Origin of the sequence: Sphingobacterium sp. CZ-UAM (assembly GCF_002000245.1) — a bacterium.
Taxonomy (GTDB): domain Bacteria; phylum Bacteroidota; class Bacteroidia; order Sphingobacteriales; family Sphingobacteriaceae; genus Sphingobacterium.
The window spans coordinates 1-57,671 of sequence record NZ_MTCM01000007.1; the positions used below are offsets into that span (position 1 = coordinate 1).

Genomic DNA, 57,671 nt, shown 5'->3' on the forward strand with positions numbered 1-57,671 from the left:
AAATGAAGTTTTTGATTCTAACTATTTACATAATCAGAATTCTTTTTTTATATCTCTGATCTTGGATCGAATTGAACTAATTCTTGAATTTGTTCATGACTTTCGTTTGTCTACTCGTCACGCTACATGATTGTGTTTTCTTAAAGAACTTTTTGCGCTTCAACTTCCGTATCCGCTTTATTCCGATGGACATTGCATCCCTCTTTATCTTTTTCTGTTTCCCTCCGTTTCCGTTGGGACTGCAAAGGTAGAAATCTTTTTTGAACTTCCAAAAAACTTTTGAAGTTTTTTTTTCTTTTTCTCTTTTCTGATTTCCGCGTTTAAAATAAGCTGAACGGGATTTTAAATCCTGCCAGGCTCTCTTAAACCTTTCTTTTTTCATGGCTGCCTGCTCTGGCGGCAACCGTCCCTCCCTTGCGGAGTGGTGCAAAGATAGGGAGTTTTTATAATCACTTCCAAGACTTTTGTTCTTATTTCTTTTGTTTTTCTGCTAACTGGCTGGAACGGTGGGGGATTGTTTTTCCCAGCAGGGGGTCTAGTGGGGCCCGGGAGGCTTCGGTGGGGGCCGACAGCGGCGAAGGGAGTACCGGTAAAGACAGGTGGTGGGTTAGTACCGGATCTGCGGCGGGATTGGAGACGGCGCTCCGGAGGAAAGGCTCCGGAAGCGGGGATGGTACCGGGAATACGGTACGGGCAGGGATACCAGGGACCGCAAAGGGGCTTTCGCCGGGTCCCCTAGCGCAATGGCGAACCGAAGGGCGGCTGGTCCGGCCTTTCTCCGTCCTGTCCGTACCTGCTTCGCCCTCCCTTCGGCTTCCGCCTATCGTTTACCTATCGTTTCCCTATCCATTCCCTATCATTTAGATAGGTGGACGATAGGGAAACGATAGAGAATGGATAGGGAATTTCCGAACAGGGGGCGAAGCGGGGGCGAACGAGACCCGGGCACTCTCCCTTCCGAGCTGCTTCCATGCATCAGTCGGGGCTGCTTCACACCTCAGTTAGGACAGCTTCGGGGTGAATCCGTGGTGCGTCCATACTGAGTCCGTGTTGAGTCCGTGTCTAGCATGCTAAAACAGCTGTAGCAGTACGGCTGCAGCATGCACACATCTGCACTCAGGCTGGTTTAAAGCCCGGTTCGGTCCCGGACAGTACCCGAATCACAGCCGAAAAATAATCCAAAATAGACCAAACACTCGGACTCACTGGCTGGAAATGCCGTTTTTGTAAAGTAAAAGCATTCAAAAACTTATGCAAATCTTAAATACTAAACTGGATAATATGATAATATATTGTTACAAGACAAACGTTTGATAAATATCAAAAAGAGCCGGATTATCTTTTTTTTTATGTAGATTTATCTTCTTTATAACAACTTCCAAAGTGATGAGCAGAACTACCCTGAAAGATATAGCCTTAGAACTCAATATTTCTGTTTCCACAGTTTCCAAAGCCTTATCAGACAGCTACGAAATCAGTGAAGCAACGAAAAAATTGGTTCAGGAGTACGCGAAAAAGCATAACTTCCATCCCAATAAATTGGCACGGAGTTTAAAGATCGGGAAATCAAATACCATTGGAGTCATTGTTTCCAATATCTCCAATACCTTCGTGTCACAAATTCTCGACGGAATTCAGATCGCTTCCCAGCAAACCATCTACGATGTTATCTTTATGCAAAGTAGAGAGGATGAACGTGTAGAAAAGAATTGTATAGATGTATTAAGAATGCGAGGAATAGATGGGCTAATGATTGCCCCCGTATCTTCCGGATCAAATATTGAGGAGCTTAAAGACCTCATAAAAGCTAAAATACCTGTTGTTATTTTTGACCGCATCAACCACAAATTGGATACATTCAAAGTTGGCGTCAATAATTTTCAAGGAGCATACAATGCAACCCAACACCTTATTCAACAGGGGAAGCAGAATATACTACATATCACAGGAAAAAACCTAGGTGTTGCTGAAGAACGTTTAAGTGGCTTTAAAGCAGCCCTCGCTGATGCAGGCATACCTTTTAATGAAAAGCATTATATTGAATGTAACTTTAACAGCACAGTTGACTTAGACAACAGCATCAAAGAAATTATCATCAAAGAATATATTGACAACAAAAACATTGATGCAGTTTTCGGCGCAACTGATGTCATCACAACAAGGACATTGGGCATATTGGCGGAACTTCAGATTAAAGTCCCGGCAGAGGTTGCCGTCATTGGATTTTCCAATACACAAATCGCAGCTTCATTAAACCCTGCACTGTCAACTGTCGTACAACCTGCAACTGAAATCGGCGAAATAGCAACAAAAAAGCTGATTGATACCATCCATCAGACAAGACCGATTCACGAATTTGAAACCATAGAACTACCAACGCAGCTTGTCGTAAGAAAATCTTCATTATAAGCCCCTCCCCTTTGGGGCGAGGGGAAAAAAAATACAGTCAGATAATATCGCTTGCGCTATTATCTCCTGACTGTATTTTTATATGATAATCTTATCACCGGCCAAAGTAACCACAGTGATTATTACCAAAGGTTACTCGCCAACAATTCCATATTCCAAACCTCGTAATTCAGCTAAACCTCTTAATCTGCCAATAGCAGAGTAACCGGGGTTTGTCACTTTGTTAAGATCATCCAGCATCTGATGTCCGTGATCAGGTCTGAAAGGGATAGCAATAGAGCGCAATTGGTTCTCTGCGACTAAAATTCGCATAATTTTATACATGTTCACATCGCCATCCAAATGGTCCGCCTCATAGAAACTACCTAAGACATCTTTCTTTACATTCCGCAAATGAACAAAGTTCACGCGGCCTTTAACTTGTTCCAATATCTCAGGCAAATCGTTCGTCTGACTAGCTCCTAAAGAGCCTGTGCAAAAACAAATACCATTGAATTGCTGAGGAACTTCATTCAATATATAGTTGAGATCTTCACCATTGCTCGCAATACGCGGCAATCCCAAAATCGGGTATGGTGGATCGTCCGGATGGATCGTCATCTTGATACCATTTGTCTCACATACCGCAGCAATTCCATTTAAAAAGTAGACTAGATTTTTACGTAAGCCCTCTCTTCCGATATGTTTATACGTATCAATACTGGCTTTTAAAGCATCTAGTTCCACATTTTTTTCTCCCGGAATTCCCATAAGGACAACATTTGCCAAACTATCTTTCTGTTGTTCGGAAATCTCAGCAAAACGTTCCGTTGCTCTTTTGACAATACTTTCTGAGTAGTCTTTTTCCGCAGATTCCCGTTTTAGAATGAAGATATCAAAAAGCGCCAGATCAATCCAGTCAAAATAGAGCGCCTTTGAGCCATCTGCCATCAATAGGTCTAGCTGCGTTCTAGTCCAATCAAGTACGGGCATAAAATTGTAACAGACTGTTTTAATACCGCATTCAGCAAGATTAGCGAGTGTCTGGTTATACTTAGCAATGTATTCATCAACCCGGGGTCCTTTGGTCTTAATTTCTTCATGAACCGTCACGCTCTCCACCACCGACCAAACCAGACCCGCATCTTCGATAATACGTTTTCGTTCCTGAATATCAGCGAGAGGCCACACCTCGCCATGAGGAATATGATGCAATGCTGTGACGATGCCTGTTGCCCCCGCCTGTTTAACATCCTGCAAGGATACTGGATCGTTGGGTCCATACCAACGCCATGTTTGTTCTAATTTATTCATCTCAAAGTTTCGTTATACACCACTCCATGCATTAAAACCACCGTCCACAAAGACCGTCTCACCAGTAACAAAGGCAGAGGCATCACTCAATAGATAGATTAAAGTTCCCTTCAGTTCCCGTGGATCCCCTAGTCGGTTATAAGGTGTTCCGCTCAGTATACGCTTGGTACGTTCGCTATAACTACCGTCAGGATTGATCAATAGATTTTTATTTTGCTTCGTCAGGAAGACACCCGGAGCAATAGCATTGACGCGAACCTGATCACCGTAACGTTGGGCAAGTTCGGTTGCCATCCATTTTGTATAACCATCAATACCGTGCTTGGCTACAGTATATCCTAATACGCGTGTAAAAGGCTGCCTTGCAGTCAAAGAAGAAATATTTACGATGACTCCTTTTCCGCTTTCCGCTATTACGCGGCCAATAATATGTGTTGGGATAATTGTACCATAGAGGTTTAACTCGATCGCTTTAATGGTATCCTGAATATTACTTGCAAATAGATCTTGGTCAGCACCTATGGTCGCGCCCGGAATATTTCCGCCCACAGCATTCACCAGACCATCTATTCGGCCCCACTTACCAAGGATTTCATCCTTTGCTCTGCTGACATCCTGTTCGTCCATGATATCTACTTCGACAAACATAGCCTCCCCGCCTAGGGATTCCACCTGCTGCACGCGTTCCGCTCCGATCTGCTCATTGCGTCCAAGGATAGCAACTTTTGCACTTGCTTCAGCTAGCGCTTCCACAAACGCTTCCCCCAGGATCCCTGTGCCACCTGTGATTACGACAACCTTATCTTTTAATGAAAATGGATTATTACTCATGTATTTCTATTTCAAATTGGTATTTATTCCCAATTTTATTGATAATAACCTTAATTACAAAAAAAAGTAATTGATTTAATTACGATAACGTTTTAGTTATTACAATTTATTTTTCAACTTCTTCCGTTGGATCATCATCAAACAGAATCCTTACTGAGGGAGTATAGGTATCATCATGCTGTCCTGACTTATTCGCCCAAAAGAAAGCGCATAAAAACACCAAAGCTAATAAGACACTACAACCGATTAGAATATACATGATTTCCATAACAACTATAGTTTATGACGTTTTGCATACCATCTTGTCATTAAGCTGGTAAATGAGATAATTGTAACTGTACTTATCGGCATCAGGATTGCGGCAAATAAAGGCGACATAATCCCCTGAATGGCAAAACTCAACCCGATTATATTATAGAGCAATGATATGCCAAAGCTCATATGGATTACCTTTACAGCATCTTTGCTGAAAGCAAAGAAATCCGATAATTTTGAAAATGATTCACCGTCTAAAATAGCATCACATCCAGGTGAAAAGTTATTGATATCATCACTGACAGCAATCCCCAGATCTGCTTTACGCAATGCTCCGGCGTCATTCAATCCGTCCCCGATCATACAGACATATTTACCCTCCTGCTGAAATTTCTGAATACGCCCCAATTTTTCCATTGGAGATTGGTTAAACATCAAGCATGCTTTCGAAGGAAAGATCAATTTTAATGCATCCAGGCGTCGGTCATTATCTCCGGATATCAGATGCAGGTCGTAGTTAGGTTTGAAATCTTCGATCAAAGCCGACAGTCCCGCTCTCCATGCCTGTTCCATCGTAAAATATCCTTTCAGCTCATCGTCGATACGTATGAATACGACAGACCCGTCAGTCTTGATATTTCCTATATTCAAAAAACTGGCGCTACCGACTTTGACGACCAGCCCTTCAATGACTGCTTCCATCCCTTTTCCCGGAAACTCTTTAAAATTTCGTACGGGGATATCTGAGCATACATCCAGCCATTTTACAATCTCTCGGCTCAAAGGATGACTAGAATTTCGACATACCGCATTGACCAGCTTTCTTTCATTTATGGTAAGTGTCCCCTCGAAATAAATGGAATTTGCTTTGGGCGAAGAAATAGTCCCTGTTTTGTCGAAAACGAGGGTATCTATTGTCGCCATCTGCTCGATTGCAGCAGTATTTTTCACATAGAATTTGTTTCGATCAAAAATACTTAATGCCGCAGAAAGGGTAAATGGAGAGCTCAACGCCAATGCGCAAGGACATGCGATAATCAGCACTGCCGTAAAAGCTCCCCAAGCCCTATTGGCACTTCCATCCACAACCCAATATAGGGCTGCTAAAAAAGCAATTGCCAATAAAACAACAGTAAAATATTTACTTATAAAGTTCACAAAAGTCTGAAAGTTCTTATCGTAATCTTTATAGTTTTCATTGTTCCATAATTTGGTCAGATAGGATTGTGATATTGGCTTTACCACCTCCAGTTCAATTGCCTCTCCTGTCTGACGGCCGCCAGCATAAATAATCTCGCCCAGGGTTTTACTGACCGGACTTGATTCGCCGGTCACAAAACTAAAGTCGATTGCCGCATCGCCTTTTAATAATATGGCGTCTGCCGGGATAATCTCATTGTTGCGCACAAGGATACGGTCTCCGATATGAATATCGGCCAGCTGCACAGGTTTGTCCCCCACTTCTGTAAGCACAGTAACAGCAACGGGGAAATAACTCCGATAATCCCGTTCGAAAGAAATATGGTAATAGGTCCGCTGCTGCACCCATTTTCCGATCAGGATAAAAAATACCAGACTACATAAAGTATCTGTAAAACCAGCGCCAGTCTGCGTTATTACTTCGAATGCCGAACGAAGAAATAGGACCAATATACCTAAGGCTAAAGGTACATCTAGGTTCAACCTTTTTTGTTTCAAACTGACGTAAGCAGACTTGAAGTAATCTGAAGCACAGTACAACAACACTGGAAGCCCGAAAGCTAAATTGATATAACCAAAAAAACTCGCATAGGCCTTTTCAAATGCACCCATCCCAAAGTAGTCCGGAAAACTAAATAACATCGAATTTCCGAAACAGAATCCTGCTACCGCAATCTTGGCAACCAAGGGGTTCAAGTTATTCTTATTCCCCTCCTTAACGACGTCCTGCAGTGTAATTTTGGGATCATAACCAATATTAACTAATAGATGCACCAAATCTTTGAGCGGAAGTAAAGTATGATTAAAAGTGATACTAGCCTGTTTTTTCATAAAGTCCACGCGGGACTGAAGCACGTTTGGGTTTAATTTATAGAGATTTTCCAACAGCCAAATACATGAGCTACAATGGATCGCAGGAATATAGAAAGTGATGACAGTCATCTTATCATCCTTAAAATCAACTAATTTTGCTGCAATCTGAGGTTCATCCAAATAAGAAAGATCCGCTTGCTTTTCTTTATTGGACTTTCCGGGATGCTGATTATAACGGTAGTATTGTTGCATTCCTCCATTCTGCAAAACCTGGTAAACCGTTTGGCATCCGAGGCAGCAAAAATCATGTTCATCGAGATGATAGCCCGTTACTTCGATTTTGTCTCCACAATGGAAACATTTCTCAATTTGTCGTACCTCTTCCTTTATTACCGCCATATTCCCAATTTAAATTGCTTCACTAAATAATTGTTTTTCTGTACGCAACTTGAGAAAACGTTGATCAAAAGCCATGCAGATATTTCGTAGAAAAGAGCGTCCAATAGCGGTACACCGAACCAGATCCCCCTCTATGCTGACCATGCCATCTTGGACCAAGGAAACCAGTTCTCCCTTAATTTCTTCATTTAGACACGCAGTTGGATCCAACCGCACTTCGCCTTTACACATCATATCCAGGATATAACGTCTTATGGCCAGATCTTCCGTATTGAGTATATGTCCTTTCACAACAGGCAATACTCCGGATGCGATCAGCTTATGATATTCTTCCACTGTTTTCACATTTTGTGCAAAACCGCCCCATGCATCGCTGATTGAAGATACGCCGATACCAATTAGCAGCGGAGTAAACCTGTCAGCATAGCCCATAAAATTTCGATGTAACCGTCGCTCCCGGAAAGCTAAATAAAGTTCATCTTCTTTTTTCGCAAAATGGTCCATCCCAATATCTGCATAACCTTGAGCCAGGATCAGCTTTTTCCCGAGATTATAAAGTGCTAGTTTGGCGGTACCTTTCGGCAGATCCGCCTCCGTATAATGCCGCTGTCCGGGTTTTAACCAAGGGACATGGGCATAGCTATAAAAAGATATCCGATCTGGCTTGAGCAGCATGGATTTTTCAATGGTATCTTGTACGGAGTCTTGGGTCTGCTTGGGCAATCCATAGATCAGATCGAAATTAATGGATTCAAAACCTATCTCTCGGGCATTCAGCATCACCGCTTCCACTTCTTCAAACGTCTGCTGTCTATTGATCATAAACTGCACCAAAGGATCAAAATCCTGTATCCCTAAGCTGAGACGACGAAATCCTAGATCGAAAAGAACCTGTAGGTGTTCGGTTGTGGTATTTGCAGGATGTGCCTCAAATGAAAAAGAATGATCTGCTGCCACATCGACATGCTCAAGAATCCCCTCTATCAATAATTTCAGGTTCTCGGGCTGAAAAAATGTCGGTGTACCACCGCCGAGGTGTATTTCAGCTACCGTGGGCCTTTCGCCTTTGAAAACAGCCCGATACATCCCCCACTCTTTCAGTAAAGCCTCGATATAGGGTCGTTCCACCTGATGATTTTTTGTGATCCGCGTATTACAGCCACAGTAGGTACAGAGACTTTCACAAAAAGGGAGGTGTATGTACAGGCTCAGCCCTTTATCTTTTGACTGAATAAAAGTATTGTACACCTGATCGACCCAAGCATCCGTGGAAAATGTTTTTTCGTCCCAAAATGGAACCGTTGGATAACTGGTGTAACGTGGTGCGGCAACATTATATTTTTGCACCAATTTCTCCATTGTGCTATCTTGTATACTCATTGAACATTATTTTTTGCACAGTCATTTAAACAACAGCATGCACTACCGACACATTTTCCCATACCCCAGAGATTGAGGTTTCGAACAGTCTGTTCTGCCAATCCTTTTGGGCTTTGATCCTCGAAAGGTGCATTTGCGATCTGAATGCTCAGATCTCCTGCCTTAACCAGATCGATATGGGATGTTTCTTTACTTCTTGTCATGATCTTATTGATCCCCAATTCCTTCAAATTAAGTAGCATTTTATCATCCAGAATATCTCCTCCGGAGATGACAACAGCATCCTTTCCGCGCGCATAATTTTGCGTTTCGGCATTTAATCCGTTTGAAATCAAAGTCAGATCATGCTGCTTGGCATTGGCCAATGCCCAAAACTCCTTTTCAAATGACCTCACATTATATACAACTACTTTCATTTTTGAATCCTACAATCAACCCTATATAGGTATAAGTTTATCCTAAAAACAAAAGTAAATCATAGCGTTGCCCAAAAACATGACACAAAACCATATTTGAAAATGATATCCATCACAATGATAAAAATGGGGCCTGCCCGATTACCCGGACAGGCCCCATTATGTATGAATACAAAGCATTACAAGCGTAAAGCCTAAAGACTATTCAGTTTATCCCCGTTACTGTTTCACATCTCGTAGATTTTTGATGGAGTTGATGTAAATCTTTCCCTTTTCCTTCGAGATCAGCTTTTCTTCTTTAAAGTCGGAAAGCATACGTGAAACCGTTTCATTTGCTGTCCCGGCTATGGAAGCAATTCCATCTCTGGTAATGTCGATTGAGCAGGTATTGACCTCATTGATATTAATTCCACTTTTTTCGGCGACACTGAGCAATGCATTGGCCACACGTTTGCGTACGGAATGGTACGCAAATCCCAACAATTGCTCTTCTTTTTCGCGGAGGTCCACAGAAAGCAATTTAATAAATTTACTCGCTATGGCAGGCTTTTTCCATAGGAGTTCCAAAAAGGCATCTTTAGGAACTAAAACGACTTCACTGGCTTCCACCGCTTCGGCATAATCTTCATAGTTTTCATTCAACAACACAGAAGCATAGCCAAAATAATTTCCTTCTATAAAAATCCCTGTTGATAATTCTCGTCCATCTTTATAGGATTTGTAACTGCGGATCTGTCCTGATTTGACATAATAGACATAAGTAGGTGAATCGTCCTTCTCAAAGATTGACTGTTTCTTTTTCACCGTTTTCACACGTGAATTAGCCAGCAATTCCTGTAATAATAAAACCTGCTCTTCTTCACTGAGGTTTAGCTCATGATCTTCGGTCGTATCAGCAGATAACTGCTCATGCTTTTTCAGGCGAACCTCAATCGCATTCATCAGTTCCACGTCATCAAAGGGTTTGGTCAGGTAATCATCGGCCCCCATCTCCATTGCTTTACGCATATCTGCACGTTCGGCTTTGGCGGTTAGAAAAATAAAAGGAATTTTTGAAGTGCTTTCTATTTTGCTCAGCATAAACAGTACTCCATAACCATCCAATTCAGGCATCATGATATCACATAAGATCAAATCAGGAATATGTCTGGTGGCCAAATCAACACCCATCCGCCCATTCTCCGCCACGATTACATCATACCGTCCGGTCAACTCCAAAATTTCTGTTGTCCCCTCTCTAATGTCAATATTATCTTCAATGATTAGAATTGTCTTTTTATTTTTCATTCCTAACATAATTATTCATTCCTGTTTATCTTCAATGGCTTCCCTAATGCCTTGCATTTATTTCATAAGTTCATTCGTAAAGATTTTCTCTACGGGCAAGCCGAAGCTTACACCTATTCAAAACTAACCTTGAATGATGTTCCTTTATGCACCTCAGATACAAACTCCATTTTTCCCTGCATAAGTTCAATATATCTTTTCACAATATTCAGCCCCAGTCCGGTACCTGGGATATTTCCGGTATTATGTGCTCTGAAAAAAGGCTCGAACAAATGCACCTGGTCCTCTTCAGGAATACCAATACCGTTATCCTTGACAGAAATTGAACAGCCATTCTCATCGATGCAGGTCGTAAATTCAATTAAAGTATCTTCCCCTGAATATTTTATGGCATTGGAAATCAAATTCACCAACGCATTTTTCAACAGATTCTGATCCAGAGAAAAATGTCCAATCTCACCTGTATGCTGATAGACAATATGCTGATTTTTCTTGCATATCAATTGCATTTCCTCCGTAATTTCCTCTGCCAGTTCAACCAGGTTGATATACTGTTTATTCATGACCACGATACCTGCTTCTAATTTTTCTAGCGAGAGAAAATCATTCAAAATACTGGTCAGGAGTTGTACAGCTCCCTTAATCTTATTGGTATGTTTAATGATGCTCGCTTTGTCATCGGGACGGTCCGCATATTTTTCAATCAACGAAGCCGACAGTTGAACAGAACTCAACGGAGTGCGGAACTCATGTGACGCCATGGAGACAAAACGGGATTTAAGCTGGTTAAGTTCAATCTCTTTCTCCAAAGATTTAGAAACTTCTGCCTTTGCTTTTTCCAGCTCCGAAACCATCGATATCAGATCACGTGTCCGCTCACTGACTTTATGTTCCAGTTCGGCAGCATGCTGTTTGAGCATATCTTCGGCAGCCTTTTCACGCGAAAGATCGTGGATAAAACCGGTAAAAATATTTTTGTCTTTCAGCCATACTTCACTGACCGCCAACCGAAACGGAAATGTTTTCCCGTTCTTCTTCAGTCCCATCACCTCCCGGCCGATCCCAATAATTTTCTTATGGCCAGTCGTTTGATAATTATGGATATAATTATCGTGATTACCCCGATCAGGTTCAGGCATTAACATCGAAACATTATGCCCGATAACTTCTTCAGCGTTATACCCGAACAATTCTAAGGCAGCAGGGTTAATGCTTTCCACATTTCCCCTGTTGTCAATGGTAATAATCCCATCAATTGCGTGGTCTATTATGGCTGCTAAAAGTCTTCCGCCTTCCATGATCATCGCTATTTCACCAATTTTTTGTATTTAATACGATGTGGAGTTACATCACCCAGGCGTTTTTTACGGTTCTCCTCATATTCCGTATAGTTGCCCTCAAAGAAATACACCTGTGAATCACCTTCAAAAGCTAGAATATGCGTACAGATACGGTCCAAAAACCATCTATCGTGAGAAATCACCACAGCGCAGCCCCCGAAATTCTCCAGACCTTCTTCGAGTGCACGTAAAGTATTTACGTCAATATCATTGGTCGGCTCATCGAGTAGCAGTACATTCGAGCCCTCTTTCAACGTGATTGCCAGATGGACGCGATTACGCTCTCCACCAGAAAGTACACCGACTTTCTTTTGCTGATCGGCTCCGTTAAAGTTGAATTTGGAGACATAAGCCCTGGAGTTTACGGAGCGATTGCCTAAGATCATATTATCATTACCACCGGTGATATTTTCCCAAACGGATTTTTCAGGATCAAGGTCATGATGCATCTGATCAACATAACCTAACTTGACGGTCTCCCCTACTTTAAACGAACCGGTATCCGGTGTTTCCTGTCCTGTGATCAGGCGGAATAAAGTCGTTTTACCAGCACCATTTGGCCCGATGATTCCCACAATACCCGCAGGTGGCAACATGAAACTTAAATTCTCAAATAAGATACGGTCACCATAAGCTTTGGAAATATTGGTAGCCTCAATCACTGAGTTACCAAGACGTGGTCCCGGCGGAATAAACAGTTCCAATTTTTCTTCCCGCTCTTTGGTTTCCTCAGAAGCTAATTTTTCATAGTTATGAAGACGGGCTTTGGATTTGGCATGACGGGCTTTGGGAGCCATACGCACCCATTCCAACTCGCGCTCCAATGTTTTTTGACGTTTGGTTTCTTGTTTCTCTTCCTGTGCCAAACGTTTTGCTTTTTGATCCAACCAGGAAGAATAATTCCCTTTCCAAGGAATACCCTCGCCACGATCCAGTTCTAAAATCCATCCAGCTACATTATCCAGGAAGTAACGGTCGTGGGTAACGGCGATAACAGTTCCTTTATATTGTTTCAGGTGTTGCTCCAACCAGTCGATAGACTCCGCGTCCAAGTGGTTGGTTGGCTCATCAAGCAATAATACATCTGGTTCCTGTAATAATAAGCGACATAATGCTACCCGTCGTCGCTCACCACCTGACAAATTGGCAATTTTGGCATCCGGTTCTGGACAGCGTAAAGCATCCATTGCTCTTTCCAGTTTGGAATCAATTTCCCAGGCATTTGTTGCATCAATTTTATCTTGTAGTTCGCCTTGTCTTGCCAACAATTTATCCATTTCATCCGGATTTTCGTAGACCTCAGGCAAGCCGAATTTCTCATTGATTTCCTCGTATTCTTTTAATATTGCTGTAATTTCAGCAACACCTTCCTGCACAACTTCAAGAACGGTCTTTTCGAGATCCAATTGGGGTTCCTGTGCCAAATATCCCACAGAATAACCCGGAGAAAATACAACTTCGCCCTGATAAGATTTGTCCAAACCCGCGATAATTTTCAATAATGAAGATTTTCCGGATCCGTTCAGACCGATTACTCCGATCTTGGCACCGTAGAAAAAAGATAAATAAATATTTTTTAGAACTTGTTTTTGAGGCGGATAGATTTTGTTAACTCCCGCCATCGAAAAAATAATCTTCTCGTCTGACATAAAATTTTAAAAAATTGGAAAACTCTTGTTATATTAACATACAAATGTAAACTTTTATACTGACATTTTGGACGTATAATGGTCATGGCTTAATTGTTGATGACATTATTTAAAATAATTTTAAGGTTTGAAATGTAGAATTTACTACATTTATATATCCTTAATATAAAACAGAAAGGTATTCAATGGAAGCAAAATTTTCACCGCGCGTAAAGGATGTCATATCGTACAGTAGAGAGGAAGCTTTGAGATTGCGTCACGATTATATAGGCACAGAGCATTTGTTGCTCGGCTTGATTCGTGAGGGCGATGGAATGGCGATCAAAATCCTTAAAAACATAGGCATTGACACAACTGCCCTACGTCAATCTGTGGAAGACGCAGTGAAGGGGGCATCTGTATCACGTGCACCTATTGGCAACATGCCATTAACTAAACAAGCTGAAAAAGTTCTGAAAATCACTTATTTGGAAGCTAAGATTTTCAAATCAGATATTATTGGGACCGAGCACCTATTATTGGCTATCTTACGGGATGAAGATAATATCGCTTCGCAGATTTTACAGCAATATAATGTGACCTATGACATCTTCAAATCTGAAGTTGAGCAAAATAGAACCACCATCAAGGATGAAGCTCCGGGCTCACCAACAGGTGATGATGATTTTGCCGAAGATGATCAATATATCCAACCTAAAAAAGTGTCGGATATCAAATCCAAAACGCCTGTATTGGACAACTTTGGCCGAGATCTAACCAAAGCTGCTGAGGAAGGTCGATTGGATCCTATTGTAGGTCGTGAGAAAGAAATCGAACGTGTATCACAGATTTTATCACGTCGTAAAAAGAATAACCCGTTATTGATCGGTGAGCCTGGAGTAGGTAAATCGGCTATAGCTGAGGGATTGGCCTTACGTATTGTGCAACGCAAGGTATCACGTGTCTTGTTCAACAAACGTGTGGTAACCTTGGATCTAGCGTCTTTGGTTGCGGGCACAAAATATCGTGGTCAGTTTGAGGAGCGCATGAAAGCAGTCATGAATGAACTGGAAAAATCACCGGATGTGATCTTGTTTATCGACGAAATCCATACCATTGTTGGTGCTGGTGGTGCTTCAGGTTCTTTGGATGCTTCCAATATGTTCAAACCAGCCTTGGCAAGAGGAGAAATACAATGCATCGGTGCAACGACACTGGACGAATATCGTCAATATATTGAGAAAGATGGCGCTTTAGACCGTCGTTTCCAACGTGTGACTATCGAACCGGCTACACATGATGAAACCGTAGAGATCTTGAATCGTATCAAGGAGAAATATGAGGATCACCACAATGTGACCTATACGCCAGAAGCGATCGAAGCCTGTGTATCATTGACAACACGTTATATCACGGATCGTTTCTTACCGGATAAAGCTATTGATGCATTGGACGAAGCGGGCTCACGTGTACACTTGAACAATATCCATGTTCCGCAATCCATTATTGACATCGAGAATAAAATCGAGGAAGTCAAATTGGAGAAAAATAAAGTTGTTCGTAGTCAAAAATACGAGGAGGCTGCAAAACTACGAGATACAGAGAAAAAGCTTATTGATGAGTTAGAGAAAGAGAAGATTGCATGGGAAGAAGAAACCAAATCTAAGCGATACACTGTTTCCGAAGAGAATGTAGCGGAAGTTGTGGCCATGATGACTGGTATCCCAGTGCAACGCGTCAGCCAATCCGATAGCCAAAAGCTGTTGAATATGGGTGAGTTGATGAAGGGACGGATCATCGGTCAGGACGATGCTGTTGGCAAACTGGTTAAAGCCATCCAACGGACACGTGCCGGATTGAAAGATCCTAAAAAACCCATCGGCTCCTTTATCTTCTTAGGGCCTACAGGTGTTGGTAAAACAGAATTGGCAAAAGAGTTAGCTCGATTTATGTTTGACACCGAAGACGCGTTGATCCAAATTGACATGAGTGAGTACATGGAGAAATTTGCTGTGTCACGTCTAGTTGGAGCGCCTCCGGGATATGTAGGTTATGAAGAAGGTGGACAATTGACTGAGAAAGTACGCCGGAAACCTTATGCGGTAGTACTTTTGGATGAGATTGAGAAGGCACATCCGGATGTATTCAACTTGTTACTACAAGTCTTAGATGAAGGTCAGTTGACCGATAGCCTAGGACGTAAGGTAGACTTCCGTAATACGATTGTCATCATGACTTCTAACATCGGAGCACGCCAGTTGAAAGAGTTTGGTCAGGGTGTAGGTTTCACCACAGCAGCAAAATCGCAGCAATCAGATGCCCATTCACGTGGAGTAATTGAAACTGCGTTAAAAAGAGCTTTTGCTCCTGAGTTTTTGAACCGTATTGACGATGTTATTGTTTTCAATTCGTTGACAAAAGAAAATATCTTCAAGATCATTGATATTGAATTGAAATCATTGTTCAAACGAATCGCAGATTTAGGTTATACAATTAACCTGACCGAAGAGGCAAAAGATTTCATTGCTGATAAAGGCTATGATAGTAATTTTGGTGCACGTCCATTAAAACGGGCAATTCAAAAATATTTGGAAGATCCAATTGCAGAAGAAATCCTCAAAGGCAATGTACAGACAGGTTCAGTTTTAACGGTGAGCATCAATCCGGAAACCAAAGATATTGAGGTTTCTAGCTCAGATCCGAAGTCTTCAAAAGATACAGCGGAGAAATAATCACCTGCTGTCGGAAAATAATTTCAAGAAAATGCACCATTATGGTGCATTTTTTGTTATAAAGAAGGTTGATGTTAAACTTTCGCAGAATTTTATCGTCCTATAATAAAAAATGTCACAAACAACACATACGATATGAAAAGACTTTTATTCGCAGCTTTACTTGGAACCGCAACTTTGGTTTCATTCTCTTCTTGTACAAAGGAGTATATTACACAAGAGGCTATTAATCCCGGCCAGTCGTTTATTTATACGGTTAAACCAAATGAATGGGGATCCGATGACAATAAAAGGATAATACATAAGGTAAATCTACCGGAACTTACCAAATATTATGTTGACCAAGGAAATGTTTCTGTTCACATGAGTTTAAACAAAGAAGCTTCGTACAAAATTTTACCGGCTTCCTTTGCGTTCAATGATGGCAGAGAAACTAATCCAGTTAGCTTCCATGTTGATTATAAAGTTGGAGAAGTCTCAATAATTGGTGAAGATCCAACGAATGATTTTACCGTTAATCCGCCAACTCAGGACATCATTGTAAAAATTATAATTTCGGAAACTGATTACGTAGAGTAAATAAAAAAGCCTCAGAAAATATATTCTGAGGCTTTATTTTTCTCGCTTCTTTTCCTAGTACGGACCTATCACATCCTACTACTCGCCCTTTAACAACAGCTCCGCATGCTCTACCGCAGCATCTGTCGGATTTGCTCCGCTCAGCATCTGTGCGATCTCTTTTACCCTACCTGCTTGGTCTAACCGAACAATATTTGATATGGTGCGATTAGCTTGGTCTTCTTTATATACCTTAAAGTGTGCAGCACCTTTTGAGGCTATCTGCGGTAAATGGGAAATAGCGATCACCTGCATATTTTCGGCAAGATTTTCCATGACTTCACCTACACGTAAAGCCACCTCACCCGAAATTCCGGTATCGATCTCATCAAAAACTATCGTCGGCAAAGCCGAAGTTTTAGCAACCAACGACTTTATCGCCAGCATCACACGGGACAGCTCGCCTCCGGAGGCTACCCGATGGATGGACTGCAAGTCCTGCCCTTTATTAGCTGAAAATAGAAACTGGATTGTGTCTATTCCAGATTCACGCATCTCACCATCTTTTAATGGCTCCAATACGATCTGAAGTACCGCATTTGGCATACCAACATTCGACAGTGTATTTTGCACATCTTTAGCAATCCTATCCAGCACTAATTTGCGGGCCTCCGAAAGTTCCTTCGCATTCCGCAGTGCAAGCGCTAACTTCGCTACAACCTCAGCTTCCAACCGTTCCAATTGTTCATCGGAAGAATTAATGGCCAATAGTTTTGCCTCCAGGTCATCTCTGAGTCGAATAAGCTCCTCAACAGAATCAACATGATGCTTTTTCTGTAGTGAATAAAGTAAGCTCAATCGTTCATTCACCTCCAATAAGGTTCCTTCATCCAATTGCGTATCTTCTTCGAGTGAGGCCAATTCTGCGGCAACATCTTTCAATTCAATCAATGTGCTTTTCAATCGCGCAGAAAGATCAGACGCTTCTGGTAGAAACGAAGAGATCCCTTCCACCTGTGTCATTGTATCTTTTAATTGGGTCAATATTGCGGTATCCTCGTTTTCCAACAAATGCGAGGCCGCATTTAGAGCCCGTTTGATATCCTCTGCATTTTCCAGCTGACGTTGCTGCTGCTCGAGTGCCGCCTGTTCTTCGGCAACCAGTTTTGCTCCATCCAGTTCATCAAACTGAAACTGAAAATAATCCAATTCCATTGCAGCCTTCTTTACCGCCTCTTTTAGTTCTTCTAGCTCCCGCTTAGCCTTTTTATAGGCCGTATAACTTTCCTTATAGCTTTGTTTCAATGCAAATGACCCCGCTACACTGTCAACAACCAAAAACTGAAACTCCTCCGTATTGACCTGCAAAGTCGCATGTTGTGAATGTACATCGATCAACTGTTCGCCCAATTGCTTTAATATCGCCAATGTAACCGGCGAATCATTGACAAAAGCACGGGATTTACCGTCTGGTGTTATTTCCCTTCGGATAATAGTATGATCCGCATAATCGAGGTCATTTTGCTCAAAGAAGCCATTTAATTGATAAGCACCAATGTTAAATTCCCCCTCAATCACACATTTTTTTGATGGGTCAAAAAAATGCTTTCCCTCTGCCCTGTTGCCCAAAATCAGGGAAAGTGCCCCCATGATAATGGATTTACCCGCTCCAGTCTCCCCAGTAATCATATTCAACCCTTTATCAAATTGGATTTCCAACACATTGATCAGGGCATAATTCTTAATATGTAAGGTATCTAGCATATTCTTGAAGGTCTATTTTACAGTTGAGAGGAAAAAACCGTTCCTCAATCGGATTGTGTCGTATTTTTTATAATCCTTTCTTTAGTAGGTAATTTACCTAAAACTCTACCGATTTCAATACATTTTGTTCCAAAAAATAATATCGGTTTTGAATATTATCTTTTTCAAGCTATTCAACAACGCTAAATACTAAAAATAATATCAAAATTCCAAATAAAAAACTAATTTTTGTAGCCAAAACATTCAAGCTTTTATAAATAGTTTATAGGGCTATCATTTGTAAGACTATTCAAATCCGTTCCTTTGATACGATCTATGAATATTCAGCCGGAGCAGATCAAGTTGTGGGCAGTATACAGACGAGCTGCATCTTTTGACAATACCATGTTTACAGGTGACAAAATAATGTCTTCGGGTTATGATGTGAGCATGAATAAATCACTATTTTTACAGCATGCAAGATTACAGTGCTACTCTCAAAAAATACATGCCTGAAGAAGCCGCTCCGATTATATCCAATTGGATAAATCATACCGCATGCTTATTTAAGATTTCCCGTTCCAGAAGCAGCAAACTGGGGGATTATCGTGCGCCATTTAGAGGCAGTCCGCACCGCATCTCGGTGAATCACGATCTGAATCCTTATTCTTTCTTGATCACGACTATACATGAATTTGCGCATCTCCAGACCTGGAACAAACATCAACACCGTGTCAAACCACATGGGACTGAATGGAAAAAACATTTTAAGGAGTTAATGGATCCTTTTTTAAAACTCAATATTTTCCCAAACGATATCAATAGCGCAATCCATAGTTACATGGAAAATCCAGCGGCATCGAGCTGTACGGATCTTCATTTGTTCCGTACATTGAAAGCCTATGACGAGACCAAAAGTAAGGCACTTACAGTAGAAGCATTGGAAGATGGACATTTTTTTAAATTAAAGAATGGGCGGTCATTTCAGCGGATTGAAAAAATAAGGAAACGCTATAAATGTATGGAGTTATCCAGCAAACGCATGTACTTATTCAATCCAATTGCAGAGGTATTTCCGCTAGAACAATGATTTTTAACAAATACATTCATTATATTTTTATCTTTGCTAACTTAGGAAACAATTAAAGAGAGCTTTTATGTTACACTTACACTCGACAATAGCAATTGTCTTATTGCTGGCCCTGGTGATATCTATTGTGATCACCTTAATGAACTATTTAGGCAACAAACCTTACAACCGTAAAATTGCCTTATTAGGTTTTATCGTATCGCATATCCAATTATTGGTAGGATTGATCTTATACTTTTATTTGAAGTATCCATCGATGATCTCTGGCGCCGTGATGAAAGATCCAACATTGCGTTTAAAAATCATTGAGCACCCGTTAACAATGATCATCGCTATTATATTGATTACCATCGGTTACTCAAAAGCTAAAAAGATGGAAAATTCAAGAAAAGCAAATCAAACTGTTGTGGTTTTCTATATCATCGGTTTGATTTTAATGCTTGCTCGTATTCCATGGGGCACTTGGTCATTATTCGCATAATCTAAACAGCATTTATAGCGAAAAGGCATCAATTTTTCAATTGATGCCTTTTTTAGTTTCTTTACTAGACAATGCTTTAATACCAATACGATCTCCTCGCCTTTTTCCTATATTCAGGCCTTTTTAGCAAAGCATTTCACTCTATAGAACATCTTACCCAACTGAATATACTTTGTACCTTGCAACTGCTTATTAAAACAAAACATCAGCGCATAAAAAAGCCCCAGTAAAAACTGAGGCTTTTAATATCTTAAATGACCCTAAATTAGTCACGGTTTTTTCCAAATCCCAAAATTCCGAAAACAGTTTTAAATGCGATAAGTGTACCTATGATCAATGAGATATTTGCTATCGCGGAGAACAAGAATGTTTGTTGTCCCATTGCAGTACATACATCCGGTACAAAACGGATAAATGTGCCGATTAAACCTAAAGCGATAGCTACTACCAATGTTTTGTAGTAATGAGTTTGATTCGCATTATTATCAGTTGTCTTTGGAGCTCTTGGTTGTACAGTTTCTGCCATTTCTATTTCGATTTTATTCGATACAAATGTACAAAATATTCTATGTTTGAAAAATAAAATTGAAAAAACCAATAATGATTGAAATTCCACAGGTAAAAGACTGCTGCTCTTCGTTTTTTTGATGATACTTGTACAGGCTTTCTATAGTTAAATGCCCTCATTATAAACTTGGTCACTATCATTAACTATACTGCTAATAATGGCTTAAAATTTATTTGAAAGTAGTATACTCCTGTCTACTATTCCTTTCAGCAATAACAGGTACTTATAATGTATGTTTTTCGATGGACATTGAATAAACTCAATTTATCTATTCTACGCTGTCCTTACTCACAAAACTATCCAATTCTTTGTTCAGCTCATCCAACAGCTGTTGCTCCGTAGGTAGATAAAGCTCGTACTGACTGGCAACAATCTGTTTTTGTCCCTCGGGGAGGGTAAATTTTACTACCGCATCATTTTTATTCGCACAGAGCAAGATGCCAATCGTGGGATGCTCATGCGGGAGCTTTTCAATACGATCGTAGTAATTAACATACATTTGCAACTGACCAATGTCCTGATGGGTTAATTTGTGGGTCTTGATTTCAATAATCACAAAACTTTGCAATAAACGGTTGTAAAAGACTAAATCCACAAAGAACTCATCGCCTTCGATATGTATACGTTTTTGGCGGGCAACAAAAGAAAAGCCATTCCCCAGCTCCAGTAAAAACTCCTGAAGATGGGTAATAATTGCACCCTCAAGATCTTTTTCATAGTAGGCACTTTCTCGCTTCAGCCCCAAAAACTCCAGTACCATTGGATCTTTGATAATCTCTTTTGCATCGGAGGGCATCTTTTCCTTTTTTGCCACAGCCAATACACTTTCCTTATCGTTGCTAAGCAGCAGACGTTCATATAAATTACTAAAAACCTGTCTTTCCAGCTGCCGTGATGTCCAGTTATTTTTGATGGTTTCAGCCATATAGAATTCTCGTTGTTCGTCCAAGTCAAGCCGCATCAACAACCTATATTGTGTCCAGCTCAATTGCGAACGCAGTGCATTCGCAATTGGAAAAACACGATAAAACTGTCTAAACAACTCAATCTGCCTTCGCGAGAATCCGCTACCAAATTCAGGTTCTAACGCTTTGGCTAGATACTTTGTAAGATATTTTCCATAATCAGCCCTATCCTTTCCTTGCTGTTCTTCTTCAAAGATACGCTTACCGATATGCCAGTACATCAAAGTGCGCTGATGGTCGACAGCACGAATGGCATTGTCTTTGGACTGGGAAATAATCGCTTTTATATCGGATACTAAAGTTTGGTCTGTTGTCATAGTTCCTTATTTAAATTGGTACTGACTTTAGAATAGTACAAAGATAACTAAACATAATTAAAATTACTAAATATTTTAGTAATTATTTTTATATAGATCAATTTATAGCATCCGATTTTAAGTCCGCCCCCCTTCACAACTATCCTTCATAAAGACCAAACTTATTTATTTAGATACTCAAGCGCTTTTTCCATTACCTCATCCCTACCTTCTCGAATTCCTTTGATACTTGGTTTGACAATCTCATCAATTTTAATGCCTACACGTTGGGTTTCACGCTGATCGGGATAATATACCCCCAGCCCTGAAAGCATTGTCCGCTGATTGCCCGGTAGATCAATGTAACTGACATTTCCATCAGCACCTGCTGTCTGTGACCCGAAAACCCTAACATTGGCAGCTGCCTGATAAGCCATCACATGATATTCCGCAGAACTCTGTGTATCTTCATTAACGAGAATAGCCACTTTACCCTGATAACATTCATTGGTATTCTCCCCAACTTGTAATGGACTGCTCATTACAAAAGTGCCGGGATGTTGAAGACTGGTACTGGAAAAACGGACGAAATCAGTAGGCTTGGTTAACAACAAGGGACTAAGCTTGAATACTAAAAAATCACCGGGGTAGTTGCGATCATCAATCAAGACGCCTTTTACCTTACTCCAGTTTGCCATATTTTCAGTGATCATTTTACCCCGCAGCAAACTGTGATTGATATACAGGATATTATTATCCAGCATTTTAAAGGCAACGGTATCTTTTGGCACAGGTTTAATTTGCATAGAAGGCACCGCAGCAATATCTACTGTAAGCGGTTGGCCATCGCGCATTAGTTCACAGCGTACAATCTTGCGATTGCTTGTCACAAGCCGTCTCGCCAGATCACGGTTGGCAACAGCTTCATTCGGTGTACTCATGTAAGCCCAAAGCGAATCTCTAATTTCTTCGATCTTTTTATGTTCTTTACTTAGGATAACATCCCCAATCCTAAGTTTAGCTCCGGTGTTTCCGCTATCAAAAACTTTAGTTACCACGGCTTGTCCTTCAATCATTCGGATCTCTACAGGCATTCGGTACTTGCCATAAAAATTTATCAGCCCCTTGGGCATGCTCCAGAGTCCGGTATGCGCATCTTTAACGCGGGATACCATCTTGAGAAGAGAAAGACCATAAGAAATGTCATCTCGACTAAGGATCATTTCTGGCACAGCGGTCTCTAAAACCACATCCCATTTCGGATCCGTCAAATGTTTATAAGGGGAAAAATATTCGATCATATTCCAAAAGCGAAAGAGCGCCAATAAGCGGAATCCCGCATCTGCAGAAAATACATTTTCATATTTTTTTTCATTCTTGAAAAGAACATTGCCGACATCTTCAGCAAAACCAAAATAATGATGTTGATCAAAATTACTGTAGCGAACGCTTTTTAATTTATTTTTGATATCATCGTTAAAAGGGAGACCGTCAATCCAACTATAATCAACTTCGTGGACAACGTTTTCAAGCTGCGGCTTGGCATAATTGACCGTGGTACCTAGACTATCTAACAGCGCGGCATAATGTGCCTCAACAGATTTATTATCCTTTGCCATAATAATAGCGTGAATGGACTTAAATGCCTGCTGATCCCAATCATATTTTCCTTGGGCCACAGCCGGATGTCTATATTTCAGAAAACCCCATATTCTTCCCAAATCCACTAAGCGTTGATCAAGCTCTGGAGTACTATTAAAATCAGAGATTCCCGAACTTGCAGGTTCACTGATTCCTTTTGCGAATGGCACAAATAGTCCGGCTTCCCTGGTAATATCTTTACCATCTACAGTAATGAGCACATCATCAACCCACATCTTGCCTACTCCAGAAAGAAAAAATGCAATGGATATCCCTTCGGTCTGGCTTGGCATCAATTTGGTCTTCACCTTAATATTTTCCCAGTTTTTTGTCCCGCTAATTTGGCGATTGGCCATATTGTCGAAAAAGACTTTGGGATCTATCCGCAACATCATCGACACATAAGATCCCGCGATAACATTCTCGCGCTTGATCATCGCAGACACTTCAATGGAATCACCCTTTAAATTTGAAGGCAACCACATCATAATCCCTCCGAAAGCGCTGTTCCCTTTTGTACTTTCAATCCGGAGTGCGCCTTTTGCACTATAATACGTATCGTGATCTATACTACTCTTAAAAGCTGTCGTGTCACCGATCTTGTACCAGGGATTAGTAATCGGTTGATCAAATGAAAAGTTAAAATTTTGTTGACTGAACAGAGGAGTACTTATCGTTGTTAGCAAAACAACAAGGAAAATAAATAGGCGATTAGATTTCATAATTGAAAATTTCCATTAAATTAACCATTTAATGAATTATTAACAAAACTTTTCACAATAACTTTTTTCTGCTTTTCCCGGCATACTTTTAAATTTCACCCTCATTATAAAAAAGGACAGGAAACTCACGACAATTTACTTTTAATCTATCATAAAGTTTGGCTAACTTCACTGACAAGAAGATGAATATCTTCTACTTCTGTTCAATAGCGGCTACGATTTACTGAACTCCTTGCTAAAAATCCAACTGATTTTATCCTCGCTTATAAGGAGATAAAGATGATTTGCAAAATCAATTGGATGGATGAAAATTATAAAAAATGTCAATGACTGCTTTTAAATTAAAATATCCTATCATATTGATCCATGGTACAGCAGCTGGAGATAACAGTTTGTTTTGGGGACGAATTCCTAAGACGCTCAAAGAAAACAATATCCCTTTTTATTATGGCAAGACAGACGGTTGGGGCACTATTGCAAATAATGCTCAGATGCTGAAAAGAAATTTGTCAGATCTTGCAGAAAAAATAGGTGTTAATAAATTTAATCTAATCGCGCATTCCAAAGGCGGAATAGATGCCCGCCATTTTATCTCAAAACTAGAGGGGCATCAAATGGTAGCATCCTTAAGTACCCTATCTACACCGCACTTAGGCACGCCAATAGCAGATTATCTAATGGAAAAATATCTATGGGAAGATTCCGTCACCAAAAAACTGATCCAACGTATTTCTTTCTTATTTGGTGGTCAATCACCCGCCCCTTTCGAGTTAATCCGAGATCTCAGTGTAAAGAAAATGCATGCTTTCAACCAGCTCACTCCTAATATGCACAATGTATTTTATCAGAGCTTTGCTTCAACAATGAATAAGCCACAGGACGATTTATTGTATGCATGGAGTTTTAAATATCTGACACGACTGGTAGGTGAAAATGACGGAATGGTTCCACTAGAAAGTACTATCTGGGGAGCCAACTTTAAACATGTACGCGCTTCGCAAGGTATTTCGCATGCTGGTATTACTGATATCACCCGTAAAAATATGGGAGATGTACATATACCACAAATCTATTTAGACATTATTAGTGGATTAGGGGCATTGGGATTATAGCTATCGAAAAAATAACCATAACTTAGCATGTAAAGCCATATTAAAATATTGACCAACAAAAATATGAAAAGATATCTCTTGCTGTTTCTGTTCTTAATCGCAAAAAAATAATAGGCCAAACGAAGGCTGACTGTATCACCAAAATTCAATATAACGATTAACAAATGTATACACTATACGTTCTAATTTTCTTAATATGGTTTTGCATCCCAGGCTTATTCATCTATTTAATATATTGGATCCTAAAAAAGTCTGGTCGTAAAAAGTTGGGGACTATTGTCTCGATTGTTTTAGCCTTGCCTTTTTTTATATTCACACTATACTTATTAGTTGATGATCTATTATTCTCTAAATCTGATGCAAGAAAACTACTCAGCGAACATCAGATCACGCTAAATGATGATTTTAAAATTATTTCCAACCAAAGTGGCGGCTTAAGAGATTACACACATCAATTTGCACTATCTATTTCAGAAAAAGACAAACAATCTTTTATCGATCAACGAATCTGGAGTAAAAAAATGGATGAAAGAATAGAAGTTCATACCTCTGCGGTAGACAGATACGAAGGTGACACGCTACGCAATAATTATCACGACAATGATTCCTATATTTATTCCATGTATCGTCCTAATGGCAAAGGCATCGTTCCGACATTTATAACGATTCGTGTGTCAAAGAGTAAAAATACATTGACATACGAAGAGATCTTAGACTAGTTACAACACAGAGCCGTTCAAATCTCCCGTCGCTTTGTTTTTAAATATTTGACCACTACATTTTGTTGCTTCATACTTCACTGCAGGCAAAATATGAAGCAACAAACAGGTTAGCCATTCAACATCTTGACGGCTAGTATATGTTTACATAACCCTCTTTTCCCCTGATGATTGGTAAACCAATTGCAGGTACACCGAAACTTATCTTCTTGAATGATCACAGTATGCTGTACACCTGACCCGTCAACTCTGGCTTCAATATAATCCGCCGTATTCTTGATAAATTGCACACCTGCCGTCGCAACTAGTTTTTTCGCATTTTTTAACCGTGGATTCAAGGCCAGAATACGTTCCATCTTAAACGGTAACCTTCTATAGTAATGCTGATGATTATGTAGATCATAACCTAACAGCCCGATAGATGATAATGAAGCCGATAGGGTGTCCATCGTATCAAAGTCCACATCATGCTCTATGGAAAGCATTGTTGGATCAAATAACTCGTTGGATTTGAGTAGTCCGTTAACAGCATGGATCCATTCATCAGGCACGGCCTTAACCATATTTTCTAGTACATTACCCTCGCCCGAAAATCCGCGATAACTATCTGGTGACAAGGCAAGCGTCAGTCTCATTTTACCAAAGTCGGCTACAAACGCTGCGCTTTCACCTCCCTTTTCCTGATAAACAAGTAATCTATCTGCATATGTCAGCAATCCCTCCAATAAACGCAATCGCTGTATACCGCCAATACGTACCGCATCTCCTGTACTTATAGGCGAAAACACAAATCGGTTAGCCCTTTTTGTTAGATAGAACTCCCCTTTCACATTCCCTTTTGGAATGCCCTGAAACAATTGGATAAGTTGAATTTTATTTAACTCAAACTGTAGTTCCATGCCGGCTAGATAGAGTTGGACGGAAGTCAAACCTTTAATCCAACGTGGCGGCAAAGTCACTTTCTTTTCAGTCACCTTGGTTTTATCAGTACTAATGGCAACTTCATTGCTACCTACCCCCAACACCATCTTTTCGGTCTTCTTGACAGCATTTAATGCATTGAGCATAGGTTCATTGAAATCCACATTGGTTGTTCCACTCGCGATAAACTCGCCATCAATAGCTTCCTCCAATAGATCCAGACGTGCATAAACACCGTTACAGGAAGAAAAGCCCTCGAAACGAATCTGATTGCTACCGGCTGAAACAATCGGATCCCGTAGACTCGGAGGTACAGGTCCGAAGCTCGATCGCACAACTTTCGACAGGGTCAACAAACATTTCGAAGTCAGTAAAGGATCGGTAAGGCTCCCCCAAAAGAAACAGGGCACATTGGCGACTTCTGCCAGTTCCGACTGATGCGCCAATACTAATTGCTGTATGCCCGATTGCTGGGTCAGTTGTGAATTTCTTGCGTAGCTAATCGCTAAATCTTGCTCGGCCATATTGTTATTTTCTTATTTTTTTCAAAATAGGTTGTAAACTCTTATATATTTCCAGTTTCCCTAAAACCTGTTGCAGACCTTCTGGAAAATTGTACTGCTCCTTGTTCATTAAATCGTAATAATATTCGATGATCTTTTTAAAATTAGTCGGCATCTTTTCGACAATGTTGTAATGAACTAAAGCCACATCCAGTAACTGCAATAAGGCATTGTTATGCTTCGAAGATATATCCCGGCATTGCTCCAGAACTTCGACACATCGACCAATTGGCCCATAACCATTGCTCAGAAGCATTCCTAAGTGTTTGCCTAATGCCGTAGTGTCCAGTCTATTTTCGTTAATCGCAGCCAAAATAACCTCGACAGCCATCGCGCGCACCTCTTTCTCTTTGTTGAAAAGCGAAGTTGCCAAGTATAGATTGGACTGATCATCAAAATGAAAAAAATCGTTCAACATTTCTTGTAAGTAAGCAGCAGAAGATTTTCCGCCAATATCACTTTTGCTATTCAGCCCCATCGTCAAAAACATGGATAGACTTTCCGTATTCTGCGGCATCAAACTGTACATGTAGGGTACATCAGCCCTATACAAATAGTAAGACAATAAGCTATCATTTCCTCGGTTGAAAATATCTTTGTGATACAAAAAAGTCTCAACTCCCTGTTGGAAAGCAGGGAAATGATAGCTCAGCTTATCACCGTTATATACCTGCTCCGACTTTCTGGTCGTGTAATTATAACCGTTATAATAAGTAGGCTCTATTTTCAATGCCGGACGGAATGGCTGGGCAGCAAAAGGAATATTCGCTAAAGGCTCCTTGGAAAATTCTTCAAAATAGGCATCCCGATGATGTGTACGTGCCGCGGTAGCCCATACACCAATCCAGTTCATGTGATCCGAATCTTTGGAAGACAATAAATTTTTAAGCCAGGATTGCTGCTGAACCTTCATCGGCTCCAAACCTAGGGCATAACCGATCACATCTTGGACCTGCTGTTCCTTTATTTGTTCTATCAGTGTTTCAATTCTCTCTAGATCTTCACGGACTGTACGGCTCAGTGCTATGGACAAATCCAATAAATTGATCTTCACTCCTGCTTCCTGATAGGCCAAAATACGCTGAACGAGAACGGTCGGTGCAATCCAGAATGGTTTATGTGTCGGCAGGCTCAACAGCGGCAGACGGATACCATCAATCCGATAACGCTGCAATAGCTCCAATTGGTTTCCCATCAGACTGACCCATTTCGAATAATTGTGATGCCGATCCTTATCTTTATACACTACCGAGGGTTTAAAGTACATATTAATAAAGGCCCCTGAAAAATGATTGTACCAGGAGGATTCACGATAGGCTCCTGTCAGCTGTTTGATATATGGCTCCAGTTGTATCTTATAGTCTGCGGGAAAAACAGCTGCCTGTTGCACCCAGGCATTCATCAGTATCTCCACCTGAACGGGATCCGAACCACCAATGACTTCCCCCACCTTGAAAAATATTTCATTCCAGGTCTGTGGGTATTCATAAGCTTCGTTAAGGCACCGAACTACTGTTGGCTGATAGCTATAGCGTTCCGGGGATTGACCGTTCAGCTCTGCTAGGATTTCAGCTTCAGAATAGCCTTCTTCTTGCAAAAGATGCTTCAGGTCAACAGCCACTGTTCCCATCATTTGGGTCTTGTACATCTGAAGCTTTCCAGATAACTCTTCTGATGGTTTGGTCTGATTTTTTAAGATAAACTTGCTTGCTCTTTCTTGTAACTGTAGGTCTGAAATCATAAATAGATCTGCTGCCAGGGAAACAAATCGCTCCTTCCATTCCGGTTTTTGCTTCAACAACTTATCAAATTGAATCAAAAGGGTCTTCAGGCTTGCCTTAACATCGCTCCGCATAAAAATTGCTTCAGCCCAATCCAAAAATTCCTGTAACTGAAAATCATGATGTGAGAAGAAAGGTTTTAGATACTCGATCACAAAATTGATCACAGCACTATGTTCAGCATGCAACAAAGGAAAGAACTTTTGCTGATGTTCAATCACTGTATTATCGGAAAGCTTCATCCGTTCGATAAGTTTTCTGAAATAGCTCTTTAGATTATTATTCCAGTTTTTGGTCTGAGACTCGAGCGCTCCGGTAATGATGAGTTCGGGATCAATTTTCCGATTGGTCAATAAGGTATCGAACACTTTATCCCATAACAGTTCATTGTCCGCATTATTATAATCATAATTCCAATAGGTGCTGTGAATCCCTGTTTCATAAGCAAATACCAGTGGAATATCCCGTTGGATCGTCAATTCGTCCGTTGTCAATTGTTCAAAAAACCTTTTCGATTCATAATTATTAAAACCGGAAATTGAACTTGCATAAAGTTCCGGTTCAAAATCAACATATCCCATTTGCTCCAAAAGACGGAGATTATCGTAATTGATCCGCTGCCAATCATTTTTACGAACCAACTGCAATAAATATCCGCCCAGCCAGTTCGGCTTGGCATAGGTTAGGATCTGCATGACATCCTTGCTCCTTGCCTGGTTCAAAAGTTCATGAAAAATATCCCAGTTACCGGCATCGGAGCCAGAAAAAGTGGCCAGAGCAAGTAATTTCACCGTACGTTGTTGTTCCTTGGTACCTCTTGTCCCCCAGTTGTACTGAGCCTTATTTTTAAATTCAGGATCTTTGGAAAGATCACTGTAATCGACCCAATAGCGCTTGGCAGCACGAATTTCCTTTTTTAAAATTTCAAGGTTACCATTGGAATATTCTTCTAGAAAAGAGATGATATCTTCCGTCCTTGCCTCTTTGATAAGCAACTTCAGCGCTGCTACCGCCTCTTCTTTACGCTGGCCGGCAGCCGTGGGCTGTCTAACCGCTGATCCCTTTTCCTTGCCATCGGCAGCTACGGTACCATCTTCTGAATAGCCTTTTTTAGTCTTCTCCGCAATTAGTTTTTCAGCATCCTTTAGACAGGCTTCTTCGGAGCCGAAGGCCTTACTTTTACTCTGTCCTGCCGTCCCATTTCGGCCATAGGTCACCGTATGTGTCGCACCAGTTGTCTCTATTTCCCAAAATTTGTCTGATGTACCGTCTATATACTTTAAATGCTTAAACATTTTTCCTTAAGGTATTATAAATTCTTTTCTGTGATGCTTAAATATAGGAAATTTAAACAGAACGGTACCGCTTATTTTTCACTTAAGAGATAATAATCCTACTTTACAGGCTGGAAAATACATTTTATCAAAGAACCTGAGATTTTATCTACGAGTATTAAGCATTTAAAAGCATTTACTTTAATTCCTTATCAAAAAAGCGTATATTAAACATAAAATCACAGTCATATGATACGTATATATATCCTATTTAGTTTTGCCTTGTTGCTTTCCAGCATTACCGTAAAAGCTGAATTTTCAACTGATAAAAACCGTTTCAAACAAGGATCAGATACACTTTCGAATAACATAAAAAATTACATTACCAAGCTGGCAATCTTAGAAGGTTTAGATAAAAGCTCTATTCAGATTAAAGTAGATCCCTGGGGAGAAGTTACCATTTCTGATAAATGGCGTAAAAGCGTAAAATATAGCAAAAGCTATGGCGGCGGTGATTATGCAACAAAAGATAAATATGGTGCAACAACAATAATAAAAGAGGACTTTTCGGGAAATATTATAGTAAAAGACGAGAACGGAAATGAGACCATAGTCCGGAAAAACAACAATGGTGATTTCGACATTCCAAATCTGGACAGAAATCCTTCCACAATCGCGAAAAACATCTATGGTAACTTAGAGATGTACGACAATAAAGGCAATGTAACGACTATATCAAAAAATATTTTCGGTGATTTAGAAATACGTGACAACAATGGAAACAGCAGTACAATATCAAAAAATGTTCTAGGCGATCTGGAAATCTCTGATAATAAAGGGAACCGTACCTCTGTATCAAAGGATGTGCTGGGTAACCTTAATATAGAAAGTAGTAATGGTAAACGTACATCTGTAACAACAGATATCTTAGGGAACAAAACAATTGATGATAATAGAGGAAATCGTATTACTGTAAGAAAAGATATATTTGGAAACTACGAAGCAAGTGACAACCATGGTAACAATGCGTCAATTAAAAAGGATATTTTTGGGAAAATAATCGTTGACGACCCGAAAGGAATTTTGGAGACCATAAAACTTCAGTTAGTCGAAGAGTTAATGAAGAAATAATTTTTTGCTTACAGTTTTCTGATTTTATACAGAAAGCTGTAAGCAATGGGAGCTTCGTCACTCATGTAGGAGGAGATAATGAAGCTTGTACTTTCGATGATAAATCCCCAAAAACAACTGGACATATGAGATTCATCACAAATGACGTTAATGGACAAAATAGATTTTATACCACTGATTGAGCTTCCTACCATAAAGGACCTTCAAAGCAACATAGTACCTGTGGGAACTGCATTTACGAATACAAAAGAATGGGACCTATATCAAGAAAATGAATTAAGGAAAAACTATATTGATATCCCGCCTCCAATCACAACAGGAATTTATCAATATCGACTTTTTGACATTAAGATCGAGGATTTAAGAACAATAATCAAACTACATATTGGAGACATGCCCATAAAAGACGCTTGCTCACTATTTGGCGGGTACGCAATTTGTATTAATGGACAAGTCGAATTGTATCCTCAATGCTGTGGTCTCTTAGAAGAAATCCAACAATGGAAAAAATTGCTAAATGAAAATTTCGAAGATTTTTTCCTATTGGAGTGCCATCCTTCCCCCCTAATCACCAAAAATCAACAAAGAATTACCATTTTCTGCTACGATAAATATGAGCCTTTCTTTCCATATTTTGCAAAAAATAAAATCGAACTTGATTATCAAACAACAAAAAATGCCTTCATCACCCTGCTAAGTCAACTGCATGCTTTCTCCGAAAAATTGGACACCTTAGCGGTAGAATTTAAGTTAAATCATATTGCGAATATCTTGATTTGGGGAAGGAATGAAAAGGAATAATCTCTCGAAGAAACTTAATATCAATAGACTAAAAGATAAGTTTGAAAATCTGAGCTTCGCTGAACAAAAAAAATTACCCATAAGGTCTAAGATCAGAAAATCGATTAGAATCAATTCCCGAAAAATTTAAGATTTCCAAAAGAAGATTAAAATTCCTAAAATTGCATGCTCATTTTGACAGAATCTGTTTCGATAGATTTAACATTAACTTATCTCTTCGCTAGATCCGGACATAAGAAAATTAGTCAAAACTGTTGCTACAGTAGAGTGAAAAATTAAAACATAAAGAATAAGATGAAAAAGGTACTATTTTTTCTATTACTGATACCTTTCTGGGCAAGTGCTCAGCAGCAAAATATCCAGGACTTTGTCGTAAAAGAGAATCTTTCCAAAAACGGAAAGCTCGCGGTTGTCGCTTTAGATTCACTGGGCAATACCAATGAGACCATCAATGGAAACTACATGTTTACCATCAACGGTTTCTCTCAGGCGCTCCAATTTCACGATGGTGTAGCTGTTCCAGATCAAAAAATCGAATCGTCTACCTTTGTATTTTTTAATCACAAAAACCAAGAAAAATCCAAAGGACGCCTGTTTTATATCTATAAGACTGATAGCGGACTTTCCCCCTTTGCTATCAGCGGATTGATGTTTTTAATCATTCCTGCCATTGTATTGGGTATCGCCTATATGTTTAAAAAAGTGATTATGACTGCCATTGCACTGGCAATCGTTTTCTTTATATTCAATCACTCACAGGGATTAGATTTAAGTAAGGTTTTTGAATCAATTTTCTCCAGTCTAAAGAATCTTATAGGCTAGCAGCCAATATCGGTATATCAAAATCGTAATTTCCCTTGTTAAGCGAATTATAATCAATGATCGCTCCCTAAAATGGCATACCGATTCCAAAATTGTACTGTATAAAATTATAACGGTCCGGTCTATGGGTTTGATAATATTGTTCTTTAAATTCTTTTGAATCAAAGAAATTCTTGATAACCCATTGATTGCTTCCCGAAAACTGGGGATCTTTGACCTTTAATCCCGCATCTAAACGGATGACAAAGTAATCTGAATCAAAGCGAAGTCCAAAACCGGTACCTATTGCTACCTGTCCAAGAAATTTATTGAATTTAAATTCACCACCGGGATTTAGTTCCTCATCTTTTTTCAGGCGCCATACATTTCCCATATCAAGAAAAGTTGCTCCGTTCATTTTGGCTCCCAAAAAATTATTTAAGATACGAAACCTATATTCAGCATTTGCTTCCAATTTAATCTCGCCCAATTGATCGAGATTACGCAAATTGAGCCGTAGATCTTCACTTAGATTCTGTCTATTATATGCTCCCGGGCCGAGTGTACGTGCTTGCCAAGCCCGAATCCCATTCATTCCACCACTGTAAAAACTTTTTTCAAAGATCAGCAACTTTGAATTGTTTCCATACGGAATAGCAATTCCCGGATTAAAGCGGAAAACAAACTGTCTGTTTCCGCCCAGGTTACGGTACAAACGATAATCAAATTCAGTTTTCGCATATTGTAGGAACGGTACACCAAAGATCTTTTTCTCGCCATCGGCATTCGTCGGTAGCTTAGCCATGCTACTGATCAGATCCAGCACATTACCACTGAGATCCACCGTACCCCTGAAATACTGAAAATCTTCTTTACTGGTCAACTTTTTTCCGTTCAGGATAAAAGTATACTGTGTTCCCAAACCGAAATATTGGCGGTCATTACTGCGCACATACAATTGATACCCCCCCTGTTCAAGGTTTTTCCTAAAATTTGTGTCCAATCGCCCATCGCGGTACTCCAATACGATTGGTGTAAAACTATGATATTTGTTTTCCGTTTCATACCAGGAGTAATTCAGTGACGTAATAAAATAACGGTTAGAATATGTCCGATCCTGATCAAACAACTGAAGCGTCATCGAATAGGTCGTTTTGGGTAAACCAAATTTTCCGCCTGGATTAATATGAAAAGGTACCATGAGTCGTGGGATAACCAAATTCACACCCGCCTGAAAATCATTGTTGAAAATCTTGCTGGACAGCCCCCCTGCCAGACGCGGATCAAACAGTACACCATATCTTAACTTGACCTCCAGCTGCTCGGAACCGCCAAAAATATTGCGCTGCGAAAATGTATTCCCTATGTTAAAACCGCTCATCCCCGAACTAAACGTATACTCCCCTTCGATCTGGTTGCCCATACGTGGACGTGGTACGAAATCATAGTGAACATCAAGCTTATTAGAGTCTTTTTTTACGAACTGTATTTTCACCGACCGAAAACCATTCATTTCATATAAACGATCATAAGACTTGTTCTCTTCAGCCAAGGAATAGTAATTTCCAGACCGCAAATACATATATCGCTCCAACGGTTTCCACCGAAAGCTATTGGTCTCGTCAACAAAAAGAAGTCGCTTGGTTGAATCGCTTATACGACGGGGCGGTTTCTTCGACATGACCCCATAATTCCTAATAGTCATATATACACTATCAATTTGATACTTTTTATGTATCGTTGAATCGCTGGGATTTTCAACATTTATTTTTAGGTCAATTAAATTACCGTTCAACGTAGAGTCTATACCGACACGCATGTATTGCCGTAAATAATCGTAGTAACCATTGTTGCGCAAGACAACATAAAGCTTTTCACGTTCATCCAACAATTTAGCAGCATCGTATTGGGTATTGGGCTTGACTTTTGTTTTGGGCAGAATATCCCGATCAAAGAACCACTTCGCATCAGCATGCTCATACGTCCGCTCGATGTTCCTAATATGATAGGCGCTTCCTTCATTAACCTTAAAATTGATATGGGCTCTTTTTTTGTTCACGGTGATTTCGGGACTGACTTTGGCGTTAAAATATCCCTTGGTAAATAAAAAGCGGCGGATCTGGTTGGCGGAGAGGTCCACCATCGCCGAGTCCAACAAATGGGGTGGCTCACCAACATTCCGTATTTTCTTGGTCTTGTAGCGTCCTTTTTTTGTATTGAAAGTATTATAAATAAAGAGATTTACCCTTGAATTTGGTTTTATCTGATTGGAAATATAGGTTTCAGAAGATTCTTTCAATGCTGGTGAAACGCCGGAAATCTGTATTTTTGTAACCAGAGCCTGGTCATCATCGATATATTTTGAAGATCGGCAAGATGCAAAAAATAGCATCAAAAGCATTATACTTGCAAATCCGATAAAACGAGGATACTTAATCATCAATAAAAATGTTGTCAAAAGCGCAAATCAGTCTAATAACGTCTCTACAAAATAAAAAGTATAGAAAACAACATGGCTTATTTATCGTTGAGGGTATAAAATCCGTCAAGGAATTTATGGCATCAAGCTACCAGGTCGAGTCCATTTTCTATACAGACGACGCAAACACAAAAGTGGGTAAAATCTCGCATAATATAAAATCCCACGAGCTAACCGAGGCTGAATTTCAAAAGATTAGTACCTTAAAATCTCCTCAGGGTATCCTTGCCCTGGTCAAACTGCCCAAACAGCAACAGATCGACATACATGAGCTCAGAAATTGCTACAATATCGTATTGGATGATGTACAGGATCCAGGTAATCTGGGAACTATCATCCGTACGGCTGAATGGTTTGGGATCAAACATATCATTTGCTCCATTGGTACAGTAGATGCTTATAATCCAAAAGTAGTACAGGCTACCATGGGTTCACTGGCCCGAATACAGGTTCATTACGTAAACCTGCATGAATTCATCTCATCAACCGACCTACCGGTCTATGGTGCACTGCTCAATGGGCAATCCATTTACCAGACCGAATGGCGTTCAGAAGGATTGATTATCATGGGAAATGAAGGCAACGGCATCAGTGCAGAACTAATAGCCCTAATAGATCAAGCGGTTACCATACCCCGTATCGGCCAAGCGGAATCGCTGAATGTTGCCGTCGCAACAACGATATTTTGCAGTGAGATCGCCCGAGTACAACTGGTTTAGCGAATTTGTTTCCAAAAGCGCCCTACAACCGTTGATGAAGTCCGATCCGGTTTCCTTCGGAGTCTTCAATCTCAGCGACTGCAAAGCCCAGATCTTTGTGAAAGGTCGCGGGGTATATGACCAATTGGAGGTTTCTTAAAGTTCGGCCAATAAAAGAGTTTTCTATCGCTGGCGAAGACCAAATATACAAAGTTTGTATCAAGCGGATCTCTGGATGATTATTTTTATGCTACCAGAAAGGATTTTAAAAATTTCGATCAAAAGAAAAAGTTTAATCGTTTCAAAAGCTGTACATTTGACCTACTCTTCAAAAAGTACCGCTATCTTCCACGGTATCGCATACTTGAAGAATTATTCATGCACGACAATTGTTTTAAAATGCCATCTGAACAGAAATCCATCTATACGCTTCAATTTATTTTACTCTGCCTGAGCTCACTCCTATTCTCCTCGAGTTTCAATATGATTATTCCAGAGCTCCCTAATTACCTGAGTAGTTTGGGTGGGGCTGAATACAAGGGGCTGATCATTGCATTATTTACATTGACTGCCGGAATTTCGAGACCTTTCAGCGGTAAGCTGACCGACCGTTGGGGCCGCGTACCGGTCATGGCTATTGGATCTATTGTCTGTTTTATCTGCGGTTTTCTCTATCCGATCTTAACTTCTGTCGCTGGCTTTCTATTTCTGCGCTTGATCCACGGTTTCTCCACTGGTTTTAAACCTACATCCACCTCCGCGTATGTGGCGGATCTTGTTCCCCAAAAAAGATGGGGCGAAGCCTTGGGGATGCATGGTCTTGCATTCAGTGTAGGCACTGCAGTAGGCCCAGCGATAGGCAGTGCGATTTTTGATGCTTTTGGAATTAATGTGATGTTCTACTCCTCTTCCTTTATGGCATTATTATCGATTTTGATTGTCATCAACATGAAGGAGACCTTGGTCAAAAAGGAAAAATTCAACCTTTCCATGCTCAAAATAGATCGAAAGGATATTATTGAATGGCGCGCACTTCCAGCGGGAATAGTTACGTTTCTGTCCTATACAGCCTATGGTGTGATTCTGACCCTTATACCAGATTGGAGCGAACACCTCGGTCTTAAAAATAAGGGACTCTTCTTCCTGGCATTTACGATTGCATCCGTTATGATACGTTTTGTATCCGGAAAGGTCTCCGACCGCTATGGGAGGCCAAAAGTTATTGTTACCGGTTTAGTAATTATTGCCATTGCACTAGTAGTTATTGGTCTTGAGGATAGCTTTATAGGCCTGATGGCCGGAGCAAGTATCTATGGTATCGGTACAGGTATATTATCTCCTGCCGTAAATGCCTGGACCATTGACCTGAGTATCCCCGAACATCGGGGTAAAGCCGTTGCGACCATGTATATTTCGCTCGAAGCAGGAATTGGGCTCGGGGCGCTACTCGCCGGACTCTATTATGCAGATGTTATTCTCCGCATTCCGCAAATTATGTATGCAAATGCCGTTGTATTGGGGATCGCCTTACTCTATATGCTGAATTGGCAAAGAAAATCTTAGTGTTAGCTTGAAATAAAGATATTGCTGGTAGCAAGCTATCAGCATATAAACTTTTTCCTCAGATTTTTATAACTTCAAGAAAAAGTTTACATTACAAATCATCAAATCTATTATAATTAGTAGGCCAAAAAGGTCTCGATAACATTACTTGCAGGACTATTTATTAGCAGATAGCAAATGATAAACAACTATTTAAAGCTCCAATATAAATTGTTGACTCGCCATTTTAAAGCAACTGGCCTCCCGATAGTGATTGCACCGTTTTTATTAATAGGGATCTGCTATCTTACCTATTACCTCATGCTACAATACCCGGTTTTTGGAAGCTATACCGTACTATTGAGCAATTTCCAGTTACTCTTTCTGCTGACCGAAAAAAACAGAAACGATTTTCTAAAAAATACCTTTCGTAAAAGAGATTTTCACAAAATCAGATTATTGGAAAATGGCATCCTGGTAGTACCTTCTTTTATTATTTTACTCCTTCTAAAGCTATGGATATATGCAGGTGCACTGATTACCCTGGCTATTGTGTTCGCTTTTTTGATCTTTAAGGCCTTTGGTCAATCCATCCCCACGCCATTTACAAAAAAACCTTTTGAATTTATTATCGGTTTCCGCAGAAGTTATCTGCTGATTCTTGTGCTGTACATTTTGGCAGCAATAGGCTTCTATGTCCTGAATCCCAACCTGGTTCTGTTTTGTGTAGCTGGTATCGCATTAACCTGTGTGTTCTATTATCAGGTGCCGGAACCGCAATTTTATCTTTGGAACAACCGGCAAAGGCCTATTGGATTTCTCTTGGGTAAATTTAGACGTGGATTACTGCAATGTTTTTTATTTGTTTTCCCGCTTCTGCTGATATATGCCGTTGTTTTTTCATCCGGATGGCTTAATGCATTAATTGTTTTGGGTGGTATACTATTTCTACTCCCTTTTGCGATTACGTTAAAATATGTCGCTTATCCTCGGGAGATCAATTTCCCCGAGGGATTTGCACTGTTATTATGTTTTAGCTTCTATCCCTTGATATTAGCCTTATTTCCTTTCTATTATTTTAAAGCCCTCAAAAATCTAAATAACTATTTATGATCGAGCTTATTCATATCAGCAAATCTTTCGGCCAATATCAGGTCTTGCATGAGTTAACCTTTACTTTTGAGGATGGAAAAGTCTATGGTATCGTTGGTGAAAACGGTGCCGGAAAAACAACCTTATTTCGTTGTATTGCAGGTCTGGAAACAGCTTCAGGGCAGATCAATGCGAACTTAGAGCCACTTAAGAACCATCTAGGTTATCTGACATCAGATCCTTATTTCTTGTCAAAACTGACAGGTGAAGAGTATATCTATCTCCTTACTGATGCCCGGGGGAAAAGTATCCATAATATCGATGAAAGAAATATCTTCGAGCTACCATTAAAAGAGTATGCGAGTTCCTATTCTACAGGGATGAAAAAGAAACTGGCGTTGACAGCAACCTTACTCCAGGACAACAGCTTCTATATTCTGGATGAACCTTTTAATGGAATAGATCTCCAAAGCAGCATTATCCTAACCGAAATTATACTGCGCCTAAAAGCCATGAACAAAACCGTTCTGATCTCCTCGCATATATTTTCTACCTTAAAGGATACTTGCGATGAAATCCTGGTAATCGAAGCAGGCCGGATCAGTAAAACGGTCAAAAAAGAACATTTTGGCGATTTTGAAGAAGAAATGAAGGAAAAAATATTGAAAAAAGACATCGATAAACTGTGGCTTTAAAGCCCAGTAAAACCTAAAACAAATAAGATGGAAAAATACCTACCAACACTAGAAACCGAACGTCTAATCATCCGTCCGATAAGCCTAGACGATAAGGACTATTTTTTTGCAATGGATTCGCAGGCTGAGGTGCATACCTTCCTCAATAAAGAACCAGTTCAAACCATCGAAGAAATGGAAAAAGCGATCGCTCTCATCCAGCAGCAATATGAAAAGTACGGTATCGGCCGATTGGGAGTTATTGAAAAATCAAGTAATCAGTGGATCGGGTGGACGGGATTTAAATATATTGATGAACTGGAAAACGGTCGTATCGGATTCCTGGATCTCGGCTATCGTTTCAGGGTAGAATCCTGGGGCAAAGGATATGCTACCGAAGCTGCCTTGGCATGTATGCAGTATTATCGCGAGCACCTGACTCATTTTGAGCTCCATGCCATCACCCATATTGAAAACAAAGGATCAAGACATGTGTTGGAAAAAGTGGGTTTTAAGGTCACCGAAGAGTTTGATTTCGAGCGTTGGAATATCCGCTGTTATTGGTATGACCTGATCGAGCAGCCCAAACAAAGCTAATTATGTTAGTTTTAAAAGCTAATTTTTTTAACTTTTTATAGTTTCACTGGGATAAAACAAAATGGTTTTGTATTTTTACACGTTCGAATAAAATAAAATTTCGAACATTTCTGTATTGTACAATTTAATCTATTGCTGAGTAAATGAGTGACGAAACAAACTTCCCAACGGAAGATAACCAAGGAGAATTAGGAGCAGAAAAAACAGAGGGTGGAAGTCAGACAATACCTTTATCGGGACTTTACGAGAACTGGTTTTTGGATTATGCGTCCTACGTAATCTTGGATAGAGCTGTACCCCATATAAATGACGGTTTGAAACCCGTACAACGTCGTATTCTCCATTCCCTAAAGGAAATGGATGATGGACGCTATAATAAAGCTGCCAATGTAATTGGTAACACCATGAAATATCACCCGCATGGAGATGCTTCCATCGGTGATGCAATGGTACAATTAGGACAAAAGGATCTGCTGATCGATTGCCAGGGAAACTGGGGTTTCCCCATTACCGGTGATTCGGCTGCAGCCCCACGTTATATCGAGGGTCGACTTTCGAAATTTGCCAATGAGGTTGTCTTCAATCCCGAAACGACGGAATGGCAACTGAGCTACGACGGACGTAACCGCGAGCCGGTCACATTACCGGTTAAATTTCCATTGCTTCTGGCACAGGGAGCCGAAGGTATTGCTGTAGGTTTGGCGACCAAAATTATGCCGCACAACTTTATTGAACTTATCGATGGCTCAATTCAGGCACTGAATGGTGAACGTCCGAATATTCTTCCCGATTTTCCTACAGGCGGTATGGCCGATGTATCTAATTACAATGAAGGTCAACGTGGTGGAAAAATCCGCGTACGCGCTAAAATCGAGGAGCGGGATAAAAAAACTTTGGCTATCACCGAGATTCCTTTTGGTACAACCACTGGTGGACTTATCGAAAGTGTCGTAACGGCAAATGAAAAAGGCAAAATCAAAATCAAGAAAATCGAAGATAACACTGCTGGAAATGTTGAAATCATCGTACACTTAGCGCCCGGAATATCGCCTGACGTAACGATCGATGCACTATATGCATTCACAGCCTGTGAGGTTTCGATTTCGCCAAATACCTGTGTCATCAAAGATGAAAAACCTCATTTTATGAGTGTCAATGACATCTTGATTGAAAACACCAAAAACACCAAAAATCTATTGAAGCGGGAACTGGAGATCCGTTTAAATGATCTTCAGGAAAAAATCTTCTTCAATAGTTTATTAAAAATATTCATCCAGGAAGGGATGTACAAACATGCCGATTATGAAAATGCCGGTGACTTTGACACGGTCGTACAGGTTTTAAATCGCTTGTTTGAACCATTCTTTGAACAGTTTTATCGCGAGATTCTTCCGGAAGATTATAAAAAATTGATCGATAAACCGATGAGCAGCATTACGCGTTTCGATGTTAAAAAATCGGACGAAACGATGAAGACCCTCGAAAATGAGATCAAAGAGGTTAAGCGGAACCTACGTCAATTGACGGAATATGCCATTGCATGGTATGAAAAACTACGCGAAAAATATAGTAAAGATCGCGAGCGTAAGACCGAGTTACGCATCTTTGATAAGGTGGAAGCTACACAGGTCGCGCTAGCCAATACCAAACTATATGTCAACCGAGAAGAAGGATTCATCGGTTCAGGAATGAAGAAAGATGAGTTCGTCTGCGATTGCTCGGATATCGACGATATTATCGTCTTCCGCGAAGACGGCAAATATGTCGTCAGTAAGATTCAGGATAAGGTATTTGTCGGAAAAGGAATTATTCATGTAGCGGTCTTTAAAAAAGGTGACGAACGAACCATATACAATGTCATCTATAAAGAAGGTGAAACCGGCACAAGTTATATTAAACGTTTCTCTGTAGTGGGCGTGACCCGTGATAAGGAATACGATGTATCAAAAGGATCAAAAGGATCAAAAGTTTTATACTTCACAGCTAATCCAAATGGCGAGGCCGAAGTGGTCAATATACAGCTTAAACCACACACGAAATTACGCAAATTGAATTTCGACATGGATTTCGCCGAGATTGCTATTAAAGGTCGCGCATCTCAGGGAAATATCGTTTCCAAATACCCCGTCAAGAAAATTACGTTCAAAAGCTCTGGTATTTCAACCCTTGCTGGACGAAAAATCTGGTACGACAGCATCATGAAACGTCTCAACGCCGATGAACGTGGTCAGTACCTAGGAGAATTTGATGGTGATGATAAAATATTGGTGGTACTTTCTGATGGTAGTTACGAGCTATCGAACTTCGATCTGAGCAACCACTTTGATGAAAAAATGATCCGTATTGAGAAATTCTATCCGGAACACATTTATACCGTTGTGCATCAAGATGGCAAAAGCGGAACCTATTTCGTCAAACGCTTTAAATTTGACGACCAACCTATCGGTAAACGTATTTCGTTTATCAATGAGGAACCCGGTTCAAAGTTAATACTTATAAGCAATGCTGCAGAGCCAACGGTCAAATTAGATATTTTAAAAGGCAAATCCCAAACAGAGGAAACACTGGAGCAACCATTGACTGAGATCATCGATGTCAAAGGGATAAAGGCACAGGGCAACCGCCTGTCTTTTCATACCGTAAAATCTGTCACTTTGATCACTGCGGATGAGGATCTAAGTGAAAAAGGAAAGGAAAAAGCCGAAGTTGCTTCTGTGGATGGAGAGGCCAAATCGGATGAAACAAAGTCTGAGACATCAACGCCCCAAGCCTCCACGGATGCATCCGACAATAAAAAAGAAGATGATATCAAGTTAGAGATTACCAATCCTGACGACATCCAAATTGATGACAATGGACAAATGGAAATGTTTTAATAAGCTTTCTCCATAAGTAATCCCTATAAGAAAGGCTCGAATATGATATTCGAGCCTTTTTATATTATTGTAGATCGCAGGTCGTTCTCAAAGGTAATCAAGACCTTGTTTCAATCCTCCGGCCCTCTGTTAAATACACAGCATCAATTCGCTGCGCGCAGGCACCAAGTTCCTGCAATAAAGCTTTTAAGCTTTAAATTCTTTCAAGAATTTTTGAAGTTTCGGTGCAATGACCACCGAACAGAACGGATTCTCAGGATGATCATTGAAATAATTATGATGATAGTCTTCAGCCAGCCAAAACGTTGACGCCGGTTCTACGGCTGTGACAATCGGATCCTCGTAGACAGCTTCATTTTCCAATTCATCAATAAAGTTTTTCGCCAAAATCTCCTGTTCTTCATTGTGAAAAAATACCACAGAACGATATTGTGTGCCCACATCGTTCCCTTGACGGTTCAATGTTGTCGGATTATGTGTCTTGAAGAAAATTTTCAACAGGTCCTCATAATTGACCAGTTCATCATCGTATTCCAACTCCACCACTTCCACGTGATCGGTTGTACCTGTACAGACCTGCTCATAGGTAGGATGATCTACATGACCACCCATATATCCAGGTAATACGGATGTCACTCCCTCGGTATTCTGGAAAATTACTTCCGTGCACCAGAAACATCCACCTCCAAATGTTGCTTTCATATTTTTATTGTATTAAGTATTGCGTATTGAGTAGTTAGTATTTAGACTTTACTAAGCCGGCGGCATAGTGTTATTCTATTTTTTCACTTAAACAACGCCTATACAAAGATAATCAATATTAAATTTAATACTCAAAACTCAACGTGTATTCTAAATTAAGTACTGCCTATTGAATAGCAAGTATTTAGACTTTACTTCTCTACCCTCGTGACATAATAGCTACCGTCTTTCTTTTCCAAAGACGACATTTATTACTTATATGCAAATTTGCATCCGGAAAAACGACAAAGCGCAAAGGATTAGGAACCTCCAATCTCATATCTAATTACTAATAATAATGTTTTCCTTTGATCAAAAGATCCTGCTGCTTACTGTCACAGACAGCATACGAAAATCCCTCCTGCAAAGCAAAAGCTCCATACTCACCTTTTTTATTGATCGCCAAAAATCCAACTTGTATCTCTTTGGCAATTGCGGGCTTTTTCTTCACGATACGCATCACCGCTTCCTTGCAGGCATCTTCGGGCGAATACCCCTGACGCATTAATTCGACCACCAAAAAGCTACCAACATTTCGAATAACTTCTTCACCTACACCGGTCGAGGTAGCCCCGCCAACTTCATTATCCACATAGAGGCCAGCTCCAATAATCGGACTATCCCCTACCCGGCCGTGCATCTTAAATGCCATTCCACTGGTAGTACAGGCCCCAGAGATATTTCCCTCCGCGTCCAAGGCCAACATACCTATGGTATCGTGATTGTATTGATTGCCGGGGAGACGCTCCGCAGCAAAAGTTTTATTTTCGATATTCACGACAGGCTTGTATTTCTTCTCCTTTAACCATTCTTTCCAGGCTTTCTCCCCTTCCGGCGTCAATAAGTTTTCCTCCTGAAAGCCGTTTTCTAACGCAAATTGTAATGCACCTTCACCAACAAGCATGACATGCGGTGTTTTCTCCATCACCAAACGCGCGACAGAAATGGGATGTCCGATTTTTTCCATGCCCGCGACAGCACCACAATTGCCATCAGCATCCATAATACAGGCATCTAAGGTCACGTGTCCATCGCGATCCGGATAACCACCTTTACCTACAGTCATATTTTTCAGGTCCGCTTCAGGTACGCGCACCCCCTTCTCAACGGCATCAAGGGCTTTCCCCCCTTTCGATAGAATCTCCCATGCCGCTTTATTGGCCGCAATCCCAAAATCCCATGTAGATATCACGATAGGATATTTCTTCACCTTGACACTAGATGCAATCGCCAACCCTTTTGTATCGAATGCACTCAAAGTACCTATAGCGGTAGCCGCCATAAAACCTTGCTTAATAAAATTACGTCTAGAACTCATATGTAAATTATTTATCTTTTTATATCCCCTTGATCGCATGCTAGCATCCAAGCATGGATATATTATTTTCTGATTTCCATCAACAGAAATGATGTATTCATCGCGATGAAATTCTAAAGACAGACCATAGCCCTATTGGAGCCTCGTAACACACAAACAGGATAAATCACATGCCTACGATACAAGCATATTATCCCCTCTCATCTTACCCCTCCGCGTGCTTGATCCACTTAACGTCCCACCATCCAAAAATACGCAACAGCCCACTTGATCTACTTTTTGGCGTAGGTAACGACAGAAAAATAGTCTAGCCTTCGTCTTAAAACTTCACTACTTAAGTAGAAATGTCTCATAAATCCAATCATTCACTATCAATGAACAATTATACAAAATGGTTTTAGCAAATGGACAAATTAATTAAAATTAAGCCTAAAGATTCGTTTTTTAGCAACATAATATTCAAATCACTTAAAAATCGACAATAAAAATTACATTATATTGTGAATTAATCCTATCTTTAGAAACAAACTAATCAGCATGAAAAACACACTAAAATTTGCGATTTTAGCCTGTGCAAGTCTTATTGGCTCAAGTCATGGCCATGCACAGCAAGTAGATTCCACCACATATTTCAAAATCAAAGAATTGCAAGAAAACGTAAAACGTGAATTTGCACCAGATCGCAGAACAAAAATTGTAGCTATCCAAAAAGCGGATATCCCACAAAATCAATATATCCTCGAGACCACCGAAAAAGATGCGAAGTTCGTGCTGGAACAAAAAGCAAAAGAAATAGCCGCCGATATCCAAATCCAACTATTGCCTGATGCGAGTGTCGAAGGCAAAACTACCGGAGTCATAAAACTATCGGTTGCCAACATGCGCACCTTCCCTGATAATGCTGCTGAGCTCACAAGCCAGGTGTTATTGGGTACACAGGTCGATCTGCTACAGAAAAAAAGTGGCGAATATCGCGTGCGGACACCTGATGGCTACATTGCTTGGATACCAAGCTCATCAATAGCCGTAATGGACAAAACCGAAATAGACAGCTGGAGGCAAGCAGACAAACTGATCTACACAGCTGAATTTGGGAAATCTTATGCCGAAAGTGATGAGAAGAGCCAGCGGGTATCTGATCTGGTTTATGGCGATATTTTAAAATTAACAGGACAGAAAGGCAATTTTTATGCGGTTGCTTATCCCGATGGCCGAAAAGCTTATATCAAAAAAACTGAAAGCCTAACGCTAAAAAGCTGGTTGGACTCACGCCGTCCCACCGCGGAAAATATTATCGCAAGTGCAAAAACGATGTTGGGACTACCTTACTTATGGGGTGGAACATCCGTTAAAGGAGTCGATTGCAGTGGCTTTACCAAGACAAGTTTCTTTATGAATGGTTTTGTCATCCCTAGAGATGCCTCCCAGCAGGTACTGGCAGGCGAAAAGATCGATATCCTTGACGGTGAGGGCCATTTTGACCCGGACAAAGCACTTAAAAACCTTAAACCAGCGGACCTGTTATTTTTTGCCGCTGGAAAAAACAGTAACCCTAACGCGCGGGTAACCCATGTAGCCCTTTATATTGGTAATGGTACCTTTATTCACGCTGCAGGATTAGTCCGGATAAACAGTATGCTAAAAGATTCGCCAGATTACGACGACTTCCAAACGCGTACTGTAGTAGCAGCCCGCCGTTACCTTGGAGCCAAAGATAGTGCAATTCAAAAAATCGCTGAAAACAATTATTATATCAACAAATAAATCGAGATGAGCAACCAATCTGAATGGATCAGCAAAGACTTTGGGGCTTTTAAGTTACGGTTCCGTCCATATACGTTAACATTGCGACATGTTTTCACTGTTGCTTCCTACAGCCGAAGTACAACACCCGTCGTATTGACGGAATTGGAGTACGACGGCATTATAGGTTATGGAGAAGCCAGCATGCCGCCATACCTTGGTGAATCACAGGAAAGTGTGATTACTTTCTTAAATCAACTTGATTTGTCGGCATTCAACTCCCCTTTCCAAACCGAGGAGATTTTGCATTATGTAGATCAGGTAGCCGCTAAAAATACCGCAGCCAAAGCAGCTATCGATATTGCACTGCATGATGTGCTCGGTAAAATGATGGGCCAGCCTTTCTATAAAATATGGGGACTAAACCCTGAGCTTATCCCCCCAACTTCCTACACTATCGGTATCGATACGGAAGATATGATCCGGAAAAAGGTCGCGGAAGCGGATCAGTTTAAGATTCTAAAAGTAAAATTGGGGCTGGATACCGATAAAATGATCATCGAGACTATTCGTCAAGTAACAGACCGCCCCTTATGTGCAGATGTCAATCAGGGCTGGAAAACACGGGAAGAAGCTTTGGAAATGGCACATTGGTTAGCAGAACGAAATGTTGTGTTCCTCGAGCAGCCCATGCCCAAAGAACAGCTCGACGATAATGCCTGGCTGACCGAACGTAGTCCCATACCGACTATTGCCGATGAGGGCTGCCAACGATTGATTGATGTACCGGCTTTAAAAGGCGTCTACAGTGGCATTAACATCAAACTGATGAAATGTACCGGCATGCGTGAAGCCAAACGAATGGCCGAACTTGCACGTTCACTCGAAATGAAAGTAATGATCGGTTGTATGACCGAAACCTCATGCGCCATCAGTGCAGCGGCACAATTGGCAGCTTTGACCGATTGGGCAGATTTAGATGGGGCGCTGCTGATCGATAACGATATCTATGACGGGATGATGGTAGTCAACGGCAACTGCATCTTACCGAACCGTCCTGGAATTGGAATTTCAAGAAAATAACATTACATTCAATGCAATGTTTTTGTCTTAAAGAAAAACATTGCATTGAATTTCGATCGGAATTGCGAGCAACAACCGATTTACCAAAATATTAACAAACTAAATTAATCAATTCACACCTTTTATGAAATATCCATGTTTGAAACAGCGCACTCTCCGATGCAATTCAGCAAGATATTCCATATGGCCTTTAAAAGACAAATAATTTCCATATGAAACCACATGTACTCACAACGTTGTGTCTCATAGCCTGTAGCTCGATGCAGTCTCTATATGCACAACAGATTCAGATTGCTGGAAAAATCACCGACAGTAATGGAACTCCCATCAGTGGAGTTACCATCAATGTTAAAGGATCCACTCAGGGAACATCAACCAACGAACAAGGTTTATTTACACTCAGTGCAAATTCCAATGCCACACTGCTCCTATCTGCGGTCGGATACAATTCCCAGGAAGTCCAGGTCAATGGCCGGAAAACAATCAGTGTTACGCTTGTTGGTAATGAACAGGCCTTGGATGAGGTGATCGTCGTTGCCTATGGTACAGCAAAAAAAAGCACCTATACAGGCTCAGCTGCACAGGTAAAATCTGATGCGATAGATAAACAACCGGTCACATCTTTTGAAAAAGCATTAACTGGACGGGTCGCTGGTTTGCAACTATCAAATGGTTCGGGTCAGGCGGGAGCTACCTCAGCCATACGTATCCGAGGAATTGGGTCAATGAACGCGTCCAACGACCCGCTATATGTGATCGACGGTGTCCCCGTCGTCTCTGGAAGTGTTGGGCAAATGGGAGATTACATCGTCAATACAAACAATGTAATGAGTACATTGAACCCAAGTGATATCGAATCCATCTCCGTACTGAAAGATGCCGCTGCATCCTCCTTATATGGATCTCGGGCCGCCAATGGGGTCATCATCATTACAACAAAAAAAGGTAAAAATGGAGCTCCAAAGATCAATGTCAAATCCTCCATCGGCATAAGCCCATCCTGGGCCACAAAAAATAATGAACCTGCTTCTGTACAAGATCAGATCAATATGCTCTATAGTATCCTCTATGATTCTCGTATCGCATCAGGTCAGACAGCAGAACAAGCAAACAAGAATACGCTCAACCGCTTGAATTCATTGGAATGGAATCCCAACTCTGCAAATTATGGCAAGCCAAACCCTGCCTATGGATTTGGTATCCATGGCTACCAATTTAGTACCGATGGCACATCTCAATGGGAGAATGTCCATATTTCCGGAAAAACTGACGGAATGGAAAACCGGGACGGAAAATATTACGATTGGAATAAAGCATTATTTAGAACAGGTATATTCAATACCAACGATATATCCGTCAGCGGGGCAACAGAGAAGACAAACTACTATGCATCGTTGAACTATACGCAAGATAAAAGCAGAATTATTGAAAATAATTTTGACCGCATTAATGGAAGGGTCAATCTGACACAGAAAATCGGAAAATACCTAGAATTCGGATCCAATATCAACTACGCAAAGAACAAATTAGTCGGCATGAACGATACGCGAAATACAGGAACAAATTACCTGTATCAAACGCGCAATCTATTATGGCAGATGTATTGGCCAACCGATTATAAAACAGGTAAAGAATATACCGCCCGCTATGGAAGTCTTGCTTATAACCCGTTGTATTACAACAAAGAATGGGAGAACTCATCAAAAACAAGTAAAATTTCCGCCATAGAATCACTGACTTTAAAGCTCTTACCAGAATTAACCCTGAAGACGATTTTCTCTTACGATAATACAGAGGTTAAAGACCATATTTATTATAGTGCCAAACATTATAACGGTATGGCAGACAATGGTCGTGTCACCGAAGTTTCCACCTCCATTCAGAAATTGGTCTCATCAACAACGGCCAATTATAATAAAAGCTTCGGGCTACACAATTTGAATTTATTAGCGGGGTTAGAAGCTGAAAAAAACACCACAGACTTTATTCGTGCCACAGGTAAAGATCTTCCGTCCTCATCACTGCACACAGTCACTACTGCAGGTATTTTGGATGCCGCTGCACATTCAGAGGGCTTCAACATGATGTCCATTTTATCCAGAGCTGAATATAATTTTGATGAACGGTATTTTGCCTCAGCTTCCTTCAGAAGAGATGGAGCATCACGATTAGGGCCTGGTCCGCGTTGGGGTAATTTTTGGTCGATCGCAGCTTCATGGAACTTGGCAAAAGAATCTTTTATCAAGGAGACTGAACAAATCAATAGTCTGAGGCTAAGAGGTTCTTATGGAACGAACGGAACTTTACCGACAAGTAACTATGCCTGGAGAAATCTGACCAGTTATTCCAATAAATATATGACACAACCCGGAGGTGGATTAAATAACCTGGGTAATCCCGACGTCGCCTGGGAACTAAATTACCAGACCAATATCGCATTGGAGTTCGGGCTATTTAACAACAAACTTTTTGGCACACTCGAATATTTCAATAGGGATTCAAAAAGTCTACTACAGGATGTTCCGATATCCACAATCACCGGTTTTAAGTCCATCCTGAGAAATGTGGGTGAGATGAACAACAAAGGCTTAGAAATTGAATTAGGCTCAGATATTGTTAAAAATGAAAATTGGAAATGGACTTTAAGTGCCAATGCTACGTTTATTTCATCGAAAGTAACAAAACTATACGGTGGTCAGGATATTGTTTGGTTTGACCCTACCGGTGGAGATAATAGGTCGAGGTATGTATACCGTGAAGGTGAATCTTCCTTGTCTTTCTTTGGGCTGGAATGGGCTGGCACAGACCAAACCAACGGAAAAAATGTATGGTATACCAATGATGGTACGGCTGGTGAATTCATGTTTAATGGAAAAGCGGCAACTTATAATTATAAAAATGCTAAGCAGACAATTATTGGAAATGCCAATCCTAAATTATATGGTGGCATAAATTCGGATATCGACTATAAAAACTTTGCATTGGGATTAAACTTTGCCTACAAGATAGGCGGCAAACTGTACGATGCTACATCAAAAGATGTTGCAGATGATGGGTATTATTGGGAACGGATTCATTCCGAATACTTCGTTGAAGATTCTTGGTCACCATCCAACACGGGTGGAACTTATCCCATGATAACTGGTCGGGATCTAGAAGATGTTAATCAGATCAGTAGTAGACAATTATTTGACGCCTCTTATATCAGACTAAAAAACATATCCTTAAGCTATAGACTACCAAATACCTTATTGAGCCGAGCCGGAATTTCAAATGCCAGACTATATTTTAATGGCAGTAATTTGCTCACGCTTTCCAAGTATAAATACATGGATCCTGAGGTGAATCAATTTGGCACCCGTGGCTGGGAAACACCACTGGCAAAAACATACACTTTCGGTGTTGAATTTAGTTTTTAATGGACAAAAAACAGTAATATGAAAAAGCTTTTTATCGCCTCGTGCATCTCTATATCTTTAGCAATTAGCTCCTGTAGTAATTTTCTGGACGTCACTCCTACAAACATGGGAGATTCCAATACTTCCATACAAACTGCAGCCGACGCGAAAGTTATTATGAATGGATTAATGAGCAAAATGGCAAATGTTGATTATTATGGTAGAAATTTCCCACTTTATGCGGATGCAAAAGGTGGTGACTTTACGATCGCCTCGCAAGGACGTGGTTACGACTACTTATACGTATTTAATCATTCTGCATCATCCAATCCCTATGCGAACATTTGGATCCAAGGATTCCACTCACTGGTACAAATTAATAATCTCCTAGCAGGTATAGATAAACTGGTCAAAGCCGGTTCAACGGAAGATTTTGCTTCCTATAAAGGACAAGCATTAACAGCTAGGGCATTAATTAATTTTGACCTGGTGAGATTATATGGCAAGCCATATAATATGGAGAAGTCATCCTTAGGTATTCCCAATGTCACGAAAGTACTTGAATACAACGCGCAGGAAAAACGCGTCTCCGTCGAAGAAAATTACAAGCAGATCCTGCAAGATCTTAAGGACTCAGAGAGCTTACTGTCTAAGTCAAAAGCAAACGGATATATCAACTATTTTGCCAATAAGGCATTGCAGGCGCGCGTCTATCTCTATATGAACGATTATGATAATGCATTAAAAGCTGCCCAGGAAATAATTGACTCCAAAGTGTATACCTTATACAGCAACGCAGATTGGGTAAAATCCTGGACTAGCATGTTTGGTACAGAATCAATTCTTGAACTTGGTGTTTATCCTAATGAAGCCGATGCAGGTGTCAATTCTCTTGGGGCGATGTTTCGCAGAAAAGGACATGGAAGTGCGGCTATTTTGGGAAATTTTATCGCCGCAGACCCATTCCTAACGAAACTTAAAACTGACGACACGGATGTTAGATGGGGAGTAATGGGATCCGATGAGGTCGGCAGCACGCATCTGGGTGCTTTATATAAGTATAGCGGAAGCACCACTCTTGCCGGAGACAAAAATTCAACGTCAAATAGCACTGCTGTAAATATCAAAGTCATCCGCCTATCAGAAATTTACCTCATCGCTGCTGAATCCGCATTATTGAAATCTTCTCCAGACAAAAACCTTGCAGCAAGCTATTTGAATGCTATTCGTCAAAGATCTCCCAAATTGGATGCGGCAACCTCTAATACAGTTACTTTCGATATGATAGCTGATGAAAGAAGCAAAGAGCTCTTGGGTGAAGGTCACCGATTCTTCGATATGATGCGCTGGAATAAGTCGATCACATTTGACGATGATCTTGGTAATATAAGTACCACCAATAGACCAAAGACTATAGACCGAACGTTTTTCAAAACGATTCTTCCAATTTCCCTGGATGAAATGAATGCGAATCCAGCTATCGCAAATCAACAAAACCCGAGTTACTAAATCATTAGATATTAAAGCGGGGCTGTCCTACCGGGGCAGCCCCGCTTTATCATTTAATTTGACTCCTATCCCCTACAATCTCTTTCCAAATATTGAGATCTATAAGATTTATTTTTTTAGATAGTTTCCTTTTAAAATATTATAAAAATGGATTTATTCTTATAAAATACTATTTTTGAATTTGCCATCCATTTCTACCTTTAAATCAATCAAGTAACCATTGACCAAAGCGTATCGTATTTCACTGTCAGATCCGATAAAAAAATCTGCATCATCCCCTATCAGCGGGCTCATTCTACTTTCAAAATGGGTATCCGTCAGGATCTGTATCGGAAAGGAATGCATCATCCCGGCGTCAACCTTATCTGAAACCCTTATTGCTGCAAAACCCTGTTTCAACAGTTTAACTACATTTGACGGACTTAATTTCGCCAGTGAAAATATCCGCTCCGAATACAATTTTGCGGGAATAAATTGGAGTCCTTCGACATCAAGATCGGTGTATCCATAAAAGTCCTGCAGGTCGCCAATGTCTTCAATCAAGCCTTCAACATAATAGTCATCAACTACAGTTTTTTCATTTTGTCGAATACCTACATCCACGAGCATCTTTTTACCATTTCTTTCGATAGATAGGTTCCGGATCAAAACATCATGAAGCTTTTCATCATTAAAAGGAATCGCGTTGTAATCAGCAATATCATGTACCGAATAAGATCCCGAGGCAATTTCCTGAAAAGCCTTCAACAACGCAATGAAATTATATTTTCGGACCTCCAGTTTCTCCGTATCGCCTGCAAAAGCTCCTGACTCAATGAGAATGGTACTCGCTCCCCATTTTTGAAAATTGTCTCCAAAACCACGTGGAGTATGCTCGTCATCATACTTGGCGACAGCATTTGGAATGAATTCCTGTAAGATTTTATTTATTCCGACGATTACCCGCATGGCATCCGCCCTAACCTCATTCACGCTTCTGGCATAATCATATGCGGGGGCCAATAAGGAAATTGTAACCGGGGTTGCCGTACCGGGAATATTGTAATAATTATTTTGATTGTGGAGATTGAACGCAAAATTGGGTTCCAGTAACATTGCCTGCTCTTTCAACAGGGCACCTTCCACCGTTGCAACAGCACGCGCATCGCGATTCATATCGACATCCATCGCCGTTCTCCGCTGATAACGTTCTGCACCATCGGGATTCAACATCGGAATAAAATATAAAGTCAGTTTCTCCGCTATCACCTTTCGAAAAGCATCAAAACCATCCGCCTCCCCGTTAAAGAAATTAAACAGGTCAAATAGCGCCATTGTCGCTGTAGGCTCGTCACCATGCATCTGCGACCACAGTAGTACCTTGATCGCCCCCTGCCCATATTTCAATTTAAAAATTGAACGATCCTCGACTGACCGTCCAATTTCTTCAATGGTAAATCGCTTACTGATCTCTTTACCCTGCAAAAGAGGCAAGATATCAGCATGTTTAAATCGTCTATACCTTAAAGCCTTTTCTTCATACAAAGAAAAGGCTCTGATGAAATCTTCTTTGACCAAATTCATGTTAATCTTTTAAGGCTGCCCCAAGTAAAGTAATCGTCCCTTGTGATGCATCCATTCTCACCTTTGCACCTACCGGAAGGATAAATTGCTCTGCGATATGTCCAATGACAGCACCGCTATAAGCGGGCACGTTTAAGGGCCTGATATAGTCATTGAATAGTTGATCCAATGTGACCGAACCATAGCCGCCCGATGGTTTACAATTGGTACATTTGCCAAAAATAAAACCTTTGATCACAGCTAATATTCCTGCATTTTTCAACTGACAAAACATCCTGTCAACACGCTCCATATCTTCGTCCACCTCCTCAATAAAAAGGATCTTATCCTTAAAATCGGGTAGATAGGCCGAACCACATAATCCGGTCAATACCGTCATATTTCCACCAAGCAGCACGCCATCGACAGTACCGGGAAAAATTGTGGCAATCCGGTCTTTGGTCTGTACGATATTATCCCCCTTTGATTTGGGATTTTCAAATACCGCGGGCGTATTCGCTATAAATTGCGCATTAAAAGCCTCTGCCAGCTTCTTCGTCCATGTGCTTATACCGACCGCGCCATGGAAAGTAACAAGTCCGGTCTTCGCATACAAAGCCAGAATTAAGGCTGTTATATCCGAATAACCCAACAAAATTTTGGGATTTTGAGCAATCATCTTATAATCAAGTCTGTCCAGGAGGCGGGAAGTTCCTGAGCCTCCCCTGACACAGACAATTGCTTTGACAATCTTATCAGCAAACATATCATGTAGATCCGCAATACGTTCCTGATCTGTTCCCGCCAAATTACCGTAACGGCTACGGATATGTTTTCCCTCTTTCACTTTAAAACCCAATGTTTCAAAGATCTCACGTGCAATAATGATCGACTCTTCGTCATCCAATACACCCGCTGGAGTTATCAAGCCGATCGTATCCCCAAGCTGTAGCTTCCTTGCCAACAAAGAAGCTGGCCCTGCTAGCTCCGCGGCCATTTCTGTCGAGTGCCCTGCCGCCAATGCCGGAATAGCCAGTGCGCCCAAAGCAATTGATTTTATAAAAGCCCTTTTCTCCATACTACGCGAACTTATCTATTGAACAACAGACGCTCTCCAGCACCTTTCTCAATAATTTGACCTTTGGAAAATGCGACTTTACCAGATACAATGGTATGTTCAATAGTTGAACTAAAGGTGTGACCTTCAAATGGAGACCATCCGCATTTAGAAAGAATATTTGATTTTGAAACGGTATAGGGTTTATTCAGATCCACGAGTACAAGATCTGCCCAATATCCTTCGCGAATATAGCCCCGATCCTCCACCTGAAACAATGTAGCTGTATTATGTGCAGACTTCTGAACCAGTTGCTCCAAGGTCATTTTACCATCTTTAACCATATCCAATAAGGCCTGTAAAGCATGTTGGACCAGCGGGCCTCCGCTAGGAGCTGAAGCATAAGGCTGTGTTTTTTCCTCGATGGTATGCGGGGCATGATCTGTGGCAATTACATCAATATGTCCATCCAATACTGCCTTCAGAATATGATCACGGTCATTGGCCGTTTTAACAGCTGGATTCCACTTGATAAAATTTCCTTTTGTTGCATAATCCTGATCAGAAAACCAGAGGTGATGGATACAGGCTTCCGCAGTGATTTTCTTGTCCTTTAATGGAATATCATTCCTGAATAACGCAATCTCCTTTGCTGTTGATATATGTAAAATGTGTAATCTTGTATCATGCTTTTTGGCCAATTCCACCGCCTTGGATGAAGACAGGTAACAAGCCTCTTCAGAGCGGATCAAAGGGTGCATCTCAATCTTCAACCCATCTTCACCATATTGATCTTTAAATCTTGCCAGATTAGCCTTGATCGTTGCTTCGTCCTCACAGTGTGTAACGATTAAAGTGGGAGCGTTAGCAAAAATACCTTCTAAAGCCTTTTCATTATCCACCAACATATTTCCAGTCGAGGACCCCATAAATACCTTTATACCACAAACATCACGTGGATTGGTTTTCAATACCTCCTCCAAGTTATCGTTAGCCGCCCCCATAAAAAATGAGTAATTCGCTAATGCATTCTTTCCTGCAATATCGTATTTATCCTGAAGCAATTCCTGCGTCAAGGTATTGGGAACCGTATTGGGCATCTCCATGAAAGAGGTTGTGCCACCTGCGACCGCAGCGCGACTTTCATGCCATATATCCGCTTTATAGGTTAATCCGGGTTCTCTAAAATGAACCTGATCATCAATTAATCCAGGAAACATATGCAGTCCCTCAGCATTGATTTCCTGATCCGCAGGATGGTTTATCTCCTGTGCGATCATTTCGATTCGACCATTGCTGATATATACATCAGCCGTCTCAACTTTACCTTCGTTAACAAGTTGTGCAGATTTTATAAGAATAGATGACATGTTGATCTTTTACTTTGGTATCTGTCAAAAGTAAAGATTTGTTGCCGTGATAGCAAGTTATCTGTTCAAAGAGTTCCCTAAGCCCATTTTGATCGGTCAGCGTATCCATGCTATTAAACAAAGGAAAAATCCGAACTTGAAATAAAATCTATCTGTTTTCACAAACATTAACAACCGCAAAATTTGACTGCAAGCTTCTTTGCGCTCATTGGGGATGGGCTCCTTGATAGCTCAAAAAAATAGAAGCCAATAAAAAAGAGGCCTAAGCCTCCTCTATTATTCTTTATCAAATTTGTACCCCACACCTTTTACCGTGGTGACATAATCATCACCGATTTTTTCACGAAGTTTACGGATATGTACATCGATTGTCCGGTTGGTGACAACCACCGAGTCTTCCCAAATACTTTTTAAAATCTGCTCTCTCGTGAAGACTTTATTGGGTTTGGAAGCTAATAGGTAAAGCAATTCAAACTCTTTTTTGGCAAGCACAATCTTTTGCTCTCCTTTGTAAACTAAGAATGAATCTCTGTCGATAACCAGATCAGCTATCTCGATTTTATCCTGGGCTGTTGAATCAGACTCTTCCGATGCATTTCGTCTCAATATCGCATTGATACGGCTCATTAGCGCGCGGGGCTTGATTGGCTTAGCGATATAATCGTCCGCTCCAACATGAAATCCCGCAATTTCTGAATATTCTTCGCTTCTAGCTGTCAGAAATACCATAAAGGTACTCTTGAATTCAGGCATAGCACGCATAATGCGACAAGCTTCAATACCGTCCATTTTGGGCATCATC

Annotated in this window: 44 protein-coding genes (1 of these 44 running past the window's edge); 21 read left to right on the top strand and 23 right to left on the bottom strand. The window is 40.6% G+C overall.

Translation table 11 applies throughout. The annotated features are described in order from the left end of the window. Window positions 1-76 precede the first annotated feature (76 nt). Complete coding sequence (locus tag BWD42_RS20715) at window positions 77-382, bottom strand: hypothetical protein (RefSeq protein WP_139351156.1); 306 nt, start codon at window positions 380-382, stop codon at window positions 77-79. A 32-nt stretch (window positions 383-414) separates the two neighbouring features. Here BWD42_RS20715 and BWD42_RS20720 point away from each other — a divergent pair, with 32 nt between their 5' ends. After that, entirely contained in the window at window positions 415-864 is a 450-nt protein-coding gene (locus BWD42_RS20720; protein ID WP_077438316.1) for a hypothetical protein, read from the top strand. A gap of 522 nt (window positions 865-1,386) precedes the next feature. Further along, window positions 1,387-2,409, top strand: coding sequence for a LacI family DNA-binding transcriptional regulator (locus BWD42_RS20725; RefSeq protein WP_077438317.1), 1,023 nt, complete (start codon window positions 1,387-1,389; stop codon window positions 2,407-2,409). 132 nt (window positions 2,410-2,541) lie between these two features. Here the strand turns inward: BWD42_RS20725 and uxuA are convergent, their stop codons facing one another. From uxuA to ettA, 9 genes are all read right to left on the bottom strand, one after another. Next, window positions 2,542-3,702 carry a mannonate dehydratase gene (gene uxuA / locus BWD42_RS20730; protein WP_077438318.1) on the bottom strand — a complete coding sequence of 387 codons (1,161 nt, stop codon included), beginning with the start codon at window positions 3,700-3,702 and terminating at the stop codon, window positions 2,542-2,544. 12 nt (window positions 3,703-3,714) lie between these two features. After that, window positions 3,715-4,533, bottom strand: a complete 819-nt coding sequence (locus BWD42_RS20735) for an SDR family oxidoreductase (protein WP_077438319.1) — start codon at window positions 4,531-4,533, stop codon at window positions 3,715-3,717. A gap of 106 nt (window positions 4,534-4,639) precedes the next feature. Further along, the gene (gene ccoS, locus BWD42_RS20740) at window positions 4,640-4,801 is read right to left on the bottom strand and encodes a cbb3-type cytochrome oxidase assembly protein CcoS (protein WP_077438320.1); all 162 of its coding nucleotides are present in this window, start codon (window positions 4,799-4,801) and stop codon (window positions 4,640-4,642) included. 5 nt (window positions 4,802-4,806) lie between these two features. Next, window positions 4,807-7,200, bottom strand: a complete 2,394-nt coding sequence (locus tag BWD42_RS20745; RefSeq protein ID WP_077438321.1) for a heavy metal translocating P-type ATPase — start codon at window positions 7,198-7,200, stop codon at window positions 4,807-4,809. Window positions 7,201-7,209: 9 nt separating this feature from the next. Next, window positions 7,210-8,580 (bottom strand): oxygen-independent coproporphyrinogen III oxidase, encoded by a 1,371-nt coding sequence (gene hemN / locus BWD42_RS20750; RefSeq protein WP_254846292.1) that lies wholly within the window; start codon window positions 8,578-8,580, stop codon window positions 7,210-7,212. Continuing rightward, entirely contained in the window at window positions 8,577-8,996 is a 420-nt protein-coding gene (locus BWD42_RS20755) for a lactate dehydrogenase (RefSeq protein ID WP_077438322.1), read from the bottom strand. The genes hemN and BWD42_RS20755 overlap by 4 nt, the downstream gene beginning before the upstream one ends. Before the next feature lie 219 nt (window positions 8,997-9,215). Then, complete coding sequence (locus BWD42_RS20760) at window positions 9,216-10,283, bottom strand: response regulator (RefSeq protein WP_077438518.1); 1,068 nt, start codon at window positions 10,281-10,283, stop codon at window positions 9,216-9,218. Window positions 10,284-10,396: 113 nt separating this feature from the next. Further along, window positions 10,397-11,581, bottom strand: a complete 1,185-nt coding sequence (locus BWD42_RS20765; protein WP_077438519.1) for a PAS domain-containing sensor histidine kinase — start codon at window positions 11,579-11,581, stop codon at window positions 10,397-10,399. Between the two features lie 8 nt (window positions 11,582-11,589). Continuing rightward, the gene (gene ettA, locus BWD42_RS20770; protein ID WP_077438323.1) at window positions 11,590-13,272 is read right to left on the bottom strand and encodes an energy-dependent translational throttle protein EttA; all 1,683 of its coding nucleotides are present in this window, start codon (window positions 13,270-13,272) and stop codon (window positions 11,590-11,592) included. 185 nt (window positions 13,273-13,457) lie between these two features. Here ettA and BWD42_RS20775 point away from each other — a divergent pair, with 185 nt between their 5' ends. Beyond that, the gene (locus BWD42_RS20775; protein ID WP_077438324.1) at window positions 13,458-15,983 is read left to right on the top strand and encodes an ATP-dependent Clp protease ATP-binding subunit; all 2,526 of its coding nucleotides are present in this window, start codon (window positions 13,458-13,460) and stop codon (window positions 15,981-15,983) included. A 135-nt stretch (window positions 15,984-16,118) separates the two neighbouring features. After that, on the top strand, window positions 16,119-16,562 hold the full coding sequence (locus tag BWD42_RS20780) for a hypothetical protein (protein ID WP_077438325.1): 444 nt from the start codon (window positions 16,119-16,121) through the stop codon (window positions 16,560-16,562). A gap of 78 nt (window positions 16,563-16,640) precedes the next feature. Here the strand turns inward: BWD42_RS20780 and recN are convergent, their stop codons facing one another. After that, complete coding sequence (gene recN / locus BWD42_RS20785) at window positions 16,641-18,305, bottom strand: DNA repair protein RecN (protein ID WP_077438326.1); 1,665 nt, start codon at window positions 18,303-18,305, stop codon at window positions 16,641-16,643. Window positions 18,306-18,759: 454 nt separating this feature from the next. Between recN and BWD42_RS20790 the strand changes: the two genes are divergently transcribed. Both BWD42_RS20790 and BWD42_RS20795 read left to right on the top strand, forming a co-directional pair. Beyond that, complete coding sequence (locus tag BWD42_RS20790; protein WP_077438327.1) at window positions 18,760-19,374, top strand: SprT-like domain-containing protein; 615 nt, start codon at window positions 18,760-18,762, stop codon at window positions 19,372-19,374. A gap of 67 nt (window positions 19,375-19,441) precedes the next feature. Further along, a complete protein-coding gene (locus BWD42_RS20795; protein WP_077438328.1) occupies window positions 19,442-19,855 on the top strand; it encodes a hypothetical protein in 414 nt (137 codons plus the stop codon). A 265-nt stretch (window positions 19,856-20,120) separates the two neighbouring features. Here the strand turns inward: BWD42_RS20795 and BWD42_RS20800 are convergent, their stop codons facing one another. From BWD42_RS20800 to BWD42_RS20810, 3 genes are all read right to left on the bottom strand, one after another. Beyond that, window positions 20,121-20,381 (bottom strand): hypothetical protein, encoded by a 261-nt coding sequence (locus BWD42_RS20800; RefSeq protein WP_077438329.1) that lies wholly within the window; start codon window positions 20,379-20,381, stop codon window positions 20,121-20,123. 310 nt (window positions 20,382-20,691) lie between these two features. After that, the gene (locus BWD42_RS20805; RefSeq protein WP_077438330.1) at window positions 20,692-21,705 is read right to left on the bottom strand and encodes a YhcG family protein; all 1,014 of its coding nucleotides are present in this window, start codon (window positions 21,703-21,705) and stop codon (window positions 20,692-20,694) included. 161 nt (window positions 21,706-21,866) lie between these two features. Further along, window positions 21,867-24,047 carry a S41 family peptidase gene (locus BWD42_RS20810; RefSeq protein WP_077438331.1) on the bottom strand — a complete coding sequence of 727 codons (2,181 nt, stop codon included), beginning with the start codon at window positions 24,045-24,047 and terminating at the stop codon, window positions 21,867-21,869. Window positions 24,048-24,373: 326 nt separating this feature from the next. On the opposite strand from BWD42_RS20810, the gene BWD42_RS20815 reads away from it, so the two are divergent. After that, on the top strand, window positions 24,374-25,159 hold the full coding sequence (locus BWD42_RS20815; RefSeq protein ID WP_175992112.1) for a lipase family alpha/beta hydrolase: 786 nt from the start codon (window positions 24,374-24,376) through the stop codon (window positions 25,157-25,159). Between the two features lie 266 nt (window positions 25,160-25,425). Next, a complete protein-coding gene (locus tag BWD42_RS20820; RefSeq protein ID WP_077438333.1) occupies window positions 25,426-25,878 on the top strand; it encodes a hypothetical protein in 453 nt (150 codons plus the stop codon). A gap of 110 nt (window positions 25,879-25,988) precedes the next feature. On the opposite strand, the gene BWD42_RS20825 is transcribed toward BWD42_RS20820, so the two are convergent. Both BWD42_RS20825 and BWD42_RS20830 read right to left on the bottom strand, forming a co-directional pair. After that, window positions 25,989-27,323 (bottom strand): SWIM zinc finger family protein, encoded by a 1,335-nt coding sequence (locus tag BWD42_RS20825; protein ID WP_077438334.1) that lies wholly within the window; start codon window positions 27,321-27,323, stop codon window positions 25,989-25,991. A gap of 4 nt (window positions 27,324-27,327) precedes the next feature. Then, the gene (locus BWD42_RS20830; RefSeq protein ID WP_077438335.1) at window positions 27,328-30,438 is read right to left on the bottom strand and encodes a DUF6493 family protein; all 3,111 of its coding nucleotides are present in this window, start codon (window positions 30,436-30,438) and stop codon (window positions 27,328-27,330) included. A gap of 228 nt (window positions 30,439-30,666) precedes the next feature. Here BWD42_RS20830 and BWD42_RS20835 point away from each other — a divergent pair, with 228 nt between their 5' ends. The 3 genes from BWD42_RS20835 (at window position 30,667) to BWD42_RS20845 (ending at window position 33,171) form a co-directional block, all read left to right on the top strand. Continuing rightward, a complete protein-coding gene (locus tag BWD42_RS20835) occupies window positions 30,667-31,548 on the top strand; it encodes a hypothetical protein (protein WP_077438336.1) in 882 nt (293 codons plus the stop codon). Between the two features lie 150 nt (window positions 31,549-31,698). Next, window positions 31,699-32,349, top strand: a complete 651-nt coding sequence (locus tag BWD42_RS20840) for a hypothetical protein (protein ID WP_077438337.1) — start codon at window positions 31,699-31,701, stop codon at window positions 32,347-32,349. A 294-nt stretch (window positions 32,350-32,643) separates the two neighbouring features. Continuing rightward, on the top strand, window positions 32,644-33,171 hold the full coding sequence (locus BWD42_RS20845; RefSeq protein WP_077438338.1) for a hypothetical protein: 528 nt from the start codon (window positions 32,644-32,646) through the stop codon (window positions 33,169-33,171). Between the two features lie 67 nt (window positions 33,172-33,238). Here BWD42_RS20845 and BWD42_RS20850 read toward each other — a convergent pair whose 3' ends face one another. Further along, window positions 33,239-35,590 (bottom strand): BamA/TamA family outer membrane protein, encoded by a 2,352-nt coding sequence (locus BWD42_RS20850; protein WP_077438339.1) that lies wholly within the window; start codon window positions 35,588-35,590, stop codon window positions 33,239-33,241. Between the two features lie 8 nt (window positions 35,591-35,598). On the opposite strand from BWD42_RS20850, the gene BWD42_RS20855 reads away from it, so the two are divergent. The 6 genes from BWD42_RS20855 to BWD42_RS20880 all read left to right on the top strand — a co-directional run bounded on the left by BWD42_RS20855 (window position 35,599) and on the right by BWD42_RS20880 (window position 43,108). After that, entirely contained in the window at window positions 35,599-36,348 is a 750-nt protein-coding gene (locus BWD42_RS20855; RefSeq protein WP_077438340.1) for a TrmH family RNA methyltransferase, read from the top strand. Between the two features lie 378 nt (window positions 36,349-36,726). Next, the gene (locus tag BWD42_RS20860) at window positions 36,727-37,890 is read left to right on the top strand and encodes an MFS transporter (protein ID WP_077438341.1); all 1,164 of its coding nucleotides are present in this window, start codon (window positions 36,727-36,729) and stop codon (window positions 37,888-37,890) included. Window positions 37,891-38,067: 177 nt separating this feature from the next. After that, window positions 38,068-38,982, top strand: coding sequence for a hypothetical protein (locus BWD42_RS20865; RefSeq protein WP_139351234.1), 915 nt, complete (start codon window positions 38,068-38,070; stop codon window positions 38,980-38,982). Further along, a complete protein-coding gene (locus tag BWD42_RS20870; protein ID WP_077438343.1) occupies window positions 38,979-39,656 on the top strand; it encodes an ATP-binding cassette domain-containing protein in 678 nt (225 codons plus the stop codon). The genes BWD42_RS20865 and BWD42_RS20870 overlap by 4 nt, the downstream gene beginning before the upstream one ends. A 27-nt stretch (window positions 39,657-39,683) precedes the next feature. Continuing rightward, the gene (locus BWD42_RS20875; RefSeq protein ID WP_077438344.1) at window positions 39,684-40,232 is read left to right on the top strand and encodes a GNAT family N-acetyltransferase; all 549 of its coding nucleotides are present in this window, start codon (window positions 39,684-39,686) and stop codon (window positions 40,230-40,232) included. A gap of 143 nt (window positions 40,233-40,375) precedes the next feature. Further along, entirely contained in the window at window positions 40,376-43,108 is a 2,733-nt protein-coding gene (locus BWD42_RS20880) for a DNA gyrase/topoisomerase IV subunit A (RefSeq protein ID WP_077438345.1), read from the top strand. Window positions 43,109-43,294: 186 nt separating this feature from the next. Here BWD42_RS20880 and msrA read toward each other — a convergent pair whose 3' ends face one another. Together msrA and BWD42_RS20890 are read right to left on the bottom strand one after the other, a co-directional pair. Beyond that, a complete protein-coding gene (gene msrA, locus BWD42_RS20885; RefSeq protein ID WP_077438346.1) occupies window positions 43,295-43,810 on the bottom strand; it encodes a peptide-methionine (S)-S-oxide reductase MsrA in 516 nt (171 codons plus the stop codon). Between the two features lie 328 nt (window positions 43,811-44,138). Continuing rightward, complete coding sequence (locus BWD42_RS20890; RefSeq protein WP_077438347.1) at window positions 44,139-45,167, bottom strand: N(4)-(beta-N-acetylglucosaminyl)-L-asparaginase; 1,029 nt, start codon at window positions 45,165-45,167, stop codon at window positions 44,139-44,141. A 537-nt stretch (window positions 45,168-45,704) separates the two neighbouring features. Between BWD42_RS20890 and BWD42_RS20895 the strand changes: the two genes are divergently transcribed. The 4 genes from BWD42_RS20895 to BWD42_RS20910 all read left to right on the top strand — a co-directional run bounded on the left by BWD42_RS20895 (window position 45,705) and on the right by BWD42_RS20910 (window position 52,900). Next, window positions 45,705-46,931 carry a C40 family peptidase gene (locus BWD42_RS20895; protein WP_077438348.1) on the top strand — a complete coding sequence of 409 codons (1,227 nt, stop codon included), beginning with the start codon at window positions 45,705-45,707 and terminating at the stop codon, window positions 46,929-46,931. A 6-nt stretch (window positions 46,932-46,937) separates the two neighbouring features. Then, a complete protein-coding gene (locus BWD42_RS20900) occupies window positions 46,938-47,993 on the top strand; it encodes a dipeptide epimerase (RefSeq protein WP_077438349.1) in 1,056 nt (351 codons plus the stop codon). 212 nt (window positions 47,994-48,205) lie between these two features. Continuing rightward, the gene (locus BWD42_RS20905) at window positions 48,206-51,412 is read left to right on the top strand and encodes a SusC/RagA family TonB-linked outer membrane protein (protein ID WP_077438350.1); all 3,207 of its coding nucleotides are present in this window, start codon (window positions 48,206-48,208) and stop codon (window positions 51,410-51,412) included. Window positions 51,413-51,430: 18 nt separating this feature from the next. Beyond that, on the top strand, window positions 51,431-52,900 hold the full coding sequence (locus tag BWD42_RS20910; RefSeq protein WP_077438351.1) for a RagB/SusD family nutrient uptake outer membrane protein: 1,470 nt from the start codon (window positions 51,431-51,433) through the stop codon (window positions 52,898-52,900). A gap of 159 nt (window positions 52,901-53,059) precedes the next feature. Here BWD42_RS20910 and BWD42_RS20915 read toward each other — a convergent pair whose 3' ends face one another. The 4 genes from BWD42_RS20915 to BWD42_RS20930 all read right to left on the bottom strand — a co-directional run. Next, the gene (locus BWD42_RS20915) at window positions 53,060-54,463 is read right to left on the bottom strand and encodes a M14 family zinc carboxypeptidase (RefSeq protein ID WP_077438352.1); all 1,404 of its coding nucleotides are present in this window, start codon (window positions 54,461-54,463) and stop codon (window positions 53,060-53,062) included. 1 nt (window position 54,464) lies between these two features. Next, window positions 54,465-55,520, bottom strand: a complete 1,056-nt coding sequence (locus tag BWD42_RS20920) for an LD-carboxypeptidase (protein WP_077438353.1) — start codon at window positions 55,518-55,520, stop codon at window positions 54,465-54,467. Between the two features lie 11 nt (window positions 55,521-55,531). Continuing rightward, window positions 55,532-56,869 carry a dihydroorotase gene (locus tag BWD42_RS20925; RefSeq protein ID WP_077438354.1) on the bottom strand — a complete coding sequence of 446 codons (1,338 nt, stop codon included), beginning with the start codon at window positions 56,867-56,869 and terminating at the stop codon, window positions 55,532-55,534. 276 nt (window positions 56,870-57,145) lie between these two features. Next, window positions 57,146-57,671, bottom strand: the 3' portion of a protein-coding gene (locus tag BWD42_RS20930; protein WP_077438355.1) for a response regulator transcription factor. It continues 170 nt past the right edge of the window; the window shows 526 of its 696 coding nt (coding positions 171-696); the start codon falls outside the window, past its right edge — the gene reads right to left on this strand; its stop codon occupies window positions 57,146-57,148.

Coding starts and splice junctions, on each gene's coding strand:
- BWD42_RS20715 (WP_139351156.1), bottom strand. CDS start 382: ATGAAAAAAGAAAGGTTTAAGAGAGCCTGGCAGGATTTAAAATCCCGT.
- BWD42_RS20725 (WP_077438317.1), top strand. CDS start 1,387: ATGAGCAGAACTACCCTGAAAGATATAGCCTTAGAACTCAATATTTCT.
- uxuA (WP_077438318.1), bottom strand. CDS start 3,702: ATGAATAAATTAGAACAAACATGGCGTTGGTATGGACCCAACGATCCA.
- BWD42_RS20735 (WP_077438319.1), bottom strand. CDS start 4,533: ATGAGTAATAATCCATTTTCATTAAAAGATAAGGTTGTCGTAATCACA.
- ccoS (WP_077438320.1), bottom strand. CDS start 4,801: ATGGAAATCATGTATATTCTAATCGGTTGTAGTGTCTTATTAGCTTTG.
- BWD42_RS20745 (WP_077438321.1), bottom strand. CDS start 7,200: ATGGCGGTAATAAAGGAAGAGGTACGACAAATTGAGAAATGTTTCCAT.
- hemN (WP_254846292.1), bottom strand. CDS start 8,580: ATGAGTATACAAGATAGCACAATGGAGAAATTGGTGCAAAAATATAAT.
- BWD42_RS20755 (WP_077438322.1), bottom strand. CDS start 8,996: ATGAAAGTAGTTGTATATAATGTGAGGTCATTTGAAAAGGAGTTTTGG.
- BWD42_RS20760 (WP_077438518.1), bottom strand. CDS start 10,283: ATGAAAAATAAAAAGACAATTCTAATCATTGAAGATAATATTGACATT.
- BWD42_RS20765 (WP_077438519.1), bottom strand. CDS start 11,581: ATGGAAGGCGGAAGACTTTTAGCAGCCATAATAGACCACGCAATTGAT.
- ettA (WP_077438323.1), bottom strand. CDS start 13,272: ATGTCAGACGAGAAGATTATTTTTTCGATGGCGGGAGTTAACAAAATC.
- BWD42_RS20775 (WP_077438324.1), top strand. CDS start 13,458: ATGGAAGCAAAATTTTCACCGCGCGTAAAGGATGTCATATCGTACAGT.
- BWD42_RS20780 (WP_077438325.1), top strand. CDS start 16,119: ATGAAAAGACTTTTATTCGCAGCTTTACTTGGAACCGCAACTTTGGTT.
- recN (WP_077438326.1), bottom strand. CDS start 18,305: ATGCTAGATACCTTACATATTAAGAATTATGCCCTGATCAATGTGTTG.
- BWD42_RS20790 (WP_077438327.1), top strand. CDS start 18,760: ATGCAAGATTACAGTGCTACTCTCAAAAAATACATGCCTGAAGAAGCC.
- BWD42_RS20795 (WP_077438328.1), top strand. CDS start 19,442: ATGTTACACTTACACTCGACAATAGCAATTGTCTTATTGCTGGCCCTG.
- BWD42_RS20800 (WP_077438329.1), bottom strand. CDS start 20,381: ATGGCAGAAACTGTACAACCAAGAGCTCCAAAGACAACTGATAATAAT.
- BWD42_RS20805 (WP_077438330.1), bottom strand. CDS start 21,705: ATGACAACAGACCAAACTTTAGTATCCGATATAAAAGCGATTATTTCC.
- BWD42_RS20810 (WP_077438331.1), bottom strand. CDS start 24,047: ATGAAATCTAATCGCCTATTTATTTTCCTTGTTGTTTTGCTAACAACG.
- BWD42_RS20815 (WP_175992112.1), top strand. CDS start 24,374: ATGACTGCTTTTAAATTAAAATATCCTATCATATTGATCCATGGTACA.
- BWD42_RS20825 (WP_077438334.1), bottom strand. CDS start 27,323: ATGGCCGAGCAAGATTTAGCGATTAGCTACGCAAGAAATTCACAACTG.
- BWD42_RS20830 (WP_077438335.1), bottom strand. CDS start 30,438: ATGTTTAAGCATTTAAAGTATATAGACGGTACATCAGACAAATTTTGG.
- BWD42_RS20835 (WP_077438336.1), top strand. CDS start 30,667: ATGATACGTATATATATCCTATTTAGTTTTGCCTTGTTGCTTTCCAGC.
- BWD42_RS20840 (WP_077438337.1), top strand. CDS start 31,699: ATGGACAAAATAGATTTTATACCACTGATTGAGCTTCCTACCATAAAG.
- BWD42_RS20845 (WP_077438338.1), top strand. CDS start 32,644: ATGAAAAAGGTACTATTTTTTCTATTACTGATACCTTTCTGGGCAAGT.
- BWD42_RS20850 (WP_077438339.1), bottom strand. CDS start 35,590: ATGATTAAGTATCCTCGTTTTATCGGATTTGCAAGTATAATGCTTTTG.
- BWD42_RS20855 (WP_077438340.1), top strand. CDS start 35,599: ATGTTGTCAAAAGCGCAAATCAGTCTAATAACGTCTCTACAAAATAAA.
- BWD42_RS20860 (WP_077438341.1), top strand. CDS start 36,727: ATGCCATCTGAACAGAAATCCATCTATACGCTTCAATTTATTTTACTC.
- BWD42_RS20865 (WP_139351234.1), top strand. CDS start 38,068: ATGATAAACAACTATTTAAAGCTCCAATATAAATTGTTGACTCGCCAT.
- BWD42_RS20870 (WP_077438343.1), top strand. CDS start 38,979: ATGATCGAGCTTATTCATATCAGCAAATCTTTCGGCCAATATCAGGTC.
- BWD42_RS20875 (WP_077438344.1), top strand. CDS start 39,684: ATGGAAAAATACCTACCAACACTAGAAACCGAACGTCTAATCATCCGT.
- BWD42_RS20880 (WP_077438345.1), top strand. CDS start 40,376: ATGAGTGACGAAACAAACTTCCCAACGGAAGATAACCAAGGAGAATTA.
- msrA (WP_077438346.1), bottom strand. CDS start 43,810: ATGAAAGCAACATTTGGAGGTGGATGTTTCTGGTGCACGGAAGTAATT.
- BWD42_RS20890 (WP_077438347.1), bottom strand. CDS start 45,167: ATGAGTTCTAGACGTAATTTTATTAAGCAAGGTTTTATGGCGGCTACC.
- BWD42_RS20895 (WP_077438348.1), top strand. CDS start 45,705: ATGAAAAACACACTAAAATTTGCGATTTTAGCCTGTGCAAGTCTTATT.
- BWD42_RS20900 (WP_077438349.1), top strand. CDS start 46,938: ATGAGCAACCAATCTGAATGGATCAGCAAAGACTTTGGGGCTTTTAAG.
- BWD42_RS20905 (WP_077438350.1), top strand. CDS start 48,206: ATGAAACCACATGTACTCACAACGTTGTGTCTCATAGCCTGTAGCTCG.
- BWD42_RS20910 (WP_077438351.1), top strand. CDS start 51,431: ATGAAAAAGCTTTTTATCGCCTCGTGCATCTCTATATCTTTAGCAATT.
- BWD42_RS20915 (WP_077438352.1), bottom strand. CDS start 54,463: ATGAATTTGGTCAAAGAAGATTTCATCAGAGCCTTTTCTTTGTATGAA.
- BWD42_RS20920 (WP_077438353.1), bottom strand. CDS start 55,520: ATGGAGAAAAGGGCTTTTATAAAATCAATTGCTTTGGGCGCACTGGCT.
- BWD42_RS20925 (WP_077438354.1), bottom strand. CDS start 56,869: ATGTCATCTATTCTTATAAAATCTGCACAACTTGTTAACGAAGGTAAA.